The sequence below is a fragment of the Sphingomonas sp. Leaf242 genome (genome assembly GCF_001422045.1).
In the GTDB taxonomy this organism is placed as follows: Bacteria; Pseudomonadota; Alphaproteobacteria; order Sphingomonadales; family Sphingomonadaceae; genus Sphingomonas.
In genome coordinates this window covers 572496-621278 of record NZ_LMLW01000009.1, presented here as the reverse complement: position 1 = coordinate 621278, position 48783 = coordinate 572496, and the positions used below count along the sequence as shown (strand labels likewise).

49 protein-coding genes and 2 tRNA genes (1 of these 51 cut by a window edge) are annotated in these 48783 nt (G+C 65.9%); 27 read left to right on the top strand and 24 right to left on the bottom strand.

Translation table 11 applies throughout. The annotated features are described in order from the left end of the window. Positions 1-193: 193 nt before the first annotated feature. The 6 genes from ASF09_RS14135 to ASF09_RS14110 form a co-directional block, all read right to left on the bottom strand. The gene (locus ASF09_RS14135; RefSeq protein WP_060526761.1) at positions 194-847 is read right to left on the bottom strand and encodes a hypothetical protein; all 654 of its coding nucleotides are present in this window, start codon (positions 845-847) and stop codon (positions 194-196) included. Beyond that, positions 844-1695 (bottom strand): hypothetical protein, encoded by an 852-nt coding sequence (locus tag ASF09_RS14130; protein ID WP_060526760.1) that lies wholly within the window; start codon positions 1693-1695, stop codon positions 844-846. The genes ASF09_RS14135 and ASF09_RS14130 overlap by 4 nt, the downstream gene beginning before the upstream one ends. A gap of 435 nt (positions 1696-2130) precedes the next feature. After that, positions 2131-2844, bottom strand: coding sequence for a hypothetical protein (locus ASF09_RS14125; protein WP_060526759.1), 714 nt, complete (start codon positions 2842-2844; stop codon positions 2131-2133). A gap of 19 nt (positions 2845-2863) precedes the next feature. Then, positions 2864-4129: a tyrosine-type recombinase/integrase gene (locus ASF09_RS14120; protein WP_060526758.1), complete on the bottom strand. Its 1266-nt coding sequence runs from the start codon at positions 4127-4129 to the stop codon at positions 2864-2866. Positions 4130-4289: 160 nt separating this feature from the next. Then, positions 4290-4374, bottom strand: a tRNA-Leu gene (locus tag ASF09_RS14115). Between the two features lie 66 nt (positions 4375-4440). After that, positions 4441-5949 (bottom strand): YifB family Mg chelatase-like AAA ATPase, encoded by a 1509-nt coding sequence (locus ASF09_RS14110; protein WP_060526757.1) that lies wholly within the window; start codon positions 5947-5949, stop codon positions 4441-4443. A gap of 124 nt (positions 5950-6073) precedes the next feature. Between ASF09_RS14110 and ASF09_RS14105 the strand changes: the two genes are divergently transcribed. The 10 genes from ASF09_RS14105 (at position 6074) to dapE (ending at position 14330) form a co-directional block, all read left to right on the top strand. Further along, positions 6074-6376, top strand: a complete 303-nt coding sequence (locus ASF09_RS14105) for a hypothetical protein (protein ID WP_235529831.1) — start codon at positions 6074-6076, stop codon at positions 6374-6376. Positions 6377-6463: 87 nt separating this feature from the next. Next, complete coding sequence (rpmH, locus tag ASF09_RS14100; RefSeq protein WP_031393806.1) at positions 6464-6598, top strand: 50S ribosomal protein L34; 135 nt, start codon at positions 6464-6466, stop codon at positions 6596-6598. Between the two features lie 56 nt (positions 6599-6654). After that, on the top strand, positions 6655-7011 hold the full coding sequence (rnpA, locus tag ASF09_RS19835; protein WP_235529830.1) for a ribonuclease P protein component: 357 nt from the start codon (positions 6655-6657) through the stop codon (positions 7009-7011). Positions 7012-7215: 204 nt separating this feature from the next. Continuing rightward, positions 7216-7461 carry a membrane protein insertion efficiency factor YidD gene (yidD, locus tag ASF09_RS14090; RefSeq protein WP_060526755.1) on the top strand — a complete coding sequence of 82 codons (246 nt, stop codon included), beginning with the start codon at positions 7216-7218 and terminating at the stop codon, positions 7459-7461. Further along, on the top strand, positions 7458-9164 hold the full coding sequence (gene yidC / locus ASF09_RS14085; protein ID WP_060526754.1) for a membrane protein insertase YidC: 1707 nt from the start codon (positions 7458-7460) through the stop codon (positions 9162-9164). The genes yidD and yidC overlap by 4 nt, the downstream gene beginning before the upstream one ends. A gap of 59 nt (positions 9165-9223) precedes the next feature. Further along, a complete protein-coding gene (gene yihA / locus ASF09_RS14080) occupies positions 9224-9841 on the top strand; it encodes a ribosome biogenesis GTP-binding protein YihA/YsxC (RefSeq protein ID WP_060526817.1) in 618 nt (205 codons plus the stop codon). 85 nt (positions 9842-9926) lie between these two features. Further along, positions 9927-11360 (top strand): S41 family peptidase, encoded by a 1434-nt coding sequence (locus ASF09_RS14075; protein ID WP_235529829.1) that lies wholly within the window; start codon positions 9927-9929, stop codon positions 11358-11360. Positions 11361-11513: 153 nt separating this feature from the next. Further along, a complete protein-coding gene (locus ASF09_RS14070) occupies positions 11514-12527 on the top strand; it encodes a phosphatase PAP2 family protein (protein ID WP_082444299.1) in 1014 nt (337 codons plus the stop codon). Positions 12528-12537: 10 nt separating this feature from the next. Beyond that, the gene (locus tag ASF09_RS14065) at positions 12538-13209 is read left to right on the top strand and encodes a glutathione S-transferase (protein ID WP_060526753.1); all 672 of its coding nucleotides are present in this window, start codon (positions 12538-12540) and stop codon (positions 13207-13209) included. Further along, positions 13206-14330: a succinyl-diaminopimelate desuccinylase gene (dapE, locus tag ASF09_RS14060; RefSeq protein WP_060526752.1), complete on the top strand. Its 1125-nt coding sequence runs from the start codon at positions 13206-13208 to the stop codon at positions 14328-14330. The genes ASF09_RS14065 and dapE overlap by 4 nt, the downstream gene beginning before the upstream one ends. A 51-nt stretch (positions 14331-14381) precedes the next feature. Here dapE and ASF09_RS14055 read toward each other — a convergent pair whose 3' ends face one another. Genes ASF09_RS14055 through ASF09_RS14045 form a run of 3 tightly spaced genes read right to left on the bottom strand, consistent with a single transcriptional unit; the run spans position 14382 to position 16988 of the window. Further along, positions 14382-14969: a Smr/MutS family protein gene (locus tag ASF09_RS14055; protein WP_235529828.1), complete on the bottom strand. Its 588-nt coding sequence runs from the start codon at positions 14967-14969 to the stop codon at positions 14382-14384. A gap of 25 nt (positions 14970-14994) precedes the next feature. Then, positions 14995-16344 carry a murein transglycosylase A gene (gene mltA / locus ASF09_RS14050; protein ID WP_082444298.1) on the bottom strand — a complete coding sequence of 450 codons (1350 nt, stop codon included), beginning with the start codon at positions 16342-16344 and terminating at the stop codon, positions 14995-14997. Further along, entirely contained in the window at positions 16344-16988 is a 645-nt protein-coding gene (locus ASF09_RS14045; RefSeq protein ID WP_156359370.1) for a Tim44/TimA family putative adaptor protein, read from the bottom strand. Before ASF09_RS14045 ends, mltA begins: the two co-directional genes overlap by 1 nt. Positions 16989-17162: 174 nt before the next feature. Between ASF09_RS14045 and secB the strand changes: the two genes are divergently transcribed. The 3 genes from secB to trpS are packed head-to-tail and all read left to right on the top strand — an operon-like array spanning position 17163 to position 20277. Then, positions 17163-17675, top strand: a complete 513-nt coding sequence (gene secB / locus ASF09_RS14040; protein ID WP_056051217.1) for a protein-export chaperone SecB — start codon at positions 17163-17165, stop codon at positions 17673-17675. A 19-nt stretch (positions 17676-17694) separates the two neighbouring features. Beyond that, positions 17695-19260 (top strand): murein biosynthesis integral membrane protein MurJ, encoded by a 1566-nt coding sequence (gene murJ, locus ASF09_RS14035; protein ID WP_060526750.1) that lies wholly within the window; start codon positions 17695-17697, stop codon positions 19258-19260. Positions 19261-19269: 9 nt separating this feature from the next. After that, positions 19270-20277 (top strand): tryptophan--tRNA ligase, encoded by a 1008-nt coding sequence (gene trpS, locus ASF09_RS14030; RefSeq protein WP_060526749.1) that lies wholly within the window; start codon positions 19270-19272, stop codon positions 20275-20277. A gap of 251 nt (positions 20278-20528) precedes the next feature. On the opposite strand, the gene dnaA is transcribed toward trpS, so the two are convergent. From dnaA to mutM, 3 genes are all read right to left on the bottom strand, one after another. Next, positions 20529-22022 carry a chromosomal replication initiator protein DnaA gene (dnaA, locus tag ASF09_RS14025; protein WP_060526748.1) on the bottom strand — a complete coding sequence of 498 codons (1494 nt, stop codon included), beginning with the start codon at positions 22020-22022 and terminating at the stop codon, positions 20529-20531. 449 nt (positions 22023-22471) lie between these two features. Beyond that, positions 22472-22735 carry a 30S ribosomal protein S20 gene (gene rpsT, locus ASF09_RS14020; protein ID WP_031394736.1) on the bottom strand — a complete coding sequence of 88 codons (264 nt, stop codon included), beginning with the start codon at positions 22733-22735 and terminating at the stop codon, positions 22472-22474. A gap of 107 nt (positions 22736-22842) precedes the next feature. Continuing rightward, on the bottom strand, positions 22843-23658 hold the full coding sequence (gene mutM / locus ASF09_RS14015; protein ID WP_060526747.1) for a bifunctional DNA-formamidopyrimidine glycosylase/DNA-(apurinic or apyrimidinic site) lyase: 816 nt from the start codon (positions 23656-23658) through the stop codon (positions 22843-22845). 56 nt (positions 23659-23714) lie between these two features. Between mutM and ASF09_RS14010 the strand changes: the two genes are divergently transcribed. The 7 genes from ASF09_RS14010 to ASF09_RS13980 are packed head-to-tail and all read left to right on the top strand — an operon-like array spanning position 23715 to position 30020. Beyond that, positions 23715-24479, top strand: coding sequence for a class I SAM-dependent methyltransferase (locus ASF09_RS14010; protein WP_056051226.1), 765 nt, complete (start codon positions 23715-23717; stop codon positions 24477-24479). Between the two features lie 7 nt (positions 24480-24486). Beyond that, positions 24487-26019, top strand: a complete 1533-nt coding sequence (ubiB, locus tag ASF09_RS14005) for a 2-polyprenylphenol 6-hydroxylase (protein WP_060526746.1) — start codon at positions 24487-24489, stop codon at positions 26017-26019. Between the two features lie 4 nt (positions 26020-26023). After that, the gene (locus ASF09_RS14000; RefSeq protein ID WP_060526745.1) at positions 26024-27169 is read left to right on the top strand and encodes a hypothetical protein; all 1146 of its coding nucleotides are present in this window, start codon (positions 26024-26026) and stop codon (positions 27167-27169) included. 10 nt (positions 27170-27179) lie between these two features. Beyond that, the gene (gene coaBC, locus ASF09_RS13995; protein WP_060526744.1) at positions 27180-28367 is read left to right on the top strand and encodes a bifunctional phosphopantothenoylcysteine decarboxylase/phosphopantothenate--cysteine ligase CoaBC; all 1188 of its coding nucleotides are present in this window, start codon (positions 27180-27182) and stop codon (positions 28365-28367) included. Continuing rightward, the gene (gene dut, locus ASF09_RS13990; RefSeq protein ID WP_060526743.1) at positions 28364-28801 is read left to right on the top strand and encodes a dUTP diphosphatase; all 438 of its coding nucleotides are present in this window, start codon (positions 28364-28366) and stop codon (positions 28799-28801) included. Before coaBC ends, dut begins: the two co-directional genes overlap by 4 nt. Next, positions 28798-29262, top strand: coding sequence for a hypothetical protein (locus tag ASF09_RS13985; protein WP_060526742.1), 465 nt, complete (start codon positions 28798-28800; stop codon positions 29260-29262). The genes dut and ASF09_RS13985 overlap by 4 nt, the downstream gene beginning before the upstream one ends. Then, on the top strand, positions 29259-30020 hold the full coding sequence (locus ASF09_RS13980) for a HesA/MoeB/ThiF family protein (protein WP_060526741.1): 762 nt from the start codon (positions 29259-29261) through the stop codon (positions 30018-30020). Before ASF09_RS13985 ends, ASF09_RS13980 begins: the two co-directional genes overlap by 4 nt. A gap of 307 nt (positions 30021-30327) precedes the next feature. Here ASF09_RS13980 and galU read toward each other — a convergent pair whose 3' ends face one another. Continuing rightward, entirely contained in the window at positions 30328-31200 is an 873-nt protein-coding gene (gene galU / locus ASF09_RS13975; RefSeq protein ID WP_060526740.1) for a UTP--glucose-1-phosphate uridylyltransferase GalU, read from the bottom strand. A gap of 147 nt (positions 31201-31347) precedes the next feature. Here galU and wecB point away from each other — a divergent pair, with 147 nt between their 5' ends. Then, the gene (wecB, locus tag ASF09_RS13970) at positions 31348-32508 is read left to right on the top strand and encodes a non-hydrolyzing UDP-N-acetylglucosamine 2-epimerase (protein WP_060526739.1); all 1161 of its coding nucleotides are present in this window, start codon (positions 31348-31350) and stop codon (positions 32506-32508) included. Further along, the gene (gene wecC, locus ASF09_RS13965) at positions 32498-33781 is read left to right on the top strand and encodes a UDP-N-acetyl-D-mannosamine dehydrogenase (protein WP_060526738.1); all 1284 of its coding nucleotides are present in this window, start codon (positions 32498-32500) and stop codon (positions 33779-33781) included. The genes wecB and wecC overlap by 11 nt, the downstream gene beginning before the upstream one ends. A gap of 113 nt (positions 33782-33894) precedes the next feature. Here the strand turns inward: wecC and ASF09_RS13960 are convergent, their stop codons facing one another. Together ASF09_RS13960 and rpsU are read right to left on the bottom strand one after the other, a co-directional pair. After that, complete coding sequence (locus ASF09_RS13960; RefSeq protein ID WP_060526737.1) at positions 33895-34500, bottom strand: FKBP-type peptidyl-prolyl cis-trans isomerase; 606 nt, start codon at positions 34498-34500, stop codon at positions 33895-33897. Between the two features lie 130 nt (positions 34501-34630). Further along, positions 34631-34837, bottom strand: a complete 207-nt coding sequence (rpsU, locus tag ASF09_RS13955) for a 30S ribosomal protein S21 (protein ID WP_055878578.1) — start codon at positions 34835-34837, stop codon at positions 34631-34633. A gap of 178 nt (positions 34838-35015) precedes the next feature. On the opposite strand from rpsU, the gene cysS reads away from it, so the two are divergent. The 4 genes from cysS (at position 35016) to ASF09_RS13935 (ending at position 39246) form a co-directional block, all read left to right on the top strand. Then, on the top strand, positions 35016-36449 hold the full coding sequence (cysS, locus tag ASF09_RS13950) for a cysteine--tRNA ligase (protein WP_060526736.1): 1434 nt from the start codon (positions 35016-35018) through the stop codon (positions 36447-36449). Positions 36450-36662: 213 nt separating this feature from the next. Continuing rightward, on the top strand, positions 36663-37601 hold the full coding sequence (locus ASF09_RS13945) for a D-2-hydroxyacid dehydrogenase (RefSeq protein WP_060526735.1): 939 nt from the start codon (positions 36663-36665) through the stop codon (positions 37599-37601). A 97-nt stretch (positions 37602-37698) separates the two neighbouring features. Further along, the gene (locus tag ASF09_RS13940) at positions 37699-39072 is read left to right on the top strand and encodes a class II 3-deoxy-7-phosphoheptulonate synthase (protein WP_060526734.1); all 1374 of its coding nucleotides are present in this window, start codon (positions 37699-37701) and stop codon (positions 39070-39072) included. Between the two features lie 99 nt (positions 39073-39171). Continuing rightward, positions 39172-39246, top strand: a tRNA-Glu gene (locus ASF09_RS13935). A gap of 140 nt (positions 39247-39386) precedes the next feature. Here the strand turns inward: ASF09_RS13935 and ASF09_RS13930 are convergent. The 9 genes from ASF09_RS13930 to ASF09_RS13890 form a co-directional block, all read right to left on the bottom strand. Further along, a complete protein-coding gene (locus ASF09_RS13930; protein ID WP_060526733.1) occupies positions 39387-41066 on the bottom strand; it encodes a GMC oxidoreductase in 1680 nt (559 codons plus the stop codon). A 67-nt stretch (positions 41067-41133) separates the two neighbouring features. Continuing rightward, on the bottom strand, positions 41134-41967 hold the full coding sequence (locus ASF09_RS13925; protein ID WP_060526732.1) for a sugar phosphate isomerase/epimerase family protein: 834 nt from the start codon (positions 41965-41967) through the stop codon (positions 41134-41136). Beyond that, on the bottom strand, positions 41964-42545 hold the full coding sequence (locus ASF09_RS13920) for a gluconate 2-dehydrogenase subunit 3 family protein (RefSeq protein WP_060526731.1): 582 nt from the start codon (positions 42543-42545) through the stop codon (positions 41964-41966). Before ASF09_RS13920 ends, ASF09_RS13925 begins: the two co-directional genes overlap by 4 nt. Continuing rightward, on the bottom strand, positions 42542-43360 hold the full coding sequence (locus tag ASF09_RS13915; protein ID WP_156359369.1) for a 3-keto-disaccharide hydrolase: 819 nt from the start codon (positions 43358-43360) through the stop codon (positions 42542-42544). The genes ASF09_RS13920 and ASF09_RS13915 overlap by 4 nt, the downstream gene beginning before the upstream one ends. A gap of 11 nt (positions 43361-43371) precedes the next feature. Next, positions 43372-44295, bottom strand: coding sequence for a hydroxypyruvate isomerase family protein (locus ASF09_RS13910; RefSeq protein ID WP_060526729.1), 924 nt, complete (start codon positions 44293-44295; stop codon positions 43372-43374). Positions 44296-44308: 13 nt separating this feature from the next. Then, positions 44309-44695 carry a c-type cytochrome gene (locus tag ASF09_RS13905; protein WP_156359368.1) on the bottom strand — a complete coding sequence of 129 codons (387 nt, stop codon included), beginning with the start codon at positions 44693-44695 and terminating at the stop codon, positions 44309-44311. Then, entirely contained in the window at positions 44692-45834 is a 1143-nt protein-coding gene (locus ASF09_RS13900; RefSeq protein WP_060526728.1) for a Gfo/Idh/MocA family protein, read from the bottom strand. Before ASF09_RS13900 ends, ASF09_RS13905 begins: the two co-directional genes overlap by 4 nt. Beyond that, complete coding sequence (locus ASF09_RS13895) at positions 45831-46895, bottom strand: sugar phosphate isomerase/epimerase family protein (protein ID WP_060526727.1); 1065 nt, start codon at positions 46893-46895, stop codon at positions 45831-45833. Before ASF09_RS13895 ends, ASF09_RS13900 begins: the two co-directional genes overlap by 4 nt. Beyond that, positions 46892-48136: an MFS transporter gene (locus ASF09_RS13890; RefSeq protein WP_060526726.1), complete on the bottom strand. Its 1245-nt coding sequence runs from the start codon at positions 48134-48136 to the stop codon at positions 46892-46894. Before ASF09_RS13890 ends, ASF09_RS13895 begins: the two co-directional genes overlap by 4 nt. Before the next feature lie 125 nt (positions 48137-48261). On the opposite strand from ASF09_RS13890, the gene ASF09_RS13885 reads away from it, so the two are divergent. Next, positions 48262-48783 carry the 5' portion of a LacI family DNA-binding transcriptional regulator gene (locus tag ASF09_RS13885; protein WP_060526725.1) on the top strand. The gene runs 483 nt beyond the window's last position, so only the first 522 of its 1005 coding nucleotides appear in the window; it begins with the start codon at positions 48262-48264; the stop codon falls past the right edge of the window.

The following is a 48783-nucleotide window of genomic DNA, read 5'->3' as shown; positions in this document are numbered from 1 at the left end:
CAACCAGAACAACGCCATCTACCGCCTCCATCGTCACACACTCTGTGAATCAGGAAGCTCCATTCAGATCAATAGACTGATTGGGTTTGAGCCCTAAGCATCACGATGGCGACTGTCTTCAGGCGCGAGAGAATACCGCGGGACCATGTTGCGAACCAGTGCTGATCGGCATCTGGTGAGAATCCTTTGGGGGTCAGTCCGGAGTACCCTTGATCTGGCATACAAGCGTGGCATTACCACCACCTCTGTCGTCCAGATAAAGTTGCGCATAGGGTTTGCTAGCAAGTCCCCTACTGTAGTGGCGGATCTTGTACTTCTTGTAGGATTGAAAATCTATCTGCAGACGGGCGGCATTGACGACCTGGTTCACGGTCACGCCGTTGTCGAAGACAGTGACGTACATCGCGTTCGCATCGCCGATCATGCCGTTTAACTCCACCGATCGGACAGGCAAGCCGAGAACGGTTAGGCCGGAGGGTGCCGCGATCTTGCCCCCCACGCTCTCAAGATCGCCGTCGCGCCCTTCCCGCGTGAAGCCGAGCGACTTGAGCAGCGTCACGTCGCGTGCGCGCTCGGCTCGCCCCGCCTCCGTCTTATGATAGGTCTGCACGGCAGTGGTGAGCTTCTCGTCGAAGTCGCACGATAGTGCCTTCACGTATTTCGCCGGCAGGTTCTTGCTGGCCACAGCCGACGTTCGGATCGTGTCCTTGCCCGGTTGCGAACTAGCCGCATCAGGGCTTGCCGCGTTGGTGGGAAGGTCCACGTCGGATCGATCCTTAGTTGAGCCACACGCGGTCAGCGCGATCAAGCACAGCAGGAAGGCCTTCATCGCCGGTGCGTCCTTCATCGAGAAAAGTTCACATCGACACCAAATTTGGTGCTTTTCGATAACCGATTGACCAGCCTTCTGACTTCGATCGCGGTCGGCCACAAATGTCTTGGCAAGAGGTTGCTGTTGGGATTCGTACTCATCTCCGTCCTGAGATCCGAATTGCGGCGGCCAGACGTAACCCCGCCTTGCCGGTTGGCGGGGATGAAAGCGTCCGGCCGCTGAAGCAACAGGCCCTCGCGCCCGTCCGGCTTGAAATAGCCGACACCGGGGTGGCTGTATTCGTCGGGTAGCCCGATGCAGTGACCGAATTCATGACTGAATGTCCACGCCTGTTCGGTCGCCGCGATATGCATCTCGATCCTGTGCGATTGAGTCCAGGCGCCTGACATGACGAACGGCGGCCGGTCGGTCCTACCTGGGACCATGGGAAGATCGTTCTGTGTTGGGTACACGCACAAGACGTAATCGGCGCTCGCCATCGACCGAGTCCATCTGATCCGAAACTCGACATCCAGGCTGCGTGAGACGTCGGTGGACCGTCCTCGCTCGTCCAGCACGAACAATATCAGTCTCAACCTGCGCTGGTTCCACAGCGACCGGACCTGATCAACCAGCGTATCCTTGGCTCTCTGCATCTCGCCCGCAGTCGAAGAAAAGCCGTAGCCAGATAAGGCGAAGAAGTTCAGAGTGACCAGAACCTTTCTTCTGGACGAAGCCATGACGCTTAGGCTGGCCTTATAACCGGGAGCTCGCTCGCCGATCCTGTTCGCGCCTGCCGTATCGGAGTAATTGTTGTAATATACGCCTGCGCTGTTGCTAGTATTTATCCGCCCCAGCGCATCCGGCCAGTGTTGGTCACTCATGCCGCTTTCCTAAATCCATGCCGCGTTTGGCATCTCCCCTACTTAGTCTAACTTACGCGACGCCGCATCGAAGTCCAGCGCCGCGCGACGACCACACCCCACCAATTCCGCCAAATGCGAATGGCATGTTGGCAGTAAATCACGTTTGGCTTCTGGCACTTTGACAACCTCAATCGCGATGCCTCAGCCGCTACCCGGTCCCCTAACTGCTATGGCGCGCGCCCAGGCCAAACGCCCTCTAACCGAGGATATCCTCGAGCATGGACGTCCGGGGCTGAAATGGCACCGAATTTGCGCATCCTCTCCAGGATGCACGGGACGGCGCAAGCCGGCTCGCTCACCCGCGGTCGCTGGATGTTGAACCCGTCGGGTTAGGGGCCTCGGAGGCTTGGTGGAGCAGCAAATCTGCGCACGCCAACGGCGTTCCTTTTATATTTAACCTTGTAGGGTCGGGTTCTGACCACCCGGTGAATTCGCGTTACAAAGATCTACGCGACGGCCTAGCGAAGCGAGAGCTTTCGCGAGAGGGGACTCGTCGCCGGCACGGAACGCCGCCAGATCCTCGGCCGAGATCGTCGCCAGCATAGCCGCGGTTTCCTCTTCGTTGGCCTTCCTGCGGGTTACCTCGTCGTCTGGCATCGGCCCCTTGCCCATCATGCGGCGGACCATGTCGGCCGCTTCCTTTGGCAAGCCGAACCAATACGCGTTCGTCACCTGCTTCACCTGGGGACCGAAGGCGTCGGGATCCTCGATCGGTTCGAACCGCCGAATCCAGTTGAGGAAGCCATGCTCCTTCAGACGCGCGAGCGCCTTGACGATCGCGCCGCGCGAACGGCTTAGCCGCGTCGCCAACGTCGCGATGGCGGGTTCGAGCCTGCCCGTCTTGAAGTCGATCATTCGCATCAGCTCGCGCAGCACGTCTACGCCGATCGCGCCAAGCGGCCCGTTACGCTTGCCTGCGATCTTGTGCTTCCGGTCGTAGGTTTCCGCAGCACGCATGCGCGCGTTGCGTTCAGCCTTGTTGAACGGCCGCCAATACCGCTGCTCGCGCTCGCCTGCACGATAGCTGCTACGGCGGACCGGCTGCCCGGTCCGATGGCCCTTTGAGGCTTTGCCGCCGACGATCTTGAAGAGGGAGCGCGCGGTCATGCCACTGCTCCCTGACGGGTCAGGCGTGTTGCCGTAGCCCCGTCAGCAATGATTCTAGCGGTGCAAGGTCCTGCACCAGCATATCCGCCCATTCCTGCGCCAGCTCGCGCCGACGCGGCATGTATGCGGCACGGTTGTAAGCGGCCTCGACGCTGTTGCTCGGCACGTGTGCCAGCATGAGGTCGATGATCGCACGATCCCCTACCCTGCTCTCTACCCCTGCCAGTTCGTTCATAACGGTCGAGAAGGTCGATCGCCAACCGTGCGGGACGTGAAGTCCGGTAAACCCGGCCTCGCGATATGCCTTGCTCAACGTACTGTCGCTCAACGGGCGGCGCGGATGGCGCACGCTGCGAAAGATCAACGGCCCCTTCCCAGCGAACTCCATTGCGACCCTCACTGTGTCGACGGCCTGCCGGGAGAGCGGGACGATGAATTCGAAGGCTGCATCTTCCTTCTGGTCGATAACCAGTTTCATCTTGGCTGCCGGGATACGCCAGATCGGCTCCGGCCCGCCCAGTCCCTCGAATTCCTTTGGCTCGGCCATGCGCAACACGCCCGATCGCACGGCCGTCAGCGAAAGGAAGCGCGACGCGAGCTTGGTTAGCGGATGCGCCGGCTGTTCCTCGACCTTCCGCAGGACGATCCGTGCGGCTTCCACCGTCCGCACCGCAGGCTGTTTGCCACGCTTGATCGGCGACAGCGCACGTTGCGCCACCCCGGCCGGATCCGCCGCCACGATGCCGCTGCCGATCGCTCGCGCGAACACCTCCGAAATCCGCTGCCGGATACGATGCGCCGTCTCGATCGCGCCGCGCTCCTCGACCGGACGTAGAACTTTTAGCACCAACGGCGTGGTGATCGCGTCGATCGGCAAATGACCGAGCTTCGGATACACGTCCTGCACGAAGCTGTTCTTCACGTTCTGCGCATACCGCTTGGACCAGGTCGCTTCCTGGCTGATCAACCAGTCCTCCGCGATCGTCTTGAACGTTGCGCCGACGCGAGCCACCTGCGCTGCCGCCTGTTGCACCTTGTGGATCGACGGGTCGATCCCGTCCCGCAGTAGCTTCGCCGCGTTCTCCCGCATGGCGCGCGCCTGAAGCAAAGTCGTGTCCGGGTAGGAACCGAAGACCAGACGCTTCTCCTTGCCGCCGTATCGGAACTTCATGCGCCAGCTGCGATATCCGCTGGGCATGATGTATAAATATAAGCCGCCGGAGTCGCCGAGCTTGTAAGCCTTCTCCTTCGGCTTCGCCTTTTTGATTGCTGTATCGGTCAGCATTCAGTGCCCCCAAGCACGAAACTCGGTGCCCCCGAAGTGCCCCCAAATGATCGTCGCTGCATTGGGTGACAATGGGACGCGATGAGACGCCGCACAACCCTGTAATAGCAACAAAACCCGCCCCTTGCGGGACGGGTTGGGATGCGTTGGAATTAGTGGTTGGTGCCCCTGGCCGGAATCGAACCAGCATGCCTTGCGGCAACCGATTTTGAGTCGGTCGCGTCTACCAATTTCGCCACAGGGGCAGCGGCGGGTTGGCTAGACTAAGCTTTCGTCCGCCGCAAGCTGTCTTGACGAGGAATTACGACCGTTCAGTTTCTCGGCGGTTGGCGGCGGTAGCTGAGCGCCTCGGCGATGTGGATGCGGCCGACGGGTTCGCTGCCGGCCAGATCGGCGATGGTACGGGCGACGCGGAGGATGCGCGTGTAGCCTCGCGCGGTCAGGCGCATCGCTTCGGCGGCTTGGGCGAGGAGTTTGTGGCCAGCTTCGTCGGGCGTGGCAACGGCGTCGAGCAACGCGCCATCCGCCTCCGCATTGGTGCGTACCGGGTGGTCGCGGTATCGCTCGGTCTGGATCGCCCGGGCGGCGGAAACGCGGGCGGCGACTTCGGCCGAGCCTTCGGTCGGCGGTGGGAGGATCAGGTCGGCCGCGCTGACCGCCTGGACGTCGATGTGCAGATCGATTCGGTCCAGCAAAGGGCCGGAGACCTTCGCCTGATAGTCCGCCGCGCATTTCGGCGCGCGCGCGCAGGCGAGGCTCGCGTCACCAAGATGGCCGCATCGGCACGGGTTCATCGCTGCGATCAATTGCACGCGCGCGGGAAACGTTACGTGCGCGTTGGCGCGCGCGACGCTGACCGTGCCGGTTTCCAGCGGTTGGCGGAGCGAATCGAGGACGGCGCGCTGGAACTCGGGGAGTTCGTCGAGGAACAGGACGCCGAGATGCGCAAGGCTGACCTCGCCCGGCTTTACCTTCAGCCCGCCCCCGGTAAGTGCCGCCATCGATGCGGAATGGTGTGGAGCACGAAACGGCCGCGTGCGGGTCAGGCGGCCGCCGGAAAGCGTCCCCGCTACCGATTGCACCATCGAGACTTCGAGCGCCTCGGCGGGGTCGAGCGGCGGCAGGATACCGGGCAGGCACGACGCCATCAGCGACTTGCCGGAGCCGGGCGGGCCTACCATCAGCAGATTATGCGACCCGGCGGCGGCGATTTCCAAGGCGCGCTTGGCCGTCTCCTGCCCCTTCACCTGCCGCAGGTCCGGACCGCGATCGGACTGTTCCGCAATGCCGGGCTTGGGCGGGCTGAGCAGGCCATGGCCCTTGAAGTGGTTCAGCAGCGCCAACAGGTCGGGCGCGGCAATAACCTCGATCTCGCCCGCCCATGCCGCTTCAGATCCTTGCGCGGCCGGACAGACGAGCCCCTTCCCCACTTCCGACGCATGCAGCGCCGCCAGCAACACGCCCGGCGACGCGGTGATCCGCGCGTCGAGCCCGAGTTCGCCGACGATCACGTAATCCGCCAGCGCTTCGGCATCGACGACACCCATCGCTGCGAGCAACGCCAGGGCGATGGGTAGATCGAAATGCGATCCTTCTTTCGGCAGATCGGCGGGCGACAGGTTCACCGCGATGCGTTTCGACGGCAGCGACAGCCCCATCCCGGCGATCGCGCCCCGCACGCGTTCGCGACTTTCGCCGACCGCCTTGTCCGCCAAACCGACGACGTTGAACGCAGGAAGTCCTGGAATCAGTTGGACTTGCACCTCGACCGCACGTGCTTCCAGTCCCAGATACGCCACCGTCGCCACGATCGCCGCCATGCCCGCTCCCCCGCGACACGACGTCACGCCTTATTCATACCCGATTTGCCATGTCTGCAAGGACGGGTCGCACCGATCGCCCCACCGTCTTGCCATCCTAATACACCGGACCCACATGCCTTCCGTGAAAGCAGTCCGCTCCCCCGTTCTCCGCTTCGGCCAGTTGCTGCTCGGGATACTGCTGATCCTGAGTGCGCCGATTCTCGCGCCGCTGCCGGGACCGGCGGGGATATTCCTGTTCGCGGGAGGGATGGTGCTGGTGCTGCGCAATTCGCGCTGGGCGCGGCTGAAATGGGCGCGGCTGAAGCGGCGCTGGCCTAAGACCGGGCATTTCATCGACCGGATGATGCGGCGACAGAGCGCGATGCGGCGCCACGAGCGCGCGAAGGCGTCGAAAAGCTCGGCTGCCAAGGTCGGTGTGAATTGACTTGTCGCGTCCCTTTCCGTAAGCGCCCAGCCATCAAGGCCGTCCTCGTGGCGGCCGTTTTCTATTTGATGACCTAGGGAATGACCAATGAAGCGGACCTTTCAGCCGAGCAACCTGGTACGCGCACGCCGTCACGGCTTCCGCGCACGGATGGCGACGGTCGGCGGCCGGGCAGTGATCCACGCACGCCGCGCCCGCGGTCGCAAGAAGCTGTCGGCCTAACAATTCTAGACAAACGCCGCGATTTTCTCGCGGCGAATGCGGGGAAGCGCGCACCGATGCCGGGATTCGTCCTGCTCATGCGCCCTCGCGACGACGGTGACCTGACGATGCGAATCGGCTTCACCGTCACCAAGAAGATCGGCAACGCCGTCGTCCGGAATCGCATGAAACGGCGGTTGCGGGCGTTGGCGCGTGAGCTGTTGCCGGAACGCGGCGTTGCCGGGGCCGATCATGTGTTGATCGGGCGTAACGGCGGCGTCGAGCGGGATTACGCGCTGTTGCGGACCGAGCTGGGTAAGGCTTTCCGTAAGGTGACGCCGCAAGCTGCTGCGAACACCTCAGCAGAAACTACCACCCCAGCACAGGCCACCACCCCGGCGAAGGCCGGGGCCCAATTGGGAAAGCGGCCGTGATGAGTGGCTGCGCCTCGTTACCAATGTCCCCCAATTGGGCCCCGGCCTTCGCCGGGGTGGTGTTGGGGTTGGGATGGCGGAAGAACGAGTGTTACTCGACGCGCCCACCCCGCTCCTTGTTCTCCCGCGAAGGCGGGAGCCCAGTCTGGGTCCCCGCCTTCGCGGGGAAACAATATTGTGGCTTAGGCGAGCGTCGGTTTTGACATGCTAGCCCGCCTACTCATCCTCATTGCCCGCGCATGGCAACTCGGGCCCTCGCTCGTCCTGCCGTCGAGTTGCCGCTACGATCCTTCGTGTTCCGCCTATGCAATCGAGGCCGTTGGGCGCTATGGCGCGCTCAAGGGGGGCTGGTTGGCGGCGAAGCGTATCGCGCGGTGCCATCCGTGGGGCGGGTACGGCCCTGACCCAGTCCCAGATATCGACAAGAAACTGAAAGACGCCGCCCTGTGAAAGACGACAAGCAGAATTTCGTGCTGTTCGCGGTGATCGCGGCGCTGATCCTGTTCGGATGGCCGCTGATCCAGGGCAAGTTCTTCCCGACCGCGAATCCGCCGGTCACGAAAATCGAGGGCGGTAAGTCCAAGGCCGTCGCCAATCCCGCCGCCGATCCGGCTGCCGACGGTGCCGCCGCAGTCCGCGATCGCGCCGCCGTGATCGCCGAGACGCCGCGTATCCGCATCGAGACGCCGCGCGTGTCCGGTTCGATCAACCTGAAGGGCGCGCGGATCGATGATCTCGTGCTCAAGGGTTATGACGAGACGGTCGCGAAGAACTCGCCGCCGATCCGCCTGCTCTCGCCGGCCGGCGCACCCGACGCGTATTTCGCGAGCTTCGGCTGGCGCGCGCAAGGGCTGACCCCGCCCGCCGCCGACGCCATCTGGACGCCCTCGGGCGCCACCACGCTGACGCCGACCACGCCGGTCACGCTCGACGCGACCAACGCCACCGGCCAGCGCTTCCGCATCCAGATCGCGGTCGACCAGGACTACATGTTCACGGTCCGCCAGACGGTTCTCAACGCCGGCACCGCGCCCGTCCCCGTTGCGCCCTACGGCCTCGTCAATCGCGTCGGCATCTCGAAGGATCCGTCGTCGATGACGATCCATGTCGGGCCGATGTCGGTCGACAATGGCGGCGCGCATTACCGTCCCAACTACAAGGATATCGACGCCGCCGCGCAGAAGTTCACGACGACCGGCGGCTGGCTCGGCTTCACCGACAAATACTGGCTGACCGCGATCATCCCCGACCAGGGCCAGTCGTTCGACGGCCAGTTCCGCGCCGGCGCCAACAAGGCGTACCAGGCCGATTACGCGCTCCAGCCCAAGCAGCTCGCACCCGGCCAGGCGATCACGCAGACCTCGCGCTTCTTCGCGGGCGCCAAGGAAGTCCGGCTGCTCGATCGCTACACCGACAAGGAAGGCGTCGCGAAGCTCGACTACGCGATCGACTGGGGCTGGTTCCGGATCGTCGAGAAGCCGATCTTCTATTACTTGGACCTGTTGTTCCGCACGATCGGCAACTTCGGTGTCGCGATCATCCTGCTGACCGTGACGATCCGCGGCCTGTTGTTCCCGATCGCGCAGCGTCAGTTCAAGTCGATGGCCGCGATGCGCGCCGTCCAGCCCAAGGCGAAGGCGCTCCAGGAAAAGCACAAGGACGACAAGGTCCGGCTGCAGCAGGAGACGATGGCGCTGTACAAGGCCGAGGGCGTCAATCCGCTCGCCGGTTGCGCCCCGACGTTGCTCCAGATCCCGATCATGTACGCGCTGTACAAGGTGCTGATGCTGACGATCGAAATGCGCCATCAGCATTTCGTGCTGTGGATCAAGGATCTGTCCGCGCCCGATCCGCTGACGCCGCTCAACCTGTTCGGCCTGCTCGCCTTCACCCCGCCGCACATGATCGCGATCGGTGTCGTGCCGATCATCCTCGGCATCAGCATGTACTTCCAGTTCAAGCTGAACCCGACGCCGATGGACGACACGCAGAAGCAGGTCTTCGCGCTGCTGCCATGGGTGCTGATGTTCGTGATGGCGCCGTTCGCGGTCGGCCTCCAGGTCTACTGGATCACGTCGAACTGCCTGACCATCATCCAGCAGAAGCTGCTCTACGCCCGCCATCCGGGCCTGAAAGTGCCGGTGACCAAGTGAACGAGCCATCCAACCTCGGCCCTGACCTCGATCAGACCGACGCACCGTTCACGCCAGAGATGCTCGAGCATGCGCGCAAATTGTTCGCGGGACATGTCGGCTTCCTGAAGTCGGCGCCGACGCTCGAGTTCCTGCCCGACGCGTCGGTGCCGGAGGTGGCGTTCGCGGGTCGCTCGAACGTCGGGAAGTCGTCGCTGTTGAATGCGCTCACCGGGCGCAACTCGATGGCGCGCACGTCGAACACGCCGGGCCGTACGCAGGAGTTGAACTTCTTCGACGTCGGCGCGCCGCTCGCGTTCCGGCTGGTCGACATGCCCGGCTACGGGTTCGCCAAGGCGCCGAAGGACGTGGTCAAGAAATGGCGCTTCCTGATCAACGACTTCCTGCGCGGTCGTGACGTGTTGAAACGCGCACTCGTGCTGATCGATTCGCGCCACGGCATCAAGGACGTCGACCGCGAGATTCTCGAGATGCTCGACAAGGCCGCGGTCAGCTACCGCATGGTCCTGACCAAGGCGGACAAGATCAAGGCGTCCGAGCTGATCGAGGTCACCGAGCGCACGGCGATCGAGGCGCGCAAGCGTCCGGCGGCGCATCCCGACATTCTCGTGACGTCGAGCGAATACGGCATGGGCATCCCCGAACTCCGCGCCGCGGTGGTCGAAGCGGTCAGCTAAAAGAACGATTGCGGATCGATCGACTGATTCCGCCTGACACCGTTCGTCAAACTCCGTAACGCCCCGTCAAAGGGGAGAATGCGGGATGCGTATGCGTGCAGGGGCGATGCTGGCGATGGCTGCGATGCTGTCGGGGTGCGGGGGTAGCGATAGCGGGTCGGTCTCGACGGGGGGCAGCACAGCCGCGACACCGACGCCAACCGCGACTGCGGGCTGTTCGTTACGGGAGCGCCAGGACTGGGCCGCCGCACAATTGCGTGAATGGTATCTCTTCCCGGACACGTTGCCCGCAACCCTGAGCCCCGCGGCGTACAGCACGGTCGACGATTATATCGATGCGCTGACCGCCACCGCGCGGGCGCAGCGCAAGGACCGGTATTTCACCTATCTGACGTCGATCAAGGAAGAGACCGCCTATTATACGTCGGGATCGAGCGCAGGGTTCGGCATCCGGTTCGCGCTCGATCAGACCGGCCAGCGGCTGTTCGCGACCGAATCGTTCGAGGGGGCGCCCGCACTTGCGGCAGGAATCGATCGCGGCACGGAGATCCTGGCAATCGGCACGACGGCGGCTAATCTCCGCACGGTCAGCGCAATCATGGCCGCCGACGGCACCGCAGGACTGACCACGGCCTTGGGTCCCGACACCACCGGCACGGCGCGCGTATTCCGCGTGTCCGATGCTGCGGGAGCCCGGAACGTGACGGTTGCCAAGGCCGACTTCACCTTGCTGCCAGTGTCGACGCGGTACGGCGCGAAGATCATCGACGATAACGGCCAACGCGTGGGCTACATCAACCTCCGCACCTTTATCTCGACCGCCGAACCCGCGCTGAAAGCTGCGTTCGCCGATTTCCGCGCCAAGGGCGTGACCAACGTCATCGTCGATCTGCGCTACAATGGCGGCGGGCTGGTCGGGACCGCCGAGTATCTCGGCGATCTGCTCGGCGGCGGCCGATCGACGTCGGAAGTGTTCGACTACACGACCTTCCGCACCGAGAAGGCGTCGAACAACACGACGCGCTTCTTCGCGCCGCAAGCCGAATCGATCGCCCCGACACGGATCGCGTTCATCGGCAGCGGGGGAACGGCGTCGGCGAGCGAACTCGTGATCAACGCGTTCACGCCCTATCTCCACGCCAATGCCGCGCTGATCGGCACCAACACCTACGGCAAGCCGGTCGGCCAGATCGCGCTCGACAAACCGGCCTGCGACGATCGTCTCCGCGTGATCGCGTTCGCGACGCAGAACGCCGCGCGCAACGGCAATTACTTCGATGGTCTGGCATCGACCGTCGAGGCGACCTGCCGTGCGGACGACGACATCGGCTATCCGCTCGGCGACTCGCGGGAAGCCTCGACGCGTCGCGCGCTCGACTTCCTCGCAGGCCGCACATGCTCGGCGATCACCAGCGATGTCAGCGCGCAATCGGCACGGACCACCGCCAGCACGCGGAAGGACCTGCTGATCCCCGCCGCCCCGACCACCGCGCAACGGATGGTGCCCGGCTCGTTCTAACAAGGGGGCGCATGCCGGGGCCGTCGCCTGCATAGCGACAGGCGACGTCCCGCGGGTGAGCCGAGGTCCGCTCGATCCCGTTCAGCCAAGCGAAAGCTGGTCCGGCCGACGGGGGTCGCTTGTTCTTCCCGATGTGATACGCGTTCGCCGACCATGAGTGACGTTTCCATTACAGCCACCCGGCCGCGCGCCGCCGAGTACCGTACCACCGCGCCCGCGAACGCCAGCCTGCCCGACTACGGGTGGTGGGTCGGCGGCGGGATGATCCTCAGCCTGGCGCTGTTGACGGTGATGATGCGCATCGCCGGTCTCTCGATCGACCCGTACGATGCGGACAACATGCCGTTCTACGTCAGCGGCATTGGGCTGTTTGGCGTGCGCTTCGGCCTTCGCGACCGGCCCTGGCGCCATGCCCGCGCGATCGCCGACTGTGCCGAATATTACGGCGTCTTCACGCTGCTGGCGTTGATGGGCGCGGTCGCGAGCTATCCGGTCGCGGCGATGACCCACGGGTTCCACGACGCCGCGCTGCAGCGGATCGACGCGCTGCTGCAGTTCGACTGGCTCGCCTGGTACCGGCTCGTCGCGGCGACGCCGATCCTGCAATCGCTCGGTCTCGCCGCGTATCGCAGCATCTACCTGACGCCCGTCATCCTGTTCGCGACCTTCGCCTTCACCGGCGACCGCGTTGCCGCGCACCGTTTTCTCGCGACGTTCTGGCTGACCGCAATCGGCACGCTGATCCTCTACGCGTTCATGCCGGCGATCGGTCCGTTCTCATATCTGTGGCACGGCCCGATCGCCTATATGCCGGAGAGCGAGCAATGGCAGCAGGGGCTGATCCCGGCGCTACGCGATCACAGCGTGCGCGTGGTCGATCTCGGTCACCTGCGCGGCATCGTTTCGGCGCCAAGCTTCCACGCCGCCGCCGCGACGCTCTACATCAACGCCGCATGGCGGTTGCCGCGACTGCGCTGGCCGGTCGTCGCGATCAACGCCGCGATGCTGCTGTCGACGCCGGTCGAAGGCACGCATTACCTGATCGATATCATCCTCGGCACGGTCGTGGCGCTGGCTGCCATCGGTGTGCTCCACCGGATCATGCCGCGTGAACGCGCGGGCGTCGTGCCGATGCCCGACGTTGCCCCCGCCCGCCGACGCGGCTAGCACCGCTGCCATGAAACTGATCATCGGCAACAAGGCCTATTCGTCCTGGTCGCTTCGCGGCTGGCTCGCCTGCAAACAATCCGGGCTGCTCTTCGAAGAGGTGGTCGTCCCGATGTACGACGCCGACTGGGAAAAGCGCCGCTCGGGCGACGAGTTCGCGCCGTCGTCGGGCAAGGTACCGATCCTGTGGGACGGCGACGCGGTGGTGTGGGACAGCCTGGCGATCGTCGACTATCTCGCCGACAAGGTGGGTCGCGACCGCTTCTGGCCCGAAGACGACGCCGCGCGTGCGATGGCACGATCGATGGCGGCGGAGATGCATTCGAGCTTTGCCGCGCTGCGTCGCAAGCACAGCATGAACGTCCGCCAGGTGTTCCCCGCGCAGCAACCCGACGACGACGTGCTGGTCGAATTGCAGCGGGTCATGGAATTATGGGCGCAGGCGCGCGCGCGCTTCGGCGGCGGCGGCGATTTCCTGTTCGGCCAGTTCGGCGCGGCGGACATCATGTTCGCGCCGCTCGTGACGCGGATCGTCACCTATCAGCTGCCGATCGCACGCTTTGCAGCGGGCTACATGCAGGCGATGTTCGAGCACCCGTTCATGCAGGACTGGATCGCCGCGGCGCAGGAAGAGGAATGGGTCCTCGAACAATTCGAGCAGCCGGTGCCGACGCCTGCATGAGCGGGGCTATCGACCCGGTCGCGCTGACCCAGGCGCTGCTCCGCGCGGATAGCGTCACGCCCGCGCGCGGCACCGTCTTCGACGTGCTGGAAGCCGCGCTCGTCCCGCTCGGTTTCGCGGTCGATCGCTTCATGAGCGGCGAGGCGCCCGACGGTCCGGTCGAGAATCTGCTCGCGGTGCGCGGCGACGGCCCCCGCCATCTGGCCTTCGCCGGTCATGTCGACGTCGTCCCGCCCGGCGAAGGCTGGACCGGGTCGCCCTGGTCCGCCGAGGTCCGCGGTGGACTGCTGTACGGACGCGGCGCGGTCGACATGAAGGGCGCGGTCGCCGCTTTCGTCGCCGCGGCCAGCCGGAGCAATACCGGGACGCTGTCGCTGATCATCACCGGCGACGAGGAAGGCCCCGCCACCTACGGCACCGTGGCGTTGATCGAGCGGATGGCGGCGCGCGGGATCGTGCCGGACGTGTGCCTGGTCGGCGAACCCACCTCGACCGCGCGCCTCGGCGACATGGTCAAGATCGGGCGGCGCGGTTCGGTCAACATCTGGATCGACGTGCCGGGGCGCCAGGGTCACGTCGCCTACCCGCATCTCGCCGACAATCCGATCCCGCGGCTGATCGCGATCCTCGCGGAGATCGACGCCGTGGTGCTCGACGAGGGAACCGACTGGTTTCAGCCGTCGAACATCGAAGTCACCGACATCACCGTCGGCAACCCCGCGCACAACGTCATTCCCGCCAAGGCGTCCGCGCGGCTGAGCATCCGGTTCAACGATCGCCACCGCGGGGCGGATCTGATCGACCGTATCCGCACGATCACCGAGCGTCACGCGCCCGGCGTCGTGGTGACGGGCAAGGTTTCGGGCGAAGCATTTCTGACCGCGCCGGGGGCGTTCTCGACGCTATTGTCGCAGGCCATTGCGGGCGCGACCGGGATCACCCCGGAACTGTCGACCACCGGCGGCACCTCCGACGCGCGCTTCCTCTCGAAGCTCTGCCCGGTGGTCGAGTTCGGGCTGATCAACGCGACGATGCACAAGGTCGACGAGGCGGTCGCGGTCGAGGATTTGCGGACGCTGACGGATATCTATGCGGACGTGATCGCGCGCGCACTGGCCTAAGTTGGCTATTCTCGTTCGATCCTTCCGGCCAGAGAGGATCAATGCACTCGCTTACTCCCGCCCGCGGCGCAGGACGATATACAACGCGCCCTGCCCGCCGTGCCGCGGATGCGCGCCGCGAACCGCCGCGATCGAATCTGCGTGGCGCGAGCCAGCCAGCCAGTCGGCGACTGCGGACCGGATAGCGCCTCTCGCGTGCGGGCGTTCGCTTTCGGGCCGTGGCGGCTTTCCCGTGACCAGCAGCAACACGCGGTCGCCACGGGCGATCGCCCGGCCCAGACCGACATCGAGCAGCGCATGCGCCGACGCAAGCGTATGGCCGTGCAGATCGATCGAACTGTCAGGACTCACCACACCTCGCGTCAGCCGCTTGTCCCAGCCGCCATCGAGCGTGTTTGCGGTGATCGGTTTGGGCGCCGGTCGCGCGACGACAGGCTTGGCCCCCGCACCGCCCCCTGCCCTTGCCGCGTACGGCGTCACGACGGTACGGACGAGCGGCTTCACCCGCCCCATCGGCGCAGGCGGTGCGGGCACGATCTTGCCGTTGGGACCGATGATCGGCTTGGGTGGTGGCGGCAAAGGCGGCGCGCGCTCGGGAATCCGCACGGCGACCACGCGCATCGGTCGCACGGTCTGCATTACCCTCGCCCAAAGCTGGGCCTCGTCAGGGTTGAGTGGTCGGCCCGCCATATCGCGCCCCATTACCCTGAGCGTTCAGCCGCGCGACCGTCCCTATCGGCAGCAGCAGATACGCCGTGCCGCGTCCGGCCATGCCGCCCGCCGTCGCCTCCGCCGCGGCGCCCGCACCCCAGAAGGTGTCGAAACGATTGCTGCCCTTGATCGCGCCGCCGGTATCCTGCGCGATCCACAGGCCGCTCGCGTCCTGACGATCGAGCGACAGGAACACGGGCGCACCGAGCGGCACGAACTTGACGTCGGCAGCGGCGCTCACCTGACCCGTGACGGGCAAGCCGAGTGCCCCCAGCGGTGCCCCCTCCAATTCGCGGAAGAACACGAAGCTCTTGTTCTCGCGCATGATCGCCTGCCCGTCGGCGGGATGCGCGTGGAGCCACGCGACGATTCCCTGCATCGAGGTCTGGCCCGGCTGGAGCAGCCCGCGCGACTTCATCAGCGCACCGATGCCGGTGTAATCACGGCCGTTCTGCGTCGCATAGCCGATTCGCAGGATTTCGCCGTCGGGCAGCCGCAACCGCCCGGACCCCTGGATCTGGAGGAAGAACAGCTCGACCGGATCGCGCGCCCAGGCGAGGATCGGCGCACGCCCCGAAATCGCGCCCTGCTCGATCGCGGTCCGGTCGTAATAGGGCACGAGGTTGCTGCCATCGACGCGGCCGCGAACCTTCTTGCCCTTGAGCGCGGTCGAAAACGCGCCGAGATCGACATCGATCAGATCGTTCGGGCGACCATAAATCGGCGCGTAGCCATCGCGGCGATCGAGCGACCCAGCGATCTCGGGTTCGTAATAGCCCGTCGCGAACGCCTTGCCGTCACCGATCTGCGCGGTCTCGAGCCATTGCGCGAAGAACGCCCGGGCATCGCGACGATCGGTCGACGCCGCCGCGGTGCACGCCGGTTGCCAATCCGTACCCCGCGTCAGACCCGAGGAATCGTTTCGGCGCATCAGCGACGGACAGCTCGTCACGAACGCAGCCAGCGCTGCCTGCGCCTGCCCGTCGTCGATCGGCAGCGTGGCGACGGCCGGTCCCGGCACCACGCCGGCCGCTGCGGCATTCAAAGGCTCGATCGCAGGCACGACCGGCGCTGCCAGCATAGGCACCGCACCGACGATTCGCGCCGGCATCTGGATCCCGCGGATGTTCGGTGAAGCCCCGGTATCGCGCGAGGGATGGACGCGGACCGGTTCGCTCGGTCGATCGGCTGGGCGCCCGATCGGCCCCGGCCCGGATCGGGGCGGTTCGACGCCGCCGACGCACGCGCTCAACAGCAGCGCCAGTCCCAGGCCAGCGAGCCCGCCCCCCCTGAAATCGCGCATCAGGCTTCGTCGGTGTCCGCGAGCTTCCAGTTCGGATCGCTGCTCTTCAGCGTCCGCGCGAACGTCCAGACGTCGTGCGTCTCGACGGCGTCGGTCAGCGAGCCGGCGAGGACGACGCCCTCCGCGTCCCGCGTGACCGCCGCGATGTCCGCATCGAAGCGTACCGTGATCTGGGCGTCGCGCCCGGAAACGCTCGCATCCGCGATCACCGCGCGCTCGATCGACACCAGCCGGTTGTCGAGCACTTCGCCCGCCTCGCGACGCGCTGCGATCGCCTCTACGAAGGCGGCGCGGACGTCGTCGATCGCGAGATCGGCCAGCGCATCCTCGTCACCCTTCCAGAACGCTTCGAGGATCATGCGGTACGCGGCCTGCGACCCTTCGAGGAAGCGGCCGACGTCGAAGCCCGGCTCGCCCGCCACGATCGCGCGAAGCCCGGCTTCGGCCTGCGGATCGATATTGCGGTTGGCGACATCGCGCGGCTCGGCGACGGCATCGATCGTCCGCGGCACGGACACCGGCACCGGACGCTCTTCGGCCGCACGCGGCAACGGCTGTTCATGCCCGGTTCGCTTACCAAGCACGCTGTAAAGACGCATGGCGAGGAACCCGGCCACCATCGCGAGAAGAACTACGTAAAACAACGGTGCCTCCGATCTTGCGTCCAACATAGGCCAAAGCTGTGGTTATTCAAACCCGCGCCCGTTGAAACCCCCCCCCGGCACTGCTAATCGCACCGGCTCGACCGATGGGAACGCGCCAGCGATCCGGTTCGGTCCCGATTTTACGGCCTAGCCATAGCTTCAAGGACATGATGAATGGATGACCAGGATAACGGCGTGACGACGCCCGACCAGATGCTGGCGAACGGCGAGGACACGATCCCCGCTGCCGGGCTGATCTCGCAATACGTCAAGGACCTGTCGTTCGAGAACCCGAACGCGCCCGCCGTCTACCAGAACCAGACCCCGCCGGCGATCGACGTGCAGTTCAACATCGGCGCGGCGCAGGTCGGCGACGAAGTGCACGAGGTCGTGCTCAAGATCGACGTCCGCGCCGAGAGCGAGGGCCAGGTCGCGTTCATCGTCGACCTGTCGTACGCGGGCCTGTTCGGGCTGCGCAACATCCCGGCCGAGCACGTCCAGCCGTTCCTGCTGGGCGAGGCCCCGCGCTTGCTGTTCCCGTTCGCGCGCCGCGTGCTGTCGGATGCGGTGCGTGACGGTGGCTTCCCGCCGCTGCTGCTCGAGCCGATCGATTTCGGCCAGCTGTATCTGACTCAGTCGGAGCAGCAGGGCGTCCAGCCGAACGTCGGCGATTTCGGCCAGGCCTGAGCGACCGGAGGCGGAATACATGAACCTTACCAAAGCGCTGGGATCGGTCGGCGGGCTGACGCTCGCCAGCCGGATCCTGGGGCTGGTACGCGACTCGCTGTTCGCGCGGTTCGTCGGCGCGGGGTTCGCGTCGGACGCGTACCTGATCGCGTTCCGCCTCCCCAACATGTTCCGCGCCCTCTTCGCGGAGGGCGCATTCTCCGCCGCGTTCATCCCGATGTTCAACCGGAAGGTCGGCGACAAGTCCGGCCGCGGGCTGCCCGACGGGATCGCGTTCGCCGAGGATGCGCTGTCGGTGCTGCTGCCGACGCTGATCCTGATGACCGTGCTCTTCGAGATCGCGGCATGGCCGCTGACGTGGCTGCTCACCTTCGGCTTCAACGGCGCGAGCGCGGAGCGGTTCGACTATGTCGTGCACCTGTCACGGATCATGCTCCCCTATCTGCCGCTGATCAGCCTCGTGTCGCTGCTCGGGGGAATCCTCAATTCGCTGCACAAATTCTGGATCAACGCGGCCGCACCGATCCTGCTGAACGCGACGCTGATCGCCGCGCTGCTGCTGTTCCACGAACACCAGCCGCTGCTGACCGCGCGCAACCAAGCGATCGCGGTGACCGTGTCGGGTGCATTGCAGCTGCTCTGGCTGATCTACGCGTGCCGCGCCTCAGGCGTGAAGCTCCGGCTCAAGCGTCCGCAGCTCAACCCCGATGTGAAGAAGCTCATGTCGCTGATCTGGCCTGCCGCCGCCGGCGCGGGCGCGGTACAGATCAACCTCGTCGTGTCGACCGCGCTCGCCGCCGCGCTGCTGCCAGCCGGCTCGGTCTCGTACATCTATTTCGCCGACCGGCTGAACCAGCTCCCACTTGGCCTGATCGGGATCGGGCTCGGCACCGTCCTGCTGCCGACCATCTCGCGCCAGCTCGGTCGCGGCGAGGACGCCGAGGCGATGACCACGCAGAATCGCGGGATGGAGCTGGCGCTGTTCCTCACGCTGCCGGCGACGGTCGCGCTGATCGTGTGCGGCGGGCCGATCATCGCCGCGCTCTTCCAGCACGGCAAGTTCACCGCCGCCCAGACACTGCCCACCGCGCAGGCCTTGGCGGCGTTCTCGATCGGGCTGCCCTCGTACATCCTCGTGAAGGTCCTGACGCCGGGCTATTACGCGCGCTCCGACACGAAGACGCCGGTGCGCTATGCGACGATGTCGATGGTCGTGAACCTCGTCCTCAACCTCGCCTTCATCAAGCCGCTCGGTCACATGGGCCCGCCGCTCGCCACCGCGATCGCCAGCACGGTCAACGTCGCGATGCTGTACCGGACGCTGGTCCGTCGCGGGCACTTCACGCCCGACGCGCGGCTGCGCCGGCGGACGTGGCGGCTGCTGGTCGCCGCGCTGATCATGGGCGTCGTGATGTATTTCCTCAACGACCTGTTCCAGCCGTTCGTGACGGGCATCAGCATTCAGCGCTGGGGGGCGATGCTCGTGCTGGTGACGACCGGCGGTGTCGTCTATGCGATCGCGACCCTGCTCACCGGCGCGTTCCGGCTGGGCGACATCTCCACGCTTCTGCGTCGTTCCAAGTAAGGTTTCTCCATGCGCGTCGTTTCCGGCATCAAGCCCACCGGTAATCTCCATCTCGGCAATTACCTGGGGGCGGTGAAGCAGTGGGTGACGTTGCAGGACGACGTCGCGGCGCAGGGTGGCGAGTCGATGTTCTTCATCGCCGATCTCCACGCGCCGACCGAATGGATCGCGCCCGCCGAGCTCTCGTCGCACACGATCGAGGTCGCGGCGACGATGATCGCAGCCGGGATCGACCCGGCCAAGTCGATCCTGTTCAACCAGGCGCGCGTGCCCGCGCATAGCGAGATGGCGTGGCTGCTCAACACCGTCGCCCGGGTCGGCTGGCTGAACCGCATGACGCAGTTCAAGGACAAGGCGGGCAAGAACCGCGAGGGCGCGAGCGTCGGGCTGTACGACTATCCGGTACTGATGGCCGCCGACGTCCTACTCTACAACGCGACTCACGTGCCGGTCGGCGAGGACCAGAAGCAGCATCTCGAACTCGCGCGCGACATCGCCACCAAGTTCAACAGCGACTACGGCGTCGACCTCTTCACGCTCCCCGCGCCGCTGATCAGCAAGGCCGCGCCGCGGATCATGTCCTTGCGCGATGCGTCGGCGAAGATGTCGAAGTCGAACCCGTCCGAGCAGTCGGTCGTCAAGCTGATCGACAGCGACGACACCATCGCGGACAAGTTCCGCAAGGCGAAGACCGATCCCGACGTGTTGCCGGCGACGGTCGAGGAACTCGGCGACCGCGCCGAGGCGCGCAACCTGCTGACGATCTACGCGGCGCTGGCGGATAGCGACGTCGCGACCGTACTCGGCGAGTTCGGCGGCAAGGGCTTCGGCGCGTTCAAGCCTGCGCTGGCGGATCTGGCGGTGGCGAAGCTCGGGCCGATCCGTAACGAGATGGTGCGGCTACTGGACGACCGCAGCGCGGTGACCGCAGTATTGCAGGCGGGTGCGGAAAAGGCGCGCGCGCTGGCGGCACCGGTGCTCAAGCAGACGCAGGACGCGATGGGGTTACAGGTCTAAGGACCGCCCCCCGGTCCCGTCATCCTGACGAAAGTCAGGATCCAGAGCCATAAAAGCGCAGCGTCCGTAACTCTGGATCCTGACTTTCGTCAGGATGACGGCGATTTTTTGGTGTGCCGGGGAAGTTTATGGTCTGCCGGGTCCCGCGGCCACATGCCGCGATATCGCGCGCACTAGCGTGTTCCCCCGCGGAGGCGGGGGCCCAGTCTGGGCTCCCGCCTTCGCGGGAGAACAGGGAAGTACGTGCTAGCCTAGCCTTCCAACTCGCGCATCAACACGCGCACCGCGGCGTCGATATCCCGGTCCGAATCACGCAGTTCCTCGATCTTCCGCACCGCATGGATCACCGTCGAGTGATCCCGCCCCCCGAACTTCCGCCCGATCTCCGGCAGCGACCGCGTCGTCAGGCGCTTAGCCAGATACATCGCGATCTGCCGCGGCCGCGCGACAGCCCGCGCACGCCGCGCCGAAATCAGATCGAGCGGCTTCAGTTCGAAATGCGCCGACACGAGCTTCTGGATCTCGTCGATCGTCACGCGCTTCTGCGCGCCGCGCAACACTTCGCCCAACGTCGCCACTGCGAAGTCGAGGTCGATCGTGTCGCCCGTCAGCTGCGCATACGCAACGACCCGATTAAGCGCGCCCTCCAGCTCGCGGATGTTCGCGTGGATGCGCGCGGCCAGCAGGTCGAGCACGTCGGTCGGCACGCGCATGTCGGGCAGGTCGACCAGTTTCCGGTCGAGGATCGTCCGGCGCAACGTCAGGTCGGGCGCCTTGATGTCCGCAACGAGACCGACCGACATCCGGCTGACGATCCGCGCCTCGACGCCTTCCAGCGCCTGCGGGCAGCGGTCGGCGGAGATCACCAGCCGCTTGCCCGCCGCCATGATCTCGTTGACCGTATGGAAGAATTCTTCCTGCGTCGCGTCCTTGCCGGCGATGAACTGGAGGTCGTCGATCAGCAGCAGGTCGGCACCGCGCAGCCGCTGCTTGAACGCATGCGTATCGCGCGCGCGCATCGACGCGACGAAGTCGTACATGAAGCGCTCGGCGGACATGCACAGCACGATCGCGTTCGGATTATGCTCGAGGAACGCGTGACCGATCGCGTGCATGAGGTGAGTCTTGCCCTGCCCCGTGCCGCTGTGGAGGAACAACGGGCTGAACCGGACCGGGCCCGGCTCGGCGAGCACCTTGGCCGCGTTGAACGCCACCTTGTTCGACGGATCGACGACGAATCGCGCAAAGGTATAGCGCGGGTCGAGCGGCGGCCGCTCGGCCGGCACGCCGACTGGCGCGGAGGCCGCAACCGGCGTCGGCGCAGGCTTCAGCGACGGATCGACACCGAACTTCATCGAAACCTGCGCAGGCTCGGCGACGGGCTTGGGAGCCGGCTTGACCTCGACCGGCACCGGATCGGCGACGGGCTTGGCTGGAATGGCGTCGGCGACCGGCTCGATCGCGAGCACGACGGGCGCGCGACCCGGCGCCCGGGTCTCGATCTGGACGGTGCGGACGTGGGGCAGGATCTGCTTGAATTCGAGCACGAGTCGGTCGGCATAGTGATTGCGGACCCAGTTCGTCATGAACGCCGACGGCAGCGCCAGCCGGATCGTATCGCGATCGTCACCCGGAACGAGTTCGATCGGTTTCAGCCACTGCTCGAACAGGCGTGCCCCCGCCGACTCGCGCAAGGATGCACGCACGCGGGCCCAGGCCTTCTCGGCCTCGGTCGCGTGCGTCATTGATCCTTGCCACTTCGTCACGCGCACGCTTCTCCGACCCCGCGAGATTGCTCGCGCGGGTGATATAGTCCCGACAGAAAATGGTCCCCCGACGACCCCAAGGGTCATCCGGCATCTTCGCCCTGTGTGTTTGATGCAGCGGTGGAAACCACCGTCGCTGTGAGCCCCGTTATGAAGCGATCGGCGATCCGGGCAAGACCCCGACGCGTCACATTTTCGAAATAAAGCGGGTTGACTTGATCAAGCCGCGGAAATGCGTCGATATTTTTATAAGTGGCTGTGTTTACGTATTTTTTGCGAATTCAATCATTCCGTGACTTGACTTCGGACCACTCGAATCGCGGGGAATCCGTGGGTTACGCACCGTCGCACTTGGTTCCCTTCGCAGACGCAAAAAACCCGCCGGGAATGTCCCGACGGGTGATCCGCTTTCGACAGTGATCGGTCGCTTATGCGAGCCCGGTCACGGCCTTGGTCAGACGCGCGAACTTGCGGCTCGCGGTGTTCTTGTGCAGCACGCCCTTGGCGACGCCACGCTGCAGCTCAGGCTGTGCGGCCGCGAGTGCGGTGGTCGCTGCGCCCTTGTCGCCCGAAGCCAGTGCGGCCTCGACCTTCTTGATGAAGGTACGGATACGGCCGACGCGGTTGCCGTTCACTTCCGCGCGACGGTCGTTGCGACGGATACGCTTTTTCGCCTGCGGCGTGTTCGCCATGAAGCCCTCTGGATGTTCGAATGAATAAAAAGGGGCGCCGGATTGCTCCTACGCCCTCTCGAAGCCGCGGCCCTACCCACTTTGTCCTGGCCCGTCAACTAATAGGCTCAACCGCGTTGGCACTTCGGACACCAGAACGTCGAGCGCCCGCCCTCCGTCCGCCGCTTCACGGTAGCACCGCATTCGCACGCCTCGCCTTCGCGCCCATAGACGCGCCACTGCTTGGAGAAATAGCCGAGCTCGCCATCGGGCCGGACGTAATCGCGAAGCGACGAACCGCCCGCCAGGATCGCGGCGGTCAGCACCGTCCGAATCGCCTCGACGAGTCGCTCGAGTCGAAACAGCGAGATCCGCCCCGCCGCGCGTGACGGTGCGATCTTCGCCATGTGCAGCGCTTCGCAGACATAGATGTTGCCGAGCCCCGCGACGATTCGCTGGTCGAGCAGCATCGCCTTGATCGACGCCCCCCGCCCTTCAAGCGCTTCCAGCAGATACGCGGCGGTCAGGTCGGGGCCGAGCGGCTCCGGCCCCATGCTGAGGAACGGCGGGTAATTCGCGATGTCCTCGGTCGCCCACAGATCGAGAAAGCCGAATCGCCGCGGATCGTTGAGCGCGACCGTCCGCCCTGCCGCGGTGCCGATCAGCAGGTGATCGTGCGCCAGCAATTCGCTCGGATCGACTCGCCAGCGCCCCGACATGCCGAGATGAAACACGAGCGTATCGCCGCGATCGGTATCGATCAGCCCATATTTTGCGCGCCGCCCGAGCGTCGTTACCGTCGCCCCGGTCATCCGCTGGCGCAGGTCGACCGGGATCGCTTTGCGCAGGTCGGCACGACGCGGCTCGACCGAGGTCAGGCGCTGGCCCTTCAGCACGGGCTCCAGCCCGCGCACGGTGGTTTCGACTTCTGGTAATTCTGGCACGGTTTGCAGCTAGGTTGCGTTTGCTCGCGCCACAAGGCGCGGCTAGAGCGCAGGATATGAACGACTTGATCGCGCCCGCGCCCGCACTCACGCCCGATACCGTCTCCTTCGGCTACGAAGACATCCCCGCCACCGAGAAGACCGCCCGCGTCGGCGGCGTCTTCTCGAACGTCGCAGGCAAATACGACCTGATGAACGATGCGATGTCGGGTGGCATGCACCGCCTGTGGAAGGACCGCTTCGTCCGCCGCGTGAAACCGCGCGAGGGCGAGCAGATCCTCGACATGGCTGGTGGCACGGGCGACATCGCGTTCCGCATGGAGCCGTCGGGCGCATCGATCACGGTCGCCGACATCAACCCGCAGATGCTCGAAGTCGGCATGCAGCGCGCCCAGAAGCGCGGCATCGACGGCCTCGTCTGGACCGAAGCCAATGCCGAGACGCTGACCTTCCCCGACAAGTTCTTCGACGCCTACACGATCGCGTTCGGCATCCGTAACGTGACGGATATCCCCAAGGCGTTGCGCGAAGCCCACCGCGTCCTGCGCCGTGGCGGACGCTTCTACTGCCTCGAATTCTCGACCACCGTCTGGCCCGGGTTCGCCGAGGTGTACGACGCGTATTCGCACAAGATGGTCCCAAAGCTCGGCCAACTGCTCGCACAGGACGCCGACAGCTACCGCTACCTGATCGAATCGATCCGCCGCTTCCCCGACATGCCCAAGTTCAAGGGCATGATCGCGGACGCCGGCTTCGTGCAAACGAAGGTCGAGCCGCTTCTGGGCGGGCTTGTCGCGATCCACAGCGGCTGGAAGATTTGATCCAACTGTGACGGCTTCAACCACGCACGTTTGGCGTCTTCTGAAATGGGGTCGCATTCTCGCACGCCATGGAGCGCTGCGCGGGATCGAGCGCGACCCGAACACGCCTGCCCCCGTCCGCCGCCTCGCGCGGATCGCGCGGTTCGGGGCGCGGGTGCCGGCAGTGCCGCGCTATGCGGATGCGTTCCAGGCGATCGGGCCGGCGGCGATCAAGCTGGGCCAGACGCTCGCCACGCGCCCGGATCTCGTCGGCGAGGACGCTGCACATGACTTGCTGAGGTTGCAGGATCAGCTCTCCCCCGTCCCCTACGAGACGATCGAGGCGGCGATGCTGGCAAGCTTCGGCAAGCCGCTGGAAACACTGTTCTCGCGCATCGAACCGATCCCGGTCGGCGCCGCGTCGATCGCGCAGGTCCACCGCGCCGTTACCACCGACGGCCGCCAGGTCGCCGTCAAGGTCCTCCGCCCCGGCGTCGAGGACGATTTCGCGCGCGCGATCGACACCTACAGCTGGGCCGCAGCGCAACTCGAGGCACTCAGCCCCGAGGCGATGCGCCTCCGCCCCCGCCTCACGATCGAGACGTTCAAGCGCTGGACCTTACGCGAACTCAACTTCCGCCGCGAAGCCGCCTCCGCCTCCGAACTCGCGGAAGGCATGACCGCCGAGCCCGATTTCGTCATCCCCGCGATCGACTGGGCGCGCTCGACCGCGAAGGTCATGACGATCGAGTGGATCGACGGCATCAAGCTGTCCGACCGCGCAGCGCTGGTCGCCGCCGGCTACGACCTCCCCGCACTCGCGCAGACTCTGGTCCGCGCGTTCCTGCGCCAGGCGATCGCCGACGGGTTCTTCCACGCCGACATGCACCAGGGCAACCTGTTCGCGTTGCCCGGCAACCGCATCGCCGCGATCGATTTCGGCATCATGGGCCGGATCGACCGGCGCGCGCGCGTCTGGCTCGCCGAGATCCTCTACGGCCTGATCACCGGCAACTATAAGCGCGTCGCCGAGATCCATTTCGAGGCGGGCTATGTCCCCGCCTATCACGACGTCGGCGAGTTCGCGACCGCGCTGCGCGCGGTCGGSGAGCCGATGCGCGGGCTGCCGGTCAAGGACATGTCGATCGGCATGATGCTCGACAGCCTGTTCTCGATCACCCGCGATTTCGACATGGTGACGCAGCCGCATCTGCTGCTGCTCCAGAAGACGATGGTGATGGTCGAGGGCGTCGCGACCAGCCTCAACCCCGACATCAACCTGTGGGAAACCGCCGAGCCGTTCGTCCGCGACTGGATCCGCGGTGAGCTCGGCCCCGAGGCGATGATCGCCGAACGCCTGATCGCCGACGTCCAGACGCTGACCCGGCTCCCCGAACTGGTCCGCCGGATCGAGGCGCACTACCCCGCCCCCGGTGGCGCACCGCCAACGATGCCGCTGCGCGAGATCGAGGTCATCCGGATCGGTGGCGGCTGGCGTTACGGTCTGGTCGCGGTGCTCGCCGCCGCTGCCGGGGTCGCGACGACGCTGCTTCTTGGTTGAGGGCATGAAGACGCGCCGCGGCGCTCCGGTATGGACGACCGGCGCGACCCGGTTCGCGGGCATGCCGTCGGCGCACGCGCGGATCGGTATCGTGGTGTTGCTCCTGTTCCTGGCGGCGTGCCTCGGCGCGATCACCTCACCCGGTCCGCGACCGAGCAGCGCGTCCGGGATCGCCGCCGGTTCGGTGGCTGCCGACCCGCCGCCGCCGGGCCAGACCGACCTCCTGCTGTACCAGTCGATCGTTGCCGGGATCCGCGGCGGCTCGCCCTATTACACGGCCGCCGCCGAGGCGCAGCGCATGGGACATTACCCCCTGAAACCCTTCTTCGCGGTCCGCCTGCCGACGCTGGCGGTCGTCGAGGCGGCTCTGCCCCCGATACTGGTGAACCTGCTGCTGCTGGGGTTGTGCGTCGGAACGATCCTCGCCTGGGTCGCGCGGCTTCGTCCGGCGATGACCGGCTTGGTGCCGCTCGGTGCGGCGGGCTTGCTCGCCGTCGCGGGGCTCTTCGTAAACCTCGATCCGAGTTTCGTGGTGTTCCACGAGGTGTGGGCGGGCCCGCTGATCGCAGTGTCGCTCGCGCTGCGCCGTCCCGGCCACTGGTTGCCCGCGGTCGCGTTCGGGCTGTCGGCGATGCTGATCCGCGAGACCGCGTTGCTGTACGTCGCGATCATGGCACTGTTCGCGTGGCTCGAAGGCGAGCGCCGCGAGACGCTGGGCTGGCTCGGCGCGATCGTAATCTTCGCGGTCGTCCTTGCCGCCCACGCCCACGCGGTCTCGCTGGTCAGCGGGCCGCTCGACCGCGTGTCGCAAGGCTGGAACGGGCTCGAAGGGTTCGGGTTCTACGTCCGGCTCGCGACCATCTCGTCGGGCCTCGACATCCTGCCGCAATGGCTCGCTTCGCTGGTCCTCGGCATGGCGCTGTTCGGCTGGCTCGCGTGGCGTGATGCGGTCGCGACGCGCGCGCTGGTCGTGTTCGCCGCCTATGCCGCGCTGATCTCGCTGTTCGCGCGCAGCGACAATTTCTATTGGGCGCTGATGACCACGCCGGTGCTGCTGGTCGGGCTGGTGTTCGCGGTCGACGGCCTGCGCGACATGATCGCCGCCGCGCGCGATACGCGACGCATTACGGTGACGCGCGTTATCCGCTAGAACTGCGCAGATGAAACGCATCCTCCTGATCGTCGGGGGCGGGATCGCCGCCTACAAGGCCGCCGAGCTGATCCGCTTGCTCAAGACCAGCGGTCACGCGGTGCGCTGCGTGATGACCGAGGCTGCGCATCATTTCGTCACGCCGATGACGCTCGCCGCGCTCAGCGAGGACAAGGTCTACACGACGCTCTGGGACCTCAAGGACGAGGCGGAGATGGGTCATATCCAGCTCAGCCGGGAAGCCGACCTGATCGTCGTCGCCCCCGCGACCGCGGATCTGATCGCGCGTATGGCGAACGGCATCGCGAACGATCTCGCGACGACGCTGCTACTGGCGACCGATACGCGCGTGCTGGTCGCGCCGGCGATGAACGTCCGCATGTGGCAGCACGCGGCGACCGTCCGCAACGTGGCGCAGCTGCGCACCGACGGGATCACCGTGCTGGATCCGGACGAGGGAATGATGGCCTGCGGGGAATTCGGCCCCGGCCGCCTGCCAGAACCGCCGGCGATCGCCGCTGCCGTTCAGGCGATGCTGGCCCCGCCCCGCCCCGGCAGACTGGAGGGGCGCCATATCCTCGTCACCGCCGGCCCGACGCATGAGCCGATCGACCCGGTTCGCTACATCGCCAACCGATCCTCCGGCAAACAGGGGTTCGCGATCGCCGCGGCGCTGGCGGATCTCGGCGCGCGCGTCACGCTGGTCGCGGGCCCGGTCACGCTTCCCACGCCTGCCGGAGTCGACCGGATCGACGTCGAGACCGCGCGGCAGATGGCGAGCGCGGTCGACTCAGCGTTGCCGGTCGACACCGCCGTGATGGTCGCGGCGGTCGCCGACTGGCACGTCGACGCCGTTCCGCAGAAGATCAAGAAAAACGGTGCGACCCCGCTGCTGTCGCTCTCGGAGAACCCGGACATCCTCGCCACGCTCGCGCACGGCCCGCAGCGCCCCCGTCTGGTGATCGGCTTCGCCGCGGAGACCGAAAACGTGATCGAACACGCGACCGCCAAGCGCCTCCGCAAGTCGGCCGACTGGATCGTCGCGAACGACGTGTCGGGCGACGTGATGGGCGGCGCCGATAACAGCGTCCACCTGGTCACCGCAACCGGCGTCGAAAGCTGGGAGCGGCTGCCGAAGGATACGGTCGCCGCACGACTGGCGGACCGCATCGCCGATGCGCTAGAACCCGAATCATGATCGGGATCGAACTCAAACGCCTGCCGCACGGCGAAGGCCTGCCGCTGCCTGCCTATGCGACCGATGGCGCCGCCGGAATGGACGTGGTCGCTGCCGAAGCGCTGACGCTCGCGCCCGGCGACCGCGCTGCGGTCGCGACGGGGTTCGCGATTGCGATACCACCTGGTCACGAAGTCCAGGTCCGCCCGCGCTCGGGCCTCGCACTGAAACACGGCGTCACCTGCCTCAACACCCCCGGCACGATCGACAGCGACTACCGCGGCGAAGTGAAGGTTATCCTCGCCAATCTCGGCGGCGAGCCGTTCGCGATCGCGCGCGGCGACCGCATCGCGCAGCTCGTTCCGGCGGTCGTCCTGCGTGCGACGCTGACCGAAGTCGCGACGCTCGACGACACGACGCGTGGCGCAGGCGGCTTCGGATCGACCGGACGATGATCGGCGCGCTGTTCGCCCTTCTCCAGGTCGTCGCCCCCCCCGGTGCGATCATACCCACGCCTCCGGCTGCACAGACATCGCCCAGCACGCCGTCGAGCGGCGGGGCCTCTGCTGGCGTACCGCTGGCGCCGCAGGATTGGAGTGCCTTGCCCGTCCTGCGCATCCGCCAGCGCTCGACGACGCTCGCCAACACGTCTGCCTATGTGCACGGCGAAGTCATGGCCGGGCGGTGCGCAAGGGCGATCCGGACGACACAGGGCTGGACGCTCAGCATCGACCTTGCGGTGCTGATGACCCCCGATGGTCGCGTCCGGCGGATCACCCCGCGTGCGATCGACTGCCCGACGGTCGAGCAATATGCGGCCGGCGTCATCCTCGGCGCGCGCGATGCGATCGACGTTGTCGATACCGATACCGACACCTGGTATCGCACCAGCCTGACGTTCGCCTGGGGCGCATGATCCTCTCCGACGACGAACTCACCCGGTATGCGCGACATATCGTCCTCAAGGAATTCGGCGGCACCGGCCAGGCGCGACTGAAAGCCGCGACCGTCGCGATCGTCGGTGCGGGCGGGATCGGCTCGCCCGCGCTCCAGTATCTCGGCGCCGCCGGGATCGGTCGCCTGATCTTGATCGACGACGACTCGGTCGAACCGTCCAACCTGCAGCGCCAGACGATCTTCACGACCGCCGACACCGGCCTCGCCAAGGTCGACGCGGCGGCGGCGGCGGTCGGGCGAATCAATCCTCACGTCACGGTCGACGTGCACCGCACACGCATCGACCCGACCAATGCCGCTACACTGTTGGCGGGCGCCAACGTCGTGCTCGACGGATGCGACAATTTCGCGACCCGGTTTTGCGTCGCCGATGCCGCCTACGCGCTACGCATCCCGCTAGTGTCGGCCGCCGTCGGCCAGTTCGAAGGACAGCTCGCGACTTACCGCGGGTGGGAACTCGACAAGCCATGTTACCGCTGTTTCGTCGGCGACGATCCCGAGCGCGCCGAGACGAGCTGCGCGGAGGACGGCGTGCTAGGCCCCGTCACCGGCGTGCTGGGCAGTCTCGCCGCGCTCGAAGTCCTGCGCGCGATCGCACAGTTCGGCGACGATCAAGCGGGCAAGTTGCTGCTGATCGACCTGCTCGGCCTGCGATTTCGCACGATCCGTCTGCCCAAGGACCCCGGATGCCGCGGCTGCTCTGGGCAAATTTTTTAGGGCGTACCGCCCTATGTTGGGCTTGATGCCCCGGTTCCCGTCATGCCGACTGGTTCCAGCATCCACCGTTCTGCAAAATCGAGAGATCTAGATTTGTAGAACGGTGATGCCGGTCCAGTCGGCAGATATCCCCTTCCATGTACTTCTCCGTCATCCCCGCGGAGGCGGGGACCCAGATGCTCAAACGGTGGCGATCAGGTCGCGAGGTTTGCCAATATGGGTTCCCGCCTGCGCGGGAATGACCGTACATGTTTGACTGGATACGCGGCGAACCAGTCCCCGGTGACGGAGAGCCGATAAACCCGGGTCAGCCTTGCAGCAGGCCCTTGGCGAAGTCGCGGACTGCCGGACCGATATCGGCGCGCGACAGCGCGATGGCGAGATTGGCCTGGATGTAGCCGGCCTTGTCGCCGCAGTCGTAACGCTGGCCGTCGAACGTGAAGCCGTGGAACGGCTGGTTGCCGATCAGCTGCGCCATCGCATCGGTCAGCTGGATCTCGCCACCCGCACCCTTTTCCTGCGTCTCCAGAATCCGCATCACGTCGGGCTGCAGGATGTAGCGGCCGGGGATCATCAGGTTCGACGGCGCGGTGCCCTGCTTAGGCTTTTCGACGAGCGCCTTCACTTCGGTCAGCCGGCCATCGATCGCGCCGGGCGAGATGATGCCGTACTTGTCCGTTTCCGAATCGGCGACTTCGAGCGCACCGATCACGTTGCCGCCGACCTTGTTATACGCCTCGACCATCTGCTTCATGAAGCCCGGCTTGCCGACCATCAGCTCGTCGGGCAGCAGCACCGCGAACGGCTCGTCGCCGACGATCTCGCGCGCGCACCACACGGCATGGCCGAGGCCCAGCGGCTCCTGCTGGCGGACATAGACGGGCGAACCCGGCTTCATCCGGATATGGCTGATCGCATCGAGCGACTTGCCCCGCGCCTTCATCGTGGCTTCGAGCTCGTACGAGATATCGAAATGATCCTCGAGCGCGCCCTTGCCGCGGCCGGTGACGAAGATGATCTGCTCGATCCCCGCCTCGAGCGCTTCCTCGACCGCATACTGGATCAGCGGCTTGTCGACGACGGTGAGCATTTCCTTGGGCATCGACTTGGTCGCCGGCAGGAAACGCGTGCCGAGTCCGGCGACGGGAAATACGGCCTTGCGAAGCGGCTTGATCGTCATTCGGAGCTCCAATTATGTCGTCGAGGTCGTTTAGTTGCGGTGCACCATTTACCGATCGTTACGCACCCGCGCAATTCCGAACAGCCGACCAAAGAAACGCTGTAACCGGTTAGCGCGTCCTTAAATATCCTGGGCTAGAGAGGTTCCATGTCCAAGATCCTCGTCATTTTCGGAACGCGCCCCGAAGCGATCAAACTCTTTCCGGTGATCCGCGCGCTGGCGGCGATATCTGGGCTCACGGTACGAACCTGCGTGACCGCCCAACATCGCGGGTTGCTCGATCAGGTGCTCGCGATCGCCGACCTCGCCCCCGACATCGATCTCGACCTGATGGAGCCCGGCCAGACGCTCGACCGCCTGACCGCGCGCCTGCTGACCGGGCTCGGCGAGGTGATGGACGCCGAACGCCCCGATCTCGTCGTCGTCCAGGGCGACACCGCCACCGCGATGACCGGCGCGCTCGCCGCCTATTACCGCAAGGTGCCGGTGGCGCATGTCGAGGCCGGGCTGCGGTCGGGCGACATCTATCAACCCTGGCCCGAGGAAGTGAACCGCCGGATCGTCGCGCCGATCGCCGCGCTGCACTTCGCGCCGACCGACACCGCGGCCGAGGCGCTGCGCCGCGAGACGATCGCCGCCGATACGATCCACGTGACCGGCAACACGGTCATCGACGCACTGCACTGGACCGCCGACCGGGTAGCCGCCGACCCCTCGCTGGCCGCCGGGCTCGACGACATCGCGCTGCGGTTCGCGGGCAAGCGCCTGATCCTGGTGACGACTCATCGCCGCGAGAATTTCGGCGACGGCATGGCCGCGATCGCGCGTGCGATCGGTCGGATCGCCGCGCGCGACGACGTCGCCGTGCTGTTCCCGGTCCATCCCAACCCTAACGTCGTCTCGGTCATGGACGCGGTTCTCGGCGACCGCGCCAACGTCGCGCGGACCGCGCCGCTCGATTACCCGCATTTCGTCCGCGCGCTCGGGATGGCCGACATCGTCCTGACCGATTCGGGCGGCGTGCAGGAGGAGGCGCCCGCGCTCGGCAAACCCGTCCTGGTAATGCGCGAGACGACCGAGCGCCCCGAGGGAATCGCCGCCGGCACCGCCAAGCTGATCGGCACCGACGAGGACCGCATCGTAACCGAGATCTTTACACTGCTCGACGACCCCACCGCCCATGCCGCGATGGCGCGCGCGCACAATCCGTTCGGCGACGGTCACGCCGCCGCTCGGATCGCCGACGTCATTGCCCGAACTCTCGCCCGAACTCCCGCCCCGAAGGACGCCGCCGCGCATGCTCTCTGACCCCGAACTCTCCGTCGTCGTCATGGGCCTAGGCTATATCGGCCTCCCGACCGCGGCAGTGATCGCCCGCACCGGCGCGCGCGTACTCGGCGTCGACGTGACCGAATCGGTCGTCGAGACGGTGAACTCGGGTCGCGTGCATATCGAGGAGGTCGATCTCGACGGTCTCGTCTCGGGCGTCGTCGCACGCGGCACGTTGCGCGCATCGATGACGATCGAGCCCGCCGACGTCTTCGTGATCGCCGTCCCGACGCCGTTCGACGCCGATCACGCCCCCAACATCGACTATGTCCTCGACGCCGCGACGACCATCGCGACCGTGCTGAAAGCCGGCGACACGATCATCCTCGAATCGACCTCGCCCGTCGGCACCACCGAACAGGTGCGTGACGTGCTGGCCAGGCTGCGTCCCGATATCCGCGTACCCGGACGTGCCGGCGAACAGGCCGACATCGCGATCGCCTATTGCCCCGAACGCGTGTTGCCCGGCCGCATTCTGGTCGAACTGATCGACAACGACCGCGTGATCGGCGGAATCACACCTAGGTGTGCGCGGAAAGCGCTGACCTTCTATCGCCGCTTCGTCCGCGGCGCCTGCGTCACCACGACCGCACGCGCGGCGGAGATGACCAAGCTCACCGAGAACGCGTTTCGCGACGTGAACATCGCGTTCGCCAACGAGCTGTCGCTGATCGCCGATACGATGGGCGTCGACGTATGGGAGGTGATCCGCCTCGCCAATCGCCATCCGCGCGTGAACATCCTCCAGCCCGGGCCCGGCGTTGGCGGGCATTGCATCGCTGTCGACCCGTGGTTCTTGGTCCACGCCGCGCCCGACCAGACCCCGCTGATCCGGACCGCGCGCGAAGTGAACGACGGCAAGACCGACCATGTCATCGCGCAGGTCTCCGCGCTGGTCGACTCGATGCCCGATGCGGTGGTCGCCTGCCTAGGCCTCGCGTTCAAGGCGAACATCGACGACTTCCGCGAAAGCCCGGCGCTGAAGGTCGCACAGGCGGTGGCGGGCGCGTTCGGCGACCGCGTGCGGATCGTCGAGCCCTATGCCAAGTCGCTGCCGATCACGTTAGCCGAGACGGGCGCGACACTGATCGACGTGGACAGCGCGATCGAGACGTGCGCGATCATGGTCGTGCTCGTCGATCACGACGTCTTCAAGTCGATCCCGCTGGAAGAGCGTGCTGACAAGACCGTGCTCGATACGCGCGGCATCTGGCCGGACCAGCCCCGCCCGGTCCTCCCGCCCCGGCACTGATCACCTACCCGACGAAAAAACGCCCGACGGCATTAGGCCGCGGGCGTTTTTTTTTCATGTCTCGATCATGAAGGCGGTAAGCCGGAGGACCGTCCGGCTTACATCGCGGCGGCTTACTGATGCGGCTGGTTCTGCGCGCCACCCGGCATACCGGCCGGACCACCCGGGACACCGCCTGGCATCGCGCCGGGTGCGCCACGCCCCATCTGCGCCTGTGCCTGCATCTGCTGGACTACGCTCTGCGGCAGGAAGTCGAGCAGCTCGACATCGAACACCAGCGTCGAGTTGGCCGGGATCGGGCCGGCGGCCTTGTCGCCATAACCAAGTGACGGCTTCATCCAGAAGCGATACTTCGACCCCTTCGGCATCAGCTTCAGCGCTTCGGAGAAGCCCGGGACGACGCCGGTCACCGGCATCGGCATCGGCTGCTGCGACTTGTCGAAGGTCGTGCCGTTGAGCAGCTTGCCCTCGTAGTTGACCAGCGCAACGTCCGCATCGGTGGGCTTGGCCGCACCGGGCTTGCCGGGCGCGATCACCTTGTACTGCAACCCGGACGCGGTCACGACCACACCTCGGGCACGCGCATTGCGCGCCAGCGGGTCGTCGCCCTGGCGCGCAAGCGCTACTGCGGCGATCAGCGCGAGCGCGATACCGACCCAAAGATAGACAAGGTAGCTGCGCTTGGTGGGCTGCAGCGGCACTGCGGTGACGGTCGACATCGGATCAGGCCCCGGTCATCTGGTCACGCCGGAGCGCCGCGCGTGCCGTTGGAAAGCAAACGGGGGCGCCGATCACGACACCCCCCGAAACTATCGGCCTGCCCGTTCGCCGGGCTCGGCCGACCAAATCTTATCGTGCGCCGTCGCGCTCTGCGCGCTTGCGGTCGAGCTTGCGCGAACGACGAATCGCCGCTGCACGCTCGCGCGCACGCTTCTCCGACGGCTTCTCATAGTGCCGGCGCAGCTTCATCTCGCGATACACGCCTTCGCGCTGCAGCTTCTTCTTGAGCGCGCGAAGGGCCTGGTCGACGTTGTTGTCGCGTACGATGATCTGCATAAACCCGTTAAGCTCCGGTCGAATAGATTTTTGCCGTCGCGAATAGGTCCGCGCCGCATGAACTGGGGCCCCTATCAGGGGAGTGCGGGGGTTTCAAGCCAAACCGCGCTTCCCCGTACGTCGGCAAGCCACTTTGCCGGCTTTGCGGCAGGACCAATGCACCGCTAAGAGCAGCCGCATGACCCGCATCCCCCTGACCTTGTACAACAGCCTCACGCGCCAGCTCGAGACGTTCCAGCCGATCGACCCGACCGATGTCGGGCTCTACACCTGTGGGCCGACCGTCTATAATTACCAGCATATCGGCAACATGCGCGCCTTCCTGTTCGCCGATACGCTGGGCCGCGTGCTGCGGTGGAAGGGATGGCCGACGACTCACATCATCAACATCACCGATGTCGGGCACCTGACGTCCGACGCCGATGTCGGCGACGACAAGATGGAAAAGGCCGCCGCCGCACAAGGACGTTCGATCTGGGAGATTGCGGCCTATTATACCGACGTGTTCAAACGCGACGTCGCGCGCCTCAACATCGTTTCGCCAGCACGCTGGGCGGTCGCGACGGATCATATCGCCGAGATGATCGCGTTCGCCGAACAGATCGCGCCCAAGCACTGCTATATGCTCGACAGCGGACTGTATTTCGATGTGGCGACGGTCCCGGACTATGGCCGCCTCGCACGTGCCGGGAACGACGACATCGAAAGCAGAATCGAACCCGTCGCCGGCAAGCGCAACCCGCAGGACTTCGCGATCTGGCGCACCTCGACTCCGGGCGAGAACCGCCAGATGGAATGGGATTCACCGTGGGGTCGCGGCGCGCCTGGCTGGCATCTCGAATGCTCGGTGATGAGCAAGCATTACCTCGGCGCGCATTTCGACATCCACACCGGCGGGATCGATCACCGCGAGATCCACCATCCCAACGAGATCGCGCAGAACCAGGCGCATTGCGAGTGCGCCGATACCGGTGCGAGCGTCTGGATGCACAACAACTTCCTGGTCGAACGTGCGGGCAAGATGTCGAAGTCGACCGGCCAGTTCACGACGATGCAGACGATCGTCGACCGCGGCTTCCACCCTCTCGCCTACCGCCTGATGTGCCTCCAGGCGCACTATCGCAGCGAGCTTGAGTTCTCCTGGGAGAACCTCGCGGCGGCAGCGATCCGCCTGAAGCGGATGGTGCAGGCGGTCGAGACGTTGCGCGCCCGCGAGCCCGGCGGCCCGTCGGGCAGCGCACATGCCTATGCCGACCGGCTGGAAGAGGCCGTGTCGGACGATCTCGCTACTCCGCGCGCGCTGCCGATCCTCGACGAACTGCTCGCGGACAAGCGAGTCGCGCCGGCGGACCGGATCGCCGCGCTGGACGATTTCGACGCGGTGCTGGGACTCGATCTCGCGACGATCAGCCGCGAAGACCTGCGCATCCGCCCGGTAACGGCAACGATCGACGAAGCCGCCATCGCCGCACGTCTCTCGGACCGTCGCGACGCGCGCGCCGCGAAGGATTTCAGACGGTCGGATGCGATCCGCGACGAACTCGCCGCCGCCGGAGTCGAGGTGATGGACGGCGACTCGCTCGGCTGGGACTGGAAGATCGTAGCGGTGTGAGCCCTTTCCGTCGTCATTCCCGCGGAGGCGGGAACCCATACTCGCAAGCTTCACGACTAGATCGCGTATCTTTAGCATATGGATCCGAGCCTGCGCGGGGATGACGAGATAATAACGGGAGGATGGTAACACTCTGGAGTACGCGGACCGATCGACCCCCTCGCTAGCCCCGCCACAACTTGACATGCCCCGCCGCGCGCCGATGCTCTCCCAATGAAAGCCGTCCTCCCCGCCGCCGCCCGCCCGCTCCTCGAACCGCACCTCCCCGCGAACCTCGAAACCGCCTGGTTCGCCAAGCCTGCCGAGGCGAACGCGATGATCGCCGATGCGGACATCGCCTGGGTCGACATGCAGCCGACCGAGCTCGTCGCCGATGCGATCCGCCACGCCGGACCGACCCTCAAATGGGTGTCGACGATCTATGCCGGTCTCGACGCGTTACCGCTCGACACGCTGCGCGACAACGGCGTCACGCTGACCAACGGTGCGGGCATCAATGCCGTCGCAGTCGCCGAATATGCCGTGATGGCCGTGCTCGTCGCCGCGAAGCGCTTCGATACTGTCGTTCGTGCGCAGGACCGCCACGAATGGCTGAAGGACGCACCCGGCAAGATCGAACTCGCCGGCACCAAGGTCCTCGTCATCGGCTATGGCACGATCGGCAAGATGATCGGCGATCGCCTGAGCGCGTTCGGCGTCGACGTCACCGGCGTCACGCGCACCGGCCGCGACGGCACGCTCACACCCGACGCGTGGCGCGATCGGCTCGGAGACTTCGACTGGATCATCCTGGCCGCGCCCTCGACCGGCGCCACGCACGCGATGATCGGCCGCGACGAACTCGCGGCGATGAAACCGTCCGCATGGCTGATCAATATCGCCCGCGGCGACATGATCGACGACGACGCGCTGATCGCCGCGCTCACCGACCGCGGCATTGCCGGTGCGGTTCTCGACCCGACCAATCCCGAACCCCTGCCCCCCGAGCACCCGCTCTGGTCGACGCCCAACGCGATCGTCACGATGCATCTGTCGGGTCGCAGCCAGACAACGATGTTCGCGCGCGGCGCGACACTGTTTCTCGAAAACCTCGCTGCGTTCCTCGCCGGCAGCCCAATGAAGAACGTCGCCGACCTCGACGCGGGTTATTGAACGAGCCGCCACACCCGCCCCAAAGCTTTACTTCATTGCGCGAAAAGGCATTTTCCCGCATGGCCAGCCCCACAATTCATCGATCGGACGACATGATATGGCCGCGAACTGGGCCCCCGACAGCTGGACGCGTCACGAAGCACGACAGCTCCCCTCTTATCCCAACGCCGCAGCGCTGACCGCCGCGACCGACCAGCTGGCCACGTTTCCGCCGCTCGTCTTCGCCGGCGAAGCGCGCAACCTGACCGCGCAGCTCGCCGAAGTCGCCGCCGGCAAGGCGTTCCTGCTCCAGGGTGGCGACTGCGCCGAGAGCTTCGCGGAGCATAGCGCGAACAACATCCGCGACACGTTCCGAGTCATCCTCCAGATGGCCGTCGTGCTTACCTACGCGTCGAAGCTGCCGGTCGTGAAGCTCGGCCGCATGGCCGGCCAGTTCGCCAAGCCACGCTCGACCGATACCGAGACGATCGGCGGCGTCGAGCTGCCCTCGTACCGCGGCGACAACGTCAACGACATCGCCTTCACCGCGGAATCGCGTGCGCCCGATCCGCAGCGGATGATCCGTGCCTATTCGCAGTCGGCCGCCACGCTCAACCTGCTGCGCGCCTTCGCGCAGGGCGGCTACGCGAACCTGCACCAGGTCCACCGCTGGACGCACGACTTCATGGGCCGCAGCCCGTGGTCGAAGAAATACGCCGAGACCGCGGACCGGATCGGCGAGGCGCTCGAGTTCATGGCAGCCTGCGGGATCGATCCCGAGACCGTGCCGCAGCTTGCGCAAACGCATTTCTATACCAGCCACGAGGCGCTGCTGCTCCAGTACGAGCAGGCGCTGACGCGGCAAGATTCGCTGACCGGCGACTGGTACGACACCAGCGCGCACTTCCTCTGGATCGGCGACCGCACCCGCTTCGAGGGCTCGAGCCACGTCGAATACCTGCGCGGCATCGGCAACCCGATCGGCATCAAGTGCGGCCCGAGCCTCGAGCCCGACGCGCTGCTGCGGATGCTCGACACGCTCAACCCTGCCCGCGTCCCCGGCCGGATGACGCTGATCACGCGCTATGGCTATGACAAGATCGAGGCGAACCTGCCTCGCCTCGTCCGCGCGGTCACGCGCGAGGGCCATCCGGTGGTGTGGAGCTGCGACCCGATGCACGGCAACGTCGTCAAGGCCGCCAACGGCTACAAGACGCGGCCGTTCGACCGCATCCTCGCCGAGGTCCGCGGCTTTTTCGCGGTCCACCGCGCGGAAGGCACGCACGCGGGCGGCATCCATGCCGAGATGACCGGGCAGAACGTGACCGAATGCACCGGCGGCGCGATCGACGTGACCGAGCAGTCGCTAGCCGACCGCTATCACACCCATTGCGACCCCCGCCTCAACGCCAGCCAGAGCCTCGAACTAGCCTTCCTGCTGGCCGAGATGCTCAACGAGGAAATGGCCGAGCGCAAGAAGGCCGCCGCCTGACAAAACGAGCGCCCGATAAAACGGGCGGACATCTACGGAATTATCGGCAAGCGTCTTGACGCCTGCCACCCCATTCCGTAGACGCCCGCATCTGCTAACGGCCCCTTCGTCTAGCGGTTAGGACGACGCCCTCTCACGGCGTAAGCACGAGTTCGATTCTCGTAGGGGTCACCAGCTGTTCCTGAGAACACGTAGCGCCGGGATACGTGCAGTCGTTAAACATCCTACAGTACATAAGTAGCGGGCCGAGATGGCCGCGTCATAACTCCACGCCGGGCCGCCTATTTTTCGGTCGGCGGCACAACCTACTGCCGCTAGGCGCGCAACTTTTTCTGACGAACCGCATGATCGGCAGCGCGGGCGGTTAGCGCCATGAAGGTCAGCGACGGGTTCACGCACGAGATCGAAGCCATCTGAGCCCCGTCGGTGACGTAGAGGTTGGACGCGGCGTGTGCCTGACTCCATTCGTTGAGCACCGACGTGCGCGGGTCGCGGCCCATGCGCGCGCCGCCCATTTCGTGGATCGCGTCACCGGGGACGTGCTCGCTCTCCGAACTCTTGACGTTGGTCAGCCCTACACCTTTGAGCATCGCTTCGCCTTGGGCGCGCGCATCGGTCATCATTTTCAGTTCGTTGTCGCGGAAGCGGACGTCGAAGCGGACCAGCGGGACGCCGTACCGGTCGACCTTCGACTGGTGCAGCGACACCTTGTTGTCGGCATAGGGCAGGCATTCGCCGAACGCGCCCATGCTGAACCGCCACGGCGCGTATTTGCGCATGCCCTGCTTCATCGATGCGCCGAACCCGACCGGGGCGGCGGGGTTGCGATAGGCGCTGCCCTGATAGCCATAGCCACGCTTGAAGCCGACACCCTCGTCGCCGCCGATGTTGCGGAAGCGCGGGATGTAGGCGCCGCCGGGCCGGCGACCGAACTCGATGAACTCCTCCATGCCGGGGATGTCGCCCTCGATCCCGACGCGGAAGATGTGGTCCATCACATAGCGCCCGAGCGTGCCGCTCTCGTCGAAATAGCTGCGGTCACTGCCCAGCGCGCGCGAGTTCAGCAGGATCTGCGTGGATGCGATCGCCGAGGCGCAGAGGAACACGAGATCGGCGTTGACCGTCTCCGCCTGGCCGGTCTTCGTATCGATGTAGCGGACGCCGGTAACCTTCTTCCGCGCCGCGTCGTAGACAAGGTTGGTGACGACCGAGTCCGATTTGAGCGTCAACCGTCCGGTCGCGCGTGCGGCCGGCAACGTCACTGCCTGGGTCGAGAAATAGGCGCCGAACGAACAGCCATTGCCGCACTGGTTGCGGAACTGGCACTTGGTGCGGTTCTGGTCGGGCTTGTCCTCGGTCATGTTGGACAGCCGCGTGTTGATCAGCTTCCGGCCTGGGAATTTGGTTTCGAGACCCTGCTTTAGCCATTTCTCGGCGACGTTCATCGGCATCGGCGGCTGAAATTCGCTGTCGGGGAGATAGGCGAGGTTCTCGCGCGAACCCGAGACGCCGATGTATTTCTCGACATAGCTGTACCACGGCGCGACGTCGTCATAACGGATCGGCCAATCGCCATCGATGCCGTCGCGCTTGTTCGCCTCGAAATCCTCCGGGCTCCAGCGGAAGCACCAGCGGCCCCAGATCAGCGACTTGCCGCCGACCGCGCCCGGCCGGATCCAGTAGAACTTGCTGCCTTCGTCATAAGCATAAGGGTTCAGCCGGTCGTCATTGTGGAACTCGCGGTTGCTGGGCTGGACATAGCCGTGCTTGCCGATGAAGTAATCGCTCTCCATCAACGCCTTGGGCATAATGTTGCGCGCGGGCACCTCGTAGGCGGGCTTGCCGTCGTAGGTGTAGCCCTCGCCATGCTCGACCATCTTGCCGCGGTCGAGCATCAGGACGCGCAGGCCCTTCTCGGTCAATTCCTTGGCGGCAAAGCCACCACTTACGCCAGACCCTATGACGATCGCGTCGAACCTGTTGGTCTCGGCCATGATCTTCCTCTCCTACTACTTAGAAACGCACCCAATTAGAAACGCTGCCGGTCAGAAGCGCGGTCGGTCAGAAACGAAGCGCGCGCAACGTCCGGAAACTCGTGGTGATGTCGGGCAGATAGGGCGCGGGCGCCTCGTCGTTCTCGACGTAGAAATGGCGGACGCCGGCGCTGCCCTTCAGCTTGAAGAGCGCGGCGAAATCGATCGTGCCCTGCCCGACCGCGGTCATGCTCCGATTGGGGCGCATGTCCTTGACGTGGTAGGCGTAGAGGCGCGTCGACAGCCGCCCGACCAGCGTCGTGAGGTTTTCGCCCGCATGCATGGCCCAGTAGAGATCGAGTTCGAGCTTCACGAGCGCGGGATCGGTCTCCTTCAAAAGCCGCTCGTACAGGCTGACGCCACCCGGCTTGGTGGTGAACTCGAAATCGTGGTTGTGATACGCGAAGCCCAGCCCGGCCTTTTTCAGGTCGGTCGCGAACCGGTTGAAGTTCGGCAGCGCGGCGGTCCAGCCCGCCTCGTTGCGATGCTCGTCGGTCATGTACGGCAGCACGACCGTGGTCGCGCCGAGCGTCTTGGCCATCGTCACCGACTGGTCGAACTGCTTCAACAGCGCGTCGTAGCTGATGTGCACGGAGGGTGCGGTCAGGCCGAGCTTGTCCATCGTCCGGCGCAGCATCGCATGATCCATGCCGTCATAGCCGCCGCCGCCGAACTCGACCTCGCGGTAGCCGATCTTCGCGACCTGTCCGAGCGTGCCGACCGGGTCCTTCGAGAAGATGTCGCGGATCGTGTAGAGTTGCAGGCCAATCGCCTTCAATTGCGCGGCCGAGGCGGTGGGCACGAACGCGAGCGCGGCGACCGCACCGGAGCCGGCGAGCAGGGTTCTACGGCTGAGGATCATGCGGAATAGACCTTGTTGACCTGAGAATAGGGGAATGCGCCGTTATACTCGCCTGGCACCGGCAAATATTCGCGCTCCTGCGTCATGCCGATTTCCGACGTGTAATAGCCGGTGACGACGAGCTGGCGGAATGCCTCGAAGAAGACGCCGCCCGACGAGATCTGGTCATTCATCGCGAGCGTGAGAAGCGCGTCCTGCTGCGCCGCGGTCGCCTTCGCCCCGGCGACCTTGTAGTCCTTCAGGCTGCGCGCCTCGATCGCGTCGAGCCCGGCAAGGATCGGCACGCGGTCGGCGGGCGCGGCCCAGTCGGCGAGCAGCTTCTCGATATAGGCCGGGACACCCGCGGCGATCGCGCCCGGCGTGTCGGTGGTCGGCAGGACGCGTTCGCTGAGCGCGGTCATCAGCGCGCGCTGGGAGGCCGTGAAGACCGCCACGCTGGGCGGGCCTTCGCTGATGACGGGGATCCCCGCCGCCGCGCCGGGCGCCTGGCCGACCCCTGCGGCGCGCGCGATGGGTGCGTACAAGGCGCTGCCGAACATGGCGACGACGCCGGCAAGTGCTGTTCTGCGATCGATCATTTTCCGTCCTTCTTCAGATCCTGCGCGATCGCCGCTTCGGTCAGCGGGCGGACCCAGATGTTGCGGAACGATACCGGCGAATCGTGATCCTGGAGCTGGATCGGCGCGGCGTCGGCGTGCGCGGTGTAACTGGCGACCTTGCGCCAGATCGTGGTGCCGAGCATCGCCTGATGGTTCTGGACCAGCACGCCATTGAGCAACGCGGTGACATAGGCCGGCCGGAGCAGGCTGCCATCAGCAGCAAAACGCGGGCGCTCGAACACGATATCGTACGTCTGCCAATCGCCCGGGCGACGCGCGGCGTTCACCAGCGGCGGTTTCCAGCCATAGACCGCGCCGATGGTGCCATCGGCGTAGGTCGGGTTCTGCGAACCATCGAGGATCTGCAATTCATAGCGCTGCATGAACCAGATGCCGCTGTTGCCGCGATCCTGCGAGGTCTTGGTCGGCGGGTTGGGCGAGCGGAATTCGAGATGCATCTGCACGTCGCCGAAGCTCTGTTTCGAGACGAGGTTGTTCTCGCCGCCGCTTTTCGCGCGCGAGGGGATCGTGAGCGCACCGTTCGCGATCGGCCATGCGATGCGATCGGGCTTCCATGCGTCGAGCGAACGCCCGTCGAACAGCACGACCGCGTCGGCGGGCGGACCGCCGGGGGTGGTCGCCGGCGCGACCACGGTCGGCGCGGGGCGGTCGGCATCATGGACGTGCCACTGGCCGCCCGGCAGCATCGGCGTGTCCTTGAAACCGGGCTTCTCCTGCGCAGCACCTGGCCCCGCCAGCGCCACGATGACGCTCGCCATCAATACCGTCTTCATCCCGATCCCCTTCATGCTGCGTCGATCTCGCGGTAGGCGGCGATCAGGCGATCCTCGCCCGCGCGGCCGGCGATCGAATTGCCGTGTTCCATGCCGATCACGCCGGTGTACCGTTTCGCTTTCAGCCACTTCACGATCGACTTGAAGTTGATCTCGCCCGTCGACGGCTCATTGCGGCCCGGATTGTCGCCGAACTGGATATAGCCGATCTCGTCCCAGCAGGTGTCGAGCGTCGGGAGCAGGTTCCCCGACTGGATCTGCTCATGATACAGGTCGGCGAGGATCTTCACCGCCGGGCTGTTGGCGCCGCGCGCGACCGCATAGCCCTGCGAAATCGACTGCATATAGACGCCGGGATGGTTGGTCCGCGTGTTGAGCGGCTCCATCACCATCGCCGTGCCCGATGGCGCGACGATGTCGCCCGCGCGGCGCATGATGTCGATCACGCGCGCCGTCTGGATATCGACCGGCACCTTCGGATCCATGAAGCCGGTAACGACGGTCATGTGCTTCGCGTTCAATCGCTTGGCGACGTCGAGCGAGGCGCGGATGTCGGCAAGGAACGCCTCGCGCTCGGCGCCGTCATTGGCACCGAGCAGCGGCCGCGACTGCGACCATTTGGGCATGCTGGCGACGAACACGCCCATCGTCATGCCGCGCTGCGCGAGCGCCTTGGCCATCTGCTCCTGCTCCGCCACCGAGCGCGTCCCCGCCTCGTTGTCCTCCCAGGCCGTGAAACCCTGGTCGGCGGCGTAGGCGATCTGCTCGATCCGCCCGCCGCGGCTGGCAAAGCTGCCTTCGTGCGGCGCGAAACCGAGCGAAAAGCGCGCGGCGTTCGAACTGCGGCGTTGCCCCGCGGCCACGCCCGGTCCCAGCGATGCGGCGGCGCTTGCCGCGAGCCCAGCCCCGAGCAGATTTCGGCGGGAGAGGGTCATGCGACCATTACCATCATTTCGACCCCTCGGCCTTGAGATACGCGATGATCGCCGCGCGCTTGGCCGGATCGGGGGTGGCGATCGGCATGCGCGTGCCCGGCACCTTCTTCTGCGGCGCGGCGAGGTATTCGTTGAACGTCTTCTCGTCCCAGCGCAGCTTCGATGCCTTCAGCGCAGGCGAGTAGTTGAAGCCTGGCGTCGCGGCGGCGGCTCGGCCGACCACGCCGTACAGGTTCGGACCGATGCCGTTGCGGCCACCCTTCACGACGGTGTGGCAGGCGCGACAGGCGGCGAAGGCGGGCGGCGAGGTCGCGGTAGACTGTGCGGTGGTCGGCGCGGAGACCGTGACCGCAGCAACTGCCGCGATACTTCCTGCGACCAGAGCCATGAGCAGCTTCATTCATTCTCTCCCGGATTTATTGAAGTCCATTTGCGGTCCGCGCCGGCGTTGGCGATCACCGCCTCGATGAAGCGCATCGTGCGCAGGCCATCGGTCACGCCCGGAAACCAGCCTTTGCCATCGCCGCGGATTGCCGAGGCGAACGCGCGGTACAGGTTGGCGAACGCCTCGATATAGCCCTCGGGATGACCCGCGGGTGTACGTACGAGCGGAGCGGTCGCGTCGAGCATGCCCGGACCGCCGGTCCGCACGATCTCGGCGGGGCGGTCGAGCCAGCGCAGCGTCAGCGTGTTCGGCTCCATCTGCGACCATTCGAGGCCGCCGCGTTCGCCGTGGATCCTGAGCCTGAGCCCGTTCTCCTCGCCCGCCGCGATCTGGCTCGCCTTGAGCGTGCCGCGGGCACCTCCCTCGAAGCGGAGCAGCGCGCTGACGTCGTCGTCGAGGCGGCGGCCTTCGACGTGCGTCGTAAGGTCTGCGGAAACCGAGTGTACCGACAGGCCGGAGACATGCTCGGCAAGCTGGAACGCGTGCGTGCCGATGTCGCCGAGACAGCCGCCGAGTCCCGCGCGGGCGGGATCGGTCCGCCATTCGGCCTGCTTGTTGCCGTCGGTGTCGATAGATTGGCTGAGCCAGCCTTGCAGATATTCGACCTGGACCAGCCGGATCGCACCGAAATCGCCGCGTTCGACCCGCGCGCGCGCCTCTTCGATCATCGGGAAGCCGCTATAGGTGAACGCCAGCGCGAAGTGGCGGCCGCTGGCCTTGGCGGCGGCGGCGATCGCTTCGGCCTCGACGACGCTCATCGCCATCGGCTTTTCGCAGAAGACGTGGAAGCCGGCCTCCAGCGCGGCGATCGCCATCGGCGCGTGGAGGTGGTTCGGCGTGACGACCGCGAGCGCTTCGATGCGCTGGTCCGCGGGCAGCGTACTTTCGTGCGCGATCAGTGCATCGATCGTCGGGTAGACCCGCTGCGGATCCAGACCGAGCAGCGCGCCGGTGCGCGTGTTGCGCCCCCCATCGGTGCTGAACGCACCCGCCACCAGATCCCAGTCGCCGTCGAGCGCCGCCGCCATCCGGTGGACGGCGCCGATAAAGGCCCCCTCCCCGCCGCCGGCCATGCCGAGACGAAGCCGGCTCATGCCTGCCCCTCGGACAGCCCGAGCAGCTTGCGGATCGCGGCGCGATCGATGCCGCTAGCGGCGAAGTCGTCGAACGGGCGCTCGGTCAGGCGGATGATGTGGTCGCGGATGAACGGCGCACCCTCGCGGGCTCCGTCATCGGACCGTTTCAGCGCGCACTCCCATTCGAGCACCGCCCAGCCGTCATAGCCATATTGCGCCATCTTGCTGAAGATGTCGGAGAAATCGACTTGCCCGTCGCCGAGCGAGCGGAAGCGGCCAGCGCGATCGACCCAGTTCTCGTAGCCGCCATAGACGCCGGTGCGACCGTTCGGGTTGAACTCGGCATCCTTGACGTGGAAGCACGAAATCCGATCGTGATAGCGGTCGATGAAGTCGAGATAGTCGAGTTGCTGCAGCACGAAATGCGACGGATCGAACAGCAGGCGCGCACGAGGATGGTTGTCGACGGCCGCCAGGAACCGCTCCCACGTCGCGCCGTCATGAACGTCCTCGCCCGGATGCACCTCGAACGCGCAATCGACGCCGACCTCTTCGAACACGTCAAGGATCGGAGTCCAGCGCCGCGCGAGTTCGGCGAACGCTTCCTCGATCAGTCCAGCGGGACGTTGCGGCCACGGATACACGTACGGCCATGCCAGAGCGCCCGAGAACGTCGCATGCGCGGACAGGCCAAGGTTGGCGCTCGCCTTCGCCGCCAGTTTCACCTGCTCGACCGCCCAGAGCTGGCGCTCGGCAGGTTTGCCGTGGACTTCGGGGGGCGCGAAGCCGTCGAACAGCGTGTCGTACGCCGGATGGACCGCGACCAGCTGGCCTTGCAGATGCGTGGACAATTCGGTGACTTCGATGCCGTGCTCGGCGAGCGTCCCGCGAAGGTCGTCGCAATAGGTCTTGCTCTCGGCGGCAAGCTTCAGGTCGATCAGTTGGGCGTTGCAGGGGATCTGGACGCCGACATAGCCAAGCCCCGCCGCCCATTCCGCCAGACCGTCGAGCGTGTCGAACGGCGCTTCGTCGCCAAGGAACTGGGCGAGGAATATTCCGGGGCCCTTCATGCCGGTCATGCTGCACTCTTTCTGGTGTCGTCGCGGAACGTGAACTGGAACAGCAGCGCGATCACGGCCGCGGCGATCGCGGGATACCACCACATATGCTGCCAGTCGGCGATGGTCGGCGATGCGGGCAGCTGCGCGTACAGCAGCGCGCCGATCTGCGAGCCGAGCAGCATGCCGACGCCGTAGGTGAACAGCGTCAGCATACCCTGCGCCTGCGCGTTCACCCCCTTCGGCGTGGCGATCGTGCCGGTGTAGATCGCGCCGGCGACGAAGAAGAAATCATAGCACACGCCGTGCAGCGCGACGCCGAGATACACCGCCCACAATGACGATCCGCCATCGCCGATCGCGAACAAAGCATAGCGCAGGGCCCATGCCGCCATCCCGACCAGCAGCAGCGGCTTCACGCCGAACCGGCGGTACAGCCACGGCATCGAGAACATGAAGACGAGTTCGGACATCTGCCCGATCGCGAGCGTGCCGCCGACGTTGCTGATGCCGGTCGCGCCGACATAGGGTGAGGCATAGGCGTAATACATCGCCAGCGGGACGGATATCAGCGTCGCGCAGGTCATGAAGATCAGGAACGAGCGCTGCTTGAGCAACCCGAACGCCTCGATGCAGAACACCTGGCGGAGCACGCTCTCGTCGCGCGGTGCATCCGCCGTCACGTTCGGCAGCGTGAAGCTGTAGAGCCCCAGCGCGATCGAGACGACCGCCGCGACGCGGAAGATTTCGGGGCTAGCGGACAGCCCTGCCCAGCCGATGATTAGCCCCGCGGTGATCCAGCCGAGCGTACCGAACGCACGGACGAACGGGAACTTGTCGGTCCGCTCGCCAAAGCTCTTCAGCGCGATCGTGTTGGCGACGCCGACCGTCGGCATGTAGAGGATCATGTAGCAGAGTAGCAGCCAGACGAAGGTGCCGCCATTTTCCGGCGTGACCAGCGACGGCAGAACGAACAACAGCACGCCGCCGACCAGGTGCAGGATGACCATCAGCATCCGCGGGCTGACATAGCGCGCTGCCGCCATGCCGAGCAGGAACGACCCGACGATCGACGCAATCGGCCCGACCGAAAACGCGTTGCCGATGAGGTTGCCGATGCCGACGGTCTGCATGACGAGGCCGAGCGTGACGGTCCAGGCGCCCCAGACGAAGAACTGCAGGAACATCATCACGCTCAGGCGGCCGGTCAGCATCCCACCGACGGCGGGCGCGGCCTGAAATCCATCGTTCGTCACGGCCATTCGCCACCTCTCCGATCGCAGTTTTCCTGCTTGTCGGACACGAGGCTACGAAGACGCGAAACGAATGTAAAGGATTACATCGGATATATATCGACACTGCCCCCAACCGGATCCATGACGAGCCGATGCCGACGATCATCGAAGTGGCCGCACTCGCGGGCGTCTCCACCGCCACCGTGTCGCGCGTGCTGAGCCGCCCCGAACAGGTGTCCGAGGAAACGCGGCGGCGGGTGCTCGCGGTCGTCCGCGAGTCGGGGTACGCGCCCAATGTCGCCGCGCGCAGCCTGCGGACGTTGCGCGCGGCGAAGATCCTGCTGACCGTCCCCGACATCTCGAACGCTTTCTTCGCCAGCGTCATCCGCGGCGCCGAAGAGGCCGCGCGGGACGCGGGGTATTCGGTCGTCGTCGGCGACACGCGGCACGATCCAGACGTCGAGGATCAGTACGCCGATATGCTCTCGCGCCGCGAAGTCGACGGGCTGATCTTCCTCGGCCACCGCCTGCCCGCCAGCCTTGCCCCGCTGCTGGCGCGCAAGGGGACCGCTGCGCCGGTCGTCAACGGCTGCGAATACAGCCCGGACCTGGGCGTCCCCAGCGTCCACATCGACAACGCCGCGGCGAGCGCCGATGCGATCAACCATTTGATC

Excerpts from the sequence above, each read along its gene's own strand:
- ASF09_RS14135 (WP_060526761.1), bottom strand. The coding sequence starts at position 847 with ATGAAGGACGCACCGGCGATGAAGGCCTTCCTGCTGTGCTTGATCGCG.
- ASF09_RS14130 (WP_060526760.1), bottom strand. The coding sequence starts at position 1,695 with ATGAGTGACCAACACTGGCCGGATGCGCTGGGGCGGATAAATACTAGC.
- ASF09_RS14125 (WP_060526759.1), bottom strand. The coding sequence starts at position 2,844 with ATGACCGCGCGCTCCCTCTTCAAGATCGTCGGCGGCAAAGCCTCAAAG.
- ASF09_RS14120 (WP_060526758.1), bottom strand. The coding sequence starts at position 4,129 with ATGCTGACCGATACAGCAATCAAAAAGGCGAAGCCGAAGGAGAAGGCT.
- ASF09_RS14110 (WP_060526757.1), bottom strand. The coding sequence starts at position 5,949 with ATGGCGGCGATCGTGGCGACGGTGGCGTATCTGGGACTGGAAGCACGT.
- rpmH (WP_031393806.1), top strand. The coding sequence starts at position 6,464 with ATGAAGCGGACCTTTCAGCCGAGCAACCTGGTACGCGCACGCCGTCAC.
- rnpA (WP_235529830.1), top strand. The coding sequence starts at position 6,655 with ATGCCGGGATTCGTCCTGCTCATGCGCCCTCGCGACGACGGTGACCTG.
- yidD (WP_060526755.1), top strand. The coding sequence starts at position 7,216 with ATGCTAGCCCGCCTACTCATCCTCATTGCCCGCGCATGGCAACTCGGG.
- yihA (WP_060526817.1), top strand. The coding sequence starts at position 9,224 with ATGCTCGAGCATGCGCGCAAATTGTTCGCGGGACATGTCGGCTTCCTG.
- ASF09_RS14075 (WP_235529829.1), top strand. The coding sequence starts at position 9,927 with ATGCGTATGCGTGCAGGGGCGATGCTGGCGATGGCTGCGATGCTGTCG.
- ASF09_RS14070 (WP_082444299.1), top strand. The coding sequence starts at position 11,514 with ATGAGTGACGTTTCCATTACAGCCACCCGGCCGCGCGCCGCCGAGTAC.
- ASF09_RS14065 (WP_060526753.1), top strand. The coding sequence starts at position 12,538 with ATGAAACTGATCATCGGCAACAAGGCCTATTCGTCCTGGTCGCTTCGC.
- dapE (WP_060526752.1), top strand. The coding sequence starts at position 13,206 with ATGAGCGGGGCTATCGACCCGGTCGCGCTGACCCAGGCGCTGCTCCGC.
- ASF09_RS14055 (WP_235529828.1), bottom strand. The coding sequence starts at position 14,969 with ATGCAGACCGTGCGACCGATGCGCGTGGTCGCCGTGCGGATTCCCGAG.
- mltA (WP_082444298.1), bottom strand. The coding sequence starts at position 16,344 with ATGCGCGATTTCAGGGGGGGCGGGCTCGCTGGCCTGGGACTGGCGCTG.
- secB (WP_056051217.1), top strand. The coding sequence starts at position 17,163 with ATGGATGACCAGGATAACGGCGTGACGACGCCCGACCAGATGCTGGCG.
- murJ (WP_060526750.1), top strand. The coding sequence starts at position 17,695 with ATGAACCTTACCAAAGCGCTGGGATCGGTCGGCGGGCTGACGCTCGCC.
- trpS (WP_060526749.1), top strand. The coding sequence starts at position 19,270 with ATGCGCGTCGTTTCCGGCATCAAGCCCACCGGTAATCTCCATCTCGGC.
- dnaA (WP_060526748.1), bottom strand. The coding sequence starts at position 22,022 with ATGACGCACGCGACCGAGGCCGAGAAGGCCTGGGCCCGCGTGCGTGCA.
- rpsT (WP_031394736.1), bottom strand. The coding sequence starts at position 22,735 with ATGGCGAACACGCCGCAGGCGAAAAAGCGTATCCGTCGCAACGACCGT.
- ASF09_RS14010 (WP_056051226.1), top strand. The coding sequence starts at position 23,715 with ATGAACGACTTGATCGCGCCCGCGCCCGCACTCACGCCCGATACCGTC.
- ASF09_RS14000 (WP_060526745.1), top strand. The coding sequence starts at position 26,024 with ATGAAGACGCGCCGCGGCGCTCCGGTATGGACGACCGGCGCGACCCGG.
- coaBC (WP_060526744.1), top strand. The coding sequence starts at position 27,180 with ATGAAACGCATCCTCCTGATCGTCGGGGGCGGGATCGCCGCCTACAAG.
- dut (WP_060526743.1), top strand. The coding sequence starts at position 28,364 with ATGATCGGGATCGAACTCAAACGCCTGCCGCACGGCGAAGGCCTGCCG.
- ASF09_RS13985 (WP_060526742.1), top strand. The coding sequence starts at position 28,798 with ATGATCGGCGCGCTGTTCGCCCTTCTCCAGGTCGTCGCCCCCCCCGGT.
- ASF09_RS13980 (WP_060526741.1), top strand. The coding sequence starts at position 29,259 with ATGATCCTCTCCGACGACGAACTCACCCGGTATGCGCGACATATCGTC.
- galU (WP_060526740.1), bottom strand. The coding sequence starts at position 31,200 with ATGACGATCAAGCCGCTTCGCAAGGCCGTATTTCCCGTCGCCGGACTC.
- wecB (WP_060526739.1), top strand. The coding sequence starts at position 31,348 with ATGTCCAAGATCCTCGTCATTTTCGGAACGCGCCCCGAAGCGATCAAA.
- wecC (WP_060526738.1), top strand. The coding sequence starts at position 32,498 with ATGCTCTCTGACCCCGAACTCTCCGTCGTCGTCATGGGCCTAGGCTAT.
- ASF09_RS13960 (WP_060526737.1), bottom strand. The coding sequence starts at position 34,500 with ATGTCGACCGTCACCGCAGTGCCGCTGCAGCCCACCAAGCGCAGCTAC.
- rpsU (WP_055878578.1), bottom strand. The coding sequence starts at position 34,837 with ATGCAGATCATCGTACGCGACAACAACGTCGACCAGGCCCTTCGCGCG.
- cysS (WP_060526736.1), top strand. The coding sequence starts at position 35,016 with ATGACCCGCATCCCCCTGACCTTGTACAACAGCCTCACGCGCCAGCTC.
- ASF09_RS13945 (WP_060526735.1), top strand. The coding sequence starts at position 36,663 with ATGAAAGCCGTCCTCCCCGCCGCCGCCCGCCCGCTCCTCGAACCGCAC.
- ASF09_RS13940 (WP_060526734.1), top strand. The coding sequence starts at position 37,699 with ATGGCCGCGAACTGGGCCCCCGACAGCTGGACGCGTCACGAAGCACGA.
- ASF09_RS13930 (WP_060526733.1), bottom strand. The coding sequence starts at position 41,066 with ATGGCCGAGACCAACAGGTTCGACGCGATCGTCATAGGGTCTGGCGTA.
- ASF09_RS13925 (WP_060526732.1), bottom strand. The coding sequence starts at position 41,967 with ATGATCCTCAGCCGTAGAACCCTGCTCGCCGGCTCCGGTGCGGTCGCC.
- ASF09_RS13920 (WP_060526731.1), bottom strand. The coding sequence starts at position 42,545 with ATGATCGATCGCAGAACAGCACTTGCCGGCGTCGTCGCCATGTTCGGC.
- ASF09_RS13915 (WP_156359369.1), bottom strand. The coding sequence starts at position 43,360 with ATGAAGACGGTATTGATGGCGAGCGTCATCGTGGCGCTGGCGGGGCCA.
- ASF09_RS13910 (WP_060526729.1), bottom strand. The coding sequence starts at position 44,295 with ATGACCCTCTCCCGCCGAAATCTGCTCGGGGCTGGGCTCGCGGCAAGC.
- ASF09_RS13905 (WP_156359368.1), bottom strand. The coding sequence starts at position 44,695 with ATGAAGCTGCTCATGGCTCTGGTCGCAGGAAGTATCGCGGCAGTTGCT.
- ASF09_RS13900 (WP_060526728.1), bottom strand. The coding sequence starts at position 45,834 with ATGAGCCGGCTTCGTCTCGGCATGGCCGGCGGCGGGGAGGGGGCCTTT.
- ASF09_RS13895 (WP_060526727.1), bottom strand. The coding sequence starts at position 46,895 with ATGACCGGCATGAAGGGCCCCGGAATATTCCTCGCCCAGTTCCTTGGC.
- ASF09_RS13890 (WP_060526726.1), bottom strand. The coding sequence starts at position 48,136 with ATGGCCGTGACGAACGATGGATTTCAGGCCGCGCCCGCCGTCGGTGGG.